Below are 53,762 nucleotides of genomic sequence, written 5' to 3' on the forward strand. Positions count from 1 at the left end.
TGGGCGTAGCCCTCCGGGTTCCGCCGATGGCCGTACCTGGCGTCGAAGTCAACCAGATTGGTGAAGATAAGGCCGGAGAAGCCCTGGCGCATGAGTTCCAGGGTGCGCTCGAGGCCCTCGAGGTTGCTGCCCGACTTGACCTCGCGGGTAAAGCCCCGGTGGGCGTAGATATCGGGAATCTTGCCCACCCCCACCACCTCCAGCCCCGCAGCTTTTATCTCGTCCAGCACGTTGTGGGGGGGCTCGAGGGCAAAGTCTTTGCGCAGATCCTCGCGCCGGTAGTACTGGCCGGGCTCGCCCTCGAAGGGGCGGGCGATCACCCGGGCGCAGGCCAGCGGCCCCACCAGCATTGCCCGCGCGACCCGGCACCAGTCGTAGAGGGTCTCGAGGGGAACCTTGCCGATGTGGGCCGCCACCTGAAAGACCGAGTCGGCCGAGGTGTACACGATGGGAAAGCCGGTGCGCAGGTGCTCGTCGCCGTAGTCGCGGATGGCCTCGGTGCCCGAGTAAGGCTGGTTGAGCAGATACCCCTCCACCCCAATGCGCCGGCAGTACTCGGCCAGAAAATCCTGTGGAAAACCCTGTGGAAAAACCTGGAAAGGGTGCTCGAGATGGATGCCCACAAACTCCCAGTGGCCGGTGGAGGTATCCTTGCCGGGGTTGACCTCCCGCATCCGGCCAAAGGCCCCCTGGGGGGAGGCCACCCTGGGCAGGGTGTGCACCCCCGGTACGCGGCCCAGCCCCAGCGCGGCCAGGTGGGGTAGCTCTATCCCGGTCTTGAGCACGGTGTGGTCGAGGGTATCGGCCCCTTCATCGCCAAACTGCGCGGCATCGGGCAGGTAGCCCAGGCCCACCGAATCCAGCACGATGGTGGTAATCTTCATGTCCACCAGCATACCGGACACCGGTGGGCTGGCTTTGCATCCCCCTACTACAGAGCCTGGAGCACTAAGCACCCACCAGATCACGGGCTGTGCCCAGAGAACGCCACAGCAGCCCCAGCAGTTCGCGGGTGGCAAAGTCCACCGAGGAATCGGGGTAGGAGACCCAGTGCACCCCCAGGGAAAAACCCGCGTCTTCGATGAATAAAAGCCGTAACAAACCGGCCTTTTGCTCGGGTTCCACAAACGAGCGGCTGGCCAGCCCCACCCCCAGCCCGGCGGCGGCCGCGGCCTTGACCCCATACAGGCTGCCGCACTCCAGAAGACGCGCTGGCACAATGCCGTGGCGTTCCAGAAACTGCTCGAGCCGCAGGCGCAGGCGCGAGTTGCGCTGAGGAACCAGCAGGGTCATGCCCTCGAGCTGGCCCAGCGCCACCCCCCCCAGCCGAGCCCAAGGGTGGGAAGGGGCCACCACCAGCACCATCTCGTCGCTGGTCAGCCGCCGGGCCAGCAGCGGCTCGGGCAGGGCATCGGTTCCGCCCAGCACCAGCGCCGCATCCAGGTCGCGCTGGTACACCTGCTCGATGAGCTCGAGCGTGGTGCCGTTTTTCAGTTGCAGCTCGCAACGGCCCTGCTGGGTCTCGGCCCAGCTTAATAGCGAGGCCAGGTAGCGCGGAATCAGGCTCCAGGCCAGGCCCACCTCGAGGCTGGGAATGCGCTGGTGCCGCCTTTCCTCGATAAAGCGGGTGGCCTGGGCCAGGCTGCGGCTGACCGCACAGGCGTAGGGCAGCAGGGCTTTGCCGGCTTCGGTGAGGGTGATACCCTGAGGGGTACGTTCGTAGAGGGGTTGACGGACGGCGTCCTCGAGGGCCTTGAGGGTTTTGCTCACCGCAGGCTGGCTCAGGTGCAAAACCTCGGCGGCGCGGCTCAGGCTGCGCAACTCGGCCACCACGCAAAATACCACCAAGTACCGAGGATTCAAACGCATGTGCTATACCCCAAGGTTCATAGATAGTATAACTAAATTTCATTTGTCATAACTGCAAGTTATCACTACCGTTAACCGTTAATGGAAAAGGTAAACGCCTAACAGGGAGGTTGCACAATGGTTGAAACCCGGGAACAGCCTTTTTTTGTTCATTCCAGGAATAGATTACACCATAAAATCCTGATCATCGGAGGGGGCACGGCCGGATTAACCGTGGCAGCACAGCTTCGCCGCAAAGGGGAGTCGGACATCGCGGTTATCGAACCCTCGAGCCGGCATTACTACCAGGCCGCCTGGACGCTGGTTGGAGCCGGTACCTACAACCCCGACGCCACGGTTCGAGACGAGGAAACCCTGATACCCAAGGGCGTGAAATGGATTCAGGATTATGCCGAGGAAATAGACCCCTACCAGCGAACTGTCACCACGAGAAGCAACCAGCAAATCGGCTACGACTTCCTGGTTGTAGCATCGGGCATTCAGCTCGACTGGCATAAGATAGCTGGACTGGAAGAAACCCTAGGCCAAAACAGCGTTAGCAGCAACTACCGCTTCGACCTGGCACCCAAAACCTGGTCATTTTTACAGCAATTTAGGGGTGGTACTGCGCTGTTTACCGCTCCCAGCACCCCAGTCAAGTGTGGCGGAGCGCCACAAAAAGTTATGTACTTAACCGCCGACTATGTGCGGCGCAAAGGACTGGCCGGGGGTACCCAGGTGATTTTTGGTTCTGCTGGCACCACCATTTTTGCTGTGCCAGAGGTCAAATCAGTTCTGGACAAAGTAGTCGAACGTTACAGCATTCAAACACAGTTCCACCACGAACTCGTAGCAGTAGATGGCTCCAAAAAAGAAGCCACCTTCGAGTACACCCTCAACCATCCCCAGGTCAAGGCCAATCCGGGCGCTCCCAGACCCAGGGTCACCATCCCATTTGATTTTTTACATGTGGTTCCTCCACAAAGTGCGCCCGACTTCATCAAGCAAAGCCCCTTGGCGGATCCCAGCACACCCTTGGGATGGGTTGAGGTAGACAAGCATACGCTTCAGCACGTGCGTTTTCCCAACGTGTTTAGCCTGGGCGATTCCAGTAATCTGCCCACCTCCAAGACCGGCGCCGCGGTGCGTAAGCAAGCGCCGGTGCTGGTGGAAAACCTACTACAGGCAATCAGGGGTCAAAACCCCAAGGCTAAGTACGACGGTTATACTTCCTGCCCACTCGTAACGGCCTATGGCAAGATGTTTTTAGCCGAGTTCCTCTACGACAACCGCTGGCACCCCACCCTACCCATCAACACCCAAAAGGAACGCTACGACATGTGGTTGCTCAAGAAGCACGTGCTACCAGTCATGTACTGGCAGTTCATGCTGAAAGGCCTGGCATGAGACTTTTGTGTCTTCAGGGGGGCAGCACCTTAATATCCCCCATGGGTATTTGACAAAATACCCCCTGGGGATATATCCTGGCGGTCAGGAGGTTGGCGAATGCTCTTCAAACACATCTACGAGGAAGGACTCGCACAGGGCAGCTACTTTATCGGCTGTCAATCGCAGGGCACCGCTATCGTAGTAGACCCCCGGCGCGACATCCAGGTCTACCTGGACGAGGCCCAGAAGAACGGCATGAAGATTGTGGCCGTGGCCGAGACCCACATCCACGCCGACTACCTCTCGGGCGCCCGCGAGCTGGCCAAAGCCACCGGGGCCCGGCTCTACCTGAGCGATGAGGGCGACGAAAACTGGAAGTACAGGGGCCTCGAGGGTTTCGACTACCAGCTCGTGCGGGATGGTGACCAGATCCGGCTGGGCAACATCACCCTCACGGTGGTGCACACCCCCGGCCACACCCCCGAGCACATCAGCTTTCTGGTGCAGGACGGGGCCGCCGCCAGCGAGCCCGGCTTCTTCCTGACCGGCGACTTTGTGTTTGTGGGGGATATTGGCCGTCCCGACCTGCTGGAAGAGGCCGCCGGCCTCCTAGGCACCGCCGAACCCGGCGCCCGGCGCATGTTCAGAAGCCTGAAGGAAAAATTCCTCACCCTGCCCGACTATGTACAGGTCTGGCCGGGCCACGGCGCGGGTAGCGCCTGCGGGAAGGGTCTGGGGGCTGTTGCTAGCACCACGGTGGGCTATGAGCGCCGCTTTGCCTGGTGGGCCGACTACCTGCGCACGGGCGACGAGGAAGGCTTTGTGAAGGCCCTGCTCTCGGGCCAGCCCGAAGCCCCTTACTACTTTGCTCAGATGAAGCGGCTCAACCGCGACGGGATGCCCATCCTGGGCGACCTGTCCATACCCCACCAGCTCACCCCCGAGCAGTTCCAGCAGAAGTTGAGCGAAGGAGCCTTGCTGGTGGATACCCGTGACAAGCTGGCCTTCGCCGGAGGGCACCTGAAGGGGGCCATCAACATCCCGGCGGGCAAGAACTTCAGCACCTGGGCGGGCTGGCTGCTGCCTTACGACCGCGACCTGGTGCTGCTGGCCAGCCCTGAACGGGTGGGCGAGCTGGTCAAGCAGCTCATTCGCATCGGGCTGGATCGGGTGGTGGGGTATATTCCGGGCCTCGAGGGCTACGCACAGGGTGAGCTCGAGACCGTTCCTCAGGTCACCGCAGCCCAGGCCAAAGCCCTGTGGGAAAAGGGCGAGGCCACCATTCTGGACGTGCGCGGGGCCGACGAGTACCTGGCCGGCCACATCCCTGGGGCCCAGAACATCCACGCCGGGCGGGTGATGAACAACCTGAACCGCATCCCCAAGGACAAGCCGGTGGTGGTGCACTGCCTGGGTGGCGACCGTTCGTCCACGGCCATTAGCGCACTGATGGGCGCGGGCTTTAGCAACCTGGTCAACCTCACCGGCGGCATCCGGGCCTGGCAGCAGGAGGGCTTCCCCATTGAGAAAGGCCCTTCCCGTGAGATGGTAAATGCCTAGTCGAGTCTGACCCTGTATACCACAAGCACCATGAACCTTTCCGTCCAAGCCGCTTACCATATGCTAGAACGCTTTCAGGTGGTAGATGTCCGCGAGCCCGAGGAGTGGGCCGATGGTCTTCTGCCGGGGGCTTTGCGCCTGCCCCTGTCCAGGCTTCAGGCCCTGGCCCCTCTGTACCTCGAGCGCGAACGGCCCGTGCTTTTGTACTGCCGCAGCGGCAACCGCTCACAAGAAGCCCTCAAAACCCTGAAAAACCTGGGCCACCCCAAGGTCTGGCACCTCGAGGGCGGCCTCAAAGCCTGGTGCGAGGCCGGCATCCCCTGCACAAGCCCTGTATAACAGGAGGAACCCATGCTCACCGTTCCATACAAAGACATCAGCCCGCAAGAAGCCCGTAAACTGCAAGAAGAAAAGGCCCTGTTTATAGACGTGCGCGAACCCGAGGAGTTTGCCCAGGTGCGCATCGAGGGGGCCCAACTGATTCCGCTGTCCGAGTTCGGCGGGCGCTTTAGCGAGATTCCCAAGAACCAGCCGGTGGTGCTGTACTGCCGCAGCGGCAACCGCAGCGCCCAGGCCGCGGCCTGGCTCTCGGCCAAGGGCTACTCGAACCTGCTTAACCTCGATGGGGGCCTCATGGCCTGGTACCAGGCCGGGCTGCCGCTGGACACAACGCCCCTCGAGGTCACCTACCAGGACACCGCCTTTACCGAACTCACCCCCCACGAGGCCCAGCAGTGGATCCGAGAAGGGGCCTATGTGGTGGATGTGCGCGAACCCTACGAGTACGCCATGGGCCACGTACCCGGCGCGGTCAATATCCCGCTGGGGCGCTTTGTGAGCGAGGTGGGCAAGCTGCCCAAAGACCGCAAGCTGGTGGTGGTCTGCGCCTCCGGGGGCCGTTCGTCGCAGGCCTCGGAGTACCTGGTGGGCCACGGCTTTGCCAAGGAAAACGTGGGCAACCTCGAGGGCGGCACCTACGGCTGGATGAGCGCAGGCTTTGAGGTGGAGCGTTGATCGGCTGGCTTAAAAACCTATTGGGTGGCGGGGCGGCAGTGGGCCGCCTCAGCCCAGTTGAGGCCCACGAAAAAGCCAAGGCCGGTGCCATTATTCTGGATGTCCGTACCCCTCTGGAGCGCCAGGAGGGCCGAATCCCCGGCTCGCAGGCCCTGCCGCTCGATCGGCTGGCTCTCGAATGGGAGAAGCTGCCCAGGGACAAAGAGATTATCTGCCAGTGCCGAAGCGGCGCACGCAGCGCTCAGGCTGCGCGGTTTCTGGCCGCCAAGGGCTACAAAGCTTACAACCTGGTAGGCGGCATAGAAGCCTGGAAGCGGCACAAACTCCCGGTGAAGTGATGCAGGACGTCTTTCCCAACGAGCTTTCTCTCTGGCAAAAGCGCGGGGCTGTGCTCCTGGACGTGCGGTCGCCAGAAGAGTTCGCCAGCGGGCATATTCCGGGTTCGCGCAACCTTCCCCTGGAGCAGCTTCTGGAGGCGCTGGATACCCTGAAAAGCCCCGTCGTGACCATCTGTGCTACGGGCAGCCGGGCCGGACTGGCCGCCGAGGTGCTGGGGTACGAGGGCCTCGAGGTGGGGAAGCTGGTGGGGGGTATCCAGGGCTACGCGGCCCAGGGCTACCCGCTCGAGCGCACCGCAACCCAGGTGGCCGAGGTACCGTTCAAACCCGAGGAGGCCCCATGCTCCTAGCCTGGATGGGTGCAATCCTGATTGGCCTGGCCCTGGGCATGCTGGGCTCGGGCGGCTCCATCCTCACAGTGCCCATCCTGGTCTACCTGGTGGGAGAGCCCGACAAACTGGCCATCGCCGAGTCGCTGGCCATCGTGGGCCTGATCGCCCTGGTGGGGGCCATACCCTACGCCCTCAAGGCCCAGATAGACTGGCGCAACGTGCTCTTTTTTGGCCTGCCGGGCATGGCCGGCACCTACCTGGGGGCCTACTTTTCCAGATGGGTGCCGGGGGTCTGGCAACTGGGGCTGTTTGCAGTGGTAATGCTGCTGGCCGCCTACATGATGTTCCGCCCTCCCAGGCTCGAGGCCCCCACACAAAAACGCTCTTACCTAAAAATCGTCCTGGATGGCCTGGTAGTGGGCATCCTCACCGGCCTGGTAGGGGTGGGTGGAGGGTTTTTAATTGTCCCGGCCCTGGTCTTGCTGGGCGGGCTGCCCATGCACCTGGCCGTGGGCACCAGCCTGCTGATTGTAGCCATGAAATCGGGCAGTGGGTTCTACAAATACCTGCACCTGCTACCCGAGCAGGGCTACACCGTGCACTGGGATATCGTGCTGATCTTCGCGGCGCTGGGCATCGTGGGCAGCCTGTTTGGGGGCCGTCTGGCCGCCTCACTCCCCCAGCCCACCCTGCGGCGCGGCTTTGCCGGGTTTTTGGTGGTGATGGGGGTTTTCATCCTGTGGCAGAACCTGCCCAGGGTGCTGCATGGGTAGGCACCGGCGCTCGAGCTTACTCTGGATAACCAGCCAGGGCCAGGTCGTCCTTGAGGGACTCCACATCCACCCGGCCCGCATAAAGGTTCACCACCTTGCCCTCGCCGTCGAGCACAAAGGTCCAGGGATGGCCCAGTACTTTGTAGCGGTTGGCTACGGCCACCGGGTTATCGCCGCCCGGCTGGGCTAAAAGCGGGAGGAACCGGGGGTAGTTTTTCATATAGTCCCGCACCACCTGTTCGGTGTCGCGGGGCTCACGACTAATCACCACAAAAGGCACCTGGTATTCCTGTGCAAGCTGGTGCAGCCTGGGGAACTCAGCCCGGCAGATGGGGCACCAGCTGGCCCAGAAGGTAATCACCATCGGCTTACCCTTGAAGCTGCCCAGGGTATAGACCTTGCCGGATAAATCGCGCAGCCGGAAGTCGGGCGCGCTCTGCCCCGGCGATACGGCCAAGCCTACCGCGAACAAAGTTAGAACTGCCAGCCAGCGTTTCATGCTTCCTCCCGTCCCGATACCTGCAGAGGGTATATTAAACAGCAACCATCCAGCCTGGCACAAGGGGCCTGTTCACACACTTTCGAATCGCAGCCACAACCCCTACCCAAAAAGTAATGAAAGCCATATCTCCAAGCTATAGCCTGTACAATAATGCGTACCAACCACATTAGATATCCAGATCCAGCCGCGTGGATGTGTTGACGGTGATACCCCCAGGTAGTATTAATAGGTAATCGAAAACCTTCGGTACGCTATGCGGTACATACTGTTCACAGCAATAGGGATTTTCATGGCGGTGCACGCCCAGGGGGTGGACTTCAACCGCTGGTATCCCTACACCCAGGCCAGCCAGTATGCCCAATCGCATGGGCGCATTTTGATGGTTTATTTCTGGGGTGAGGCCTGCCCGTACTGTGACCAGATGAACACCCATGTGTTGTCTGACCCGCGGGTCTCGAGCATCCTCGAGCACCGCTTTGTGGTCGCCAGCGTGGACAGCCATAGCCCCGAGGGCCGGGCCCTGAGCGCGCAGATGCGGGCGTTTGGCACCCCCAGTTTTGTCTTCTTCGTACCCCAGGGGGGTACGTTGAAAGAGGCGGGCCGGCTATTTGGTAGCCGCACCCGTGCGCAGTTTCTGAGTGAACTGCAGCAGATCTGTACAAAAGTTGGAGGTGAAGGTTGTGGATAGAAGAACATTCCTAAAAGCATCGGCGGGGGCTGTGGCCGGAACCGTCCTGGCTAACCAGCTCACCTCGGCGCTGGCCCAGGGGGGCCTCGAGGGCGAGGACATCGCCAACCTCGAGAAGGGCTTGCAACAGGTTCTGGGTAAAAGCTTCAAAGACCTGACCCCTTCGCAGCAGGTCAAGCTCGTAGCCCCCACCATCGCCGAGTCGGGCGCCAACGTACCGGTGGAGATCGAGGCCAGCCTGCCCGCCGATCAGGTCAAGGCCATTCACTGTTTCAGCGACAAAAACGCCAACCCCCTGCTCTTCACGGTTGTTCTCAACGGGGTACTGCCCTACTACGCCACCCGCGTACGGGTCGCCGAGACCGCCCCGGTGCGGGCCGTGGTTGAGACCAAAGATGGCAGGTTGCTGATGGCCTCGCAGTCGGTACGGGTCACGGTAGGCGGTTGCGGTTAAGGAGGTCAGGTCATGCCGATTAACATTCTGGTTCGCTTCAATCCAGCCAAACCCAAAGCGGGCGAAGACGTTCGTGTACAGATTGTCGTACAGCACCCCATGGAGCCCGGTACCCGCCGGGATGCCAGCGGAAAGCTGATCCCCGCTGACCACATCAACGAGGTGAACGTGACCATGGACGGGCAGCTCATCGCCCAGGTCAAGCCAGGCCCTGGCACCAGCGCCAACCCCCTGTTCGCCTTCAAGATGAAGGCTAGCAAAGCCGGCCAGCTCAAGGTCACCTGTAAAGACCTGAACGGCCAGACCGGCGAAAAAACCGCGGACCTCACCCTGGCCTAGGAGGTTCGGATGGGTCGCTTCTGGCGCTTGGTAGGGGCGGTTGTTCTAGCCCTTTTTAGCCTGATGGTGCTGGCCCAGGAAGAAGACGATCCGGCCAAGGAGGCCGAGAAGCAGAAGCAGCAGCTTCTGGAGCAGAGCGGGGGGATTCTTCCCAGCGACCTGTATGTGGAGCAGGGTGAGCAGCTCTTCAAAGCCAAGCGCGGCCCCAAAAACGCCTCCCTCGAGGCCTGCGACTTTGGCCGGGGGCCGGGCAGGCTCGAGGGGGTGGTGGGGCGACTGCCCCGCTACTTCTTCGATACCCGGCGGGTGGAAGACCTCGACTCGCGCATCCGCACCTGCATGATTCGCCTGCAGGGCTTCAAACCGGAGGAGATCAAGCGCAGCGATGTGGTAGCGATCGCGTTTTACCTGGCCTCGCTCTCCAACGAGCAGCCGGTCGTGGTACGCCCCTTGCTGCCTCAGGAGAAAAAACTCTACGAGCTGGGCGAGCGGCTCTTTTATCTGCGGGCCGGCCCACGCGATATGGGCTGTGCAACCTGCCACGTGACCTACGTGGGCAGGCGGGCCGGGGTGCTCCCCTACTCCGATATCCTGAAGGATAAGCGCGCCGCCAGCCACTGGCCTGCCTTCCGCTACTCCAACGACCAGGCCTGGACCATGGCCGACCGCATCCGGGCTTGCTACGCCAACCTGGGCATGCCTGCGCCCGACTTCTACTCCGAGCCCATCATCGCCCTGACCCTGTTTATGAATGTGCAGGCCAACGGGGCCCGGATGGACTTGCCCGGTTTCATACGCTAGGAGGGTTCTGTGCGGCGAATCTATCTGCTTATACCCCTGGTGCTCCTGGGTCTGGCGCTCGGGCAGACCGGCCCGTCTTACATCGACGCCGAACTTCAGCGGTTGATTCAGGCAGGGGGTCAGAACTACTCCAACATCCTGCTCAAACAGGCCCCCGACCAGGCCCTGTGCTCCATCCACCGCAACAAGCTGCCCGCCGAGGTGCTGGGCCCCTTTATTGAGGCCCAGCGCCAAACTATCAAATACCCCGCCGACGGCAAGCTGATGGGGGACTGGAGGCAGGGCGATGCCATCTTCAACACCCTGGCCCGCGGCAACTGTTTCTCCTGCCACGTGGGCTCTCCCCGCAACATCGGGGGCAACGTGGGGCCCAGCCTGGAGAAGTACGGCCAGCGCGGCACCTCGGAGGCAGTGCAGAAGTACACCTACGAGGTGATCTACAACGTCTGGGCCTACTTCCCCTGCACGGTGATGTACCGCTTCGGGCACGGCGGCCTGCTCAAGCCGGAGGAGATCGCCCATGTGGTGGCCTACCTGCTCGACCCGGCTTCGGACTTCAACACCAAACCGGCGCTGAAGCGCTAACGTTTTTCAAACTTCAACACGTTCCCCAGCGGGCCTGGGCCTGGGGAAAGGAGGTTTTGTGACCCGACGCGAACTGGTACAACTCATGCTGGCCCTGGGTATCACCTCCCCCAAAGCCTTCGCCCAGGCCATGGATCGCCCCGAGGCCCTTTACGATCTACCACCTTTTGGCAACGTCACGCTGCTTTTCAATACCGATCTGCACGGGCAGCTACGGCCCCATTACTTCATGGAGCCGCCCAACCTGCTGGCGGCCAAACCCCTGGAAGGCAGGCCTGGTTACCTTACCGGCGAGGCCTTTTTACGCTACTACGGCATCCGGCGGGGCAGCCTCGAGGCCTACACCTTCGCCTCGGTGGACTTTACCGCCCTGGCCCAACGCTTCGGGCCGATGGGGGGTGGGGCCTATATCGGGGCCCTGATCCAGCAGCAAAAAGCGCTGGCGGGTGAAAAACGCACCCTGGTACTGGATGGTGGGGATACCTGGACCAACTCCGGTATCTCGCTTCTGACCAGGGGGCAGGTCATGGTGGACTGGATGAACCGGGTGGGCTTCGACCACATGGTCTTCCACTGGGAGTACACCCTGGGGCGTGCGCGCGTAGAGGAGCTGGTGCAGGCCCTGAAGGCTAAAATCATCAGCTTCAACATCGTGGACGACCTGTTTGGCGACCCCATCTACGAGCCCTACGCCATCCACGAGATCGGCGGCTACACCCTGGGCCTGATTGGTTCAACCTTCCCCTATGTGAAGGTCTCGCACCCCGAGGAGTTCTCCGAGGGGCTCTCCTTTGGCATCCGGGAAAACGAGCTGCAGAAGTATGTGGACGAGCTGCGGGGCAAGGGTGTGGACGCGGTGGTGATGCTTTCCCACAACGGCGTACCGCTGGATCTGGCCCTGGCCGGGCGCATCAAGGGCCTGGATCTGATTCTGACCGGCCACACCCACGACTTTACCCCCAGGCCCATCCGGGTGGGCAACACCTGGCTGGTGGCCGGGGGCTCGGCGGGCAAGGCTGTGGTGCGGGTAGACCTGCAGATGAAAAAAGGAGGGATTGCCGATATACGGGCCAAAACCCTGCCGGTCGCTACCCACCTGATCAAGCCCGACCCCGGGCTCGAGGCCTTCATCCGCGAGGCCTACGCCCCCCACCTGGACTACCTCGACCAGGTGCTGGGCACCACCGAAACCCTGCTGTACAAGCGCGACTCCACCTACTCCACCCTGGACGAGCTGGCCGGACGGGCGGTTCGGGCCGCCTACCCCGAGGTGGAGGTAGCTTTCAGCACCGGCACCCGCTGGGGTACGGCCATCCTGCCGGGCCAGCCCATCACCATGGATAAAATCCTGGCCTTCACCGGCTTTACCTACCCCGAGGTCTACGTGTTCAAACTCAAGGGCGAGCGCCTGCAGGCCGTGCTCGAGGATGTCGCAGCCAACACCTTCAACCCCGATCCCTTCTACCAGCAGGGCGGCGACATGAGCCGGGTCTTTGGGCTTACCTACGAGCTGGTGGTAAACGCCCCCACCGGCCAGCGCATCCGCAACGTAGCCATCCAGGGCCGCCGACTCGACCCCAACCGGGAGTACACCCTGGCCTCCTTTGGGGGGCGCCTCCAGCGCAGCGGCACCCTGGTGGAAAAATACACCCCCCGCCCCATCTACGACCTGATTGCCGAGTACCTCAAGCAGGTCAAGACCGTTAACATCCCCCCGCGCCCCAGCATGCGGGTGCTGGATCAGCGCTATGTATTACCCGGATAACCAGGAGGAGCAGTTGTGAAAAAAAGATACACACTAGGACTTTTAGCCGTGCTGCTGGCCGGTCTCACCCTGTCGCAACCCAGCCCCTTTCAACAGCGGGTGCAGCAGGCCATCCAGAACGGCGGCAGTAAGTTTGCTGAGACCATGAAGCAAGACCCCGACCAGGCCCTGTGCTCGCAGTACCGCGACAAACTGCCCCCAGAGCTGGTAGGGGCCTTCCTCGAGCGCCAGCGGGCCCTGATTAAGTACCCCGCCGACGGCAAGCTGATGGGGGACTGGAAGCAGGGCGAGGCCCTTTTCACCAACCCCCGCAAAGGCAACTGCTACGCCTGCCACACCGGCGACCCCAGGGAGGCAGGGGCCGGGCGGATGGGGCCAGGGCTGGTGAACTATGGCCAGCGCGGCACCAGCGAGGCGGTGGTCAAGTACACCTACGACAAGATTTACAACGCCTGGGCCACCATGCCCTGCTCGCTGATGTACCGGGCCGGCTACCACGGCATCCTGACCCCGGAGGAAACCGCCCACGTGACCGCCTTCCTGCTCGACCCGGCCTCGCCGGTCAATGCCAAGAGGTGATGCCATGCGCAACCGCAGCCTGTGGATTGGATTTTTGTTGGCGCTGGGCCTGGGCCTGAGCATCGCCCTCACCCAGCAGCAAGAAGTGGATCCCTACAAGGAAGCCGAGCGGCAGCGGGAGCTGTTCCGCCAGACCGCCGGCATCCTGCCCGGCGAGCTGTACGCCGCCCAGGGCGAAGAACTCTTTACCCAGAAACGCGGCCCCAAGAACGCCAGCCTCGAGGCCTGCGACTTTGGCCTGGGGCCGGGGAAGCTCGAGGGCGCCCTGACCCAGCTCCCCCGCTACTTTGCCGATACCCGGCGGGTGGAGGATCTCGAGACCCGCATCGTGAGCTGCATGGTGCGCCTCCAGGGCTTCAAGCCCGAAGAAATCAAACGCGATGAGGTGAAGGCCCTCACCGCCTACGTGGCCTCCAAATCCAGCGAGATGCCCATCAATGTGGTGCCCAAAACCTCCCAGGAGATCGCTATGTACAACCTGGGCCGCGAGCTGTGGTACCACCGGGCCGGTAACCGCGACATGAACTGCGCCATCTGCCACGATGCCTACGCTGGGGGCAAGGTGCGGCTCTCACCGGTGCGCAGCCCGCGCCAGGGCCTATCCAACGAGTGGCCGGCCTACCGCTTCGAGGCCGACAAACTCTACACCCTGCAAGACCGCATCGCCTTCTGCTACGAATCCATCGGGATCGCCCCACCCGAGTTCTACTCCGAGCCCTACATCGCGCTTTCCATCTACATGCTGGCCGAGGCCACCAAGGGCAAGCACAAGTTCACCGAGCTACCGGGGTTCACCCGCTGAAGGAGGCATCTATGCGGAAGGGTTGGATACTGCTGGTGCTGCTGGGTGGTCTGGGCCTGGCCCAGGAGATGAGCCCGGCCTCACTGCAGGAGATGGGCAACTTTATCAAGAAAACAAACCCCGCCAGCTACCTGCTCTACGCCGCCGAGGCCAAGGACTTTGTGGAGGTCTTCGAGCCTTTTATCCTGGACGTTCGCACCGCCGAGGAGCGCTCGAGGGGCTTCTTGCCCGGCTCGGTGCACATCCACATCAGCCAGCTACCCGACCGCCTGGGCGAGCTGCCCAAAGACAAAGACAAGCCCATCCTGGTCTATTGCGGCACCGGGCACGTCAGTGCGGTGGCGGCGGCCTATTTGCGGGCCCTGGGCTACCGCGAAGTTAAGAACCTGAATGGGGGTTTTCGGGCCTGGCTCGAGCTGGGCCTGCCGGTACAGAGACCCTAAAGGAGAGCTATGAAGATCAAGTGGACGCTGTGGTTGGGTTTTGTTCTTTCGCTGTCGGTTCTAGCCCAGTCGCTGGAAACCACCCTGCGCGGGGTTAGCGTGGCCGAGGCCCAGGCCCGGGTCGAGGCCGCTGTCCAGGCCCAGGGGCTTAAGGTGGCCCGCACCCTGAACCTGGGTGGACAGGTCAAAAACTTCAAAGCCGACTTCCCCGACTACCTGCTGATGGTGCTCGAGCCCGAGGCCGGGGTGCTGGCCGCGGTGCAGGAAAACGTCATGACCGCCATCATCCTGCCCCCCACCATCTACCTGCACGCCGCCCAGCCTGGGGTGGTGACGGTGGGCACCTTCGACCCCGATCTGATGTTCGGTATGCTGGGGGTCAAGAACACCAAGAGCCGCCTCTTGGGGGCCAGGCTCAAAGCGGTGATTGCCAGCCTGGGACTGCCCCGTAAAGTGGCGCCGGCCATGATGCCTGATCCCAGCTCCGGGATGATGCCAGCCATGATGTACCGGGTTGAAGGGGGCAACGTGGATGAACTCACCCTCCTGATCGAAAGCGAGCTGGGCAACAATGGCCTCAACGTGCTGCCCTCGGTCAGGATGGGTGAGGTGGTGGGCATCCAGCCCTGCAAGAGCGAGTGGGCCTACCAGATGTTCATGACCCAGCCCGCGGGCGGTTTTGCCGCGCCGTGCCGCTTCTTTGTAGCACCCATACCTGGCGGTGTACTGGTCGGGGCCATCGAACCCATGCTGATGGGCATCATGCCAGGCGTGGCCCAGAACCAGGCCACCATGGGCATGCTCCAGGAGGCCCGGCGGGTGATGAGCCAGATCCTGGAGGGGGTGGGCGGCCAGCCCTATCGCCCTGGGCAATAGGTGTTATAACCCGTTGTTATGGCTTTCGTGGGCTTGGATAGAATCTGATAAACTTGCCTTTAAACCCAAGCTCACGGAGGTTATCGAGGGGAAGCCCCCGAAGTGGCTCGGGTTATGGGAGGAAGCATGAGCAAGGTAACACGTCGTAAGCTTCTCAAAGCAGGTGCGGTAGCGGGTGCAGCGGCGGCCAGCAGCGCTTTTGCCCAGGAGTTCTTCAGCAAGCCCAGCAGCGTGCTGGGGCCGGCCAGGGGCAACCGCGTGGTGATCATCGGCGGAGGCTGGGGCGGCGTGAGCACCGCCCGGCACCTGCGGCGCAAAAACCCTAACATCGAGGTGGTGTTGATCGAGAAGAACCCCGCCTTCATGTCCTGCCCCATGAGCAACCTGTACCTAGGCGGGGTCAAGGATCTCGACTTTATCGTCTTCGACTACGCCAACGTGGCCCGGGCTGGGGTCACCATCATCAACGAACGGGCTATTGAGGTCAACCGGGCGGGCCGCTATGTGCGCACCACCAGCGGCCTGGTCTTCTACAACTACCTGGTGGTCTCGCCCGGCATCGACTATATGTACGAGGCCATCCAGGGGTACGAGGAGGTCAAGCAGTTCCTGCCGGTGGGCTTCAAGCCCTGGGAGCACATTGCCCTCAAACGCCAGCTTGACAACTTCGAAGGGGGTGACCTGGTGCTGGCCATCCCCAAGCCCCCCTACCGCTGCCCCCCAGGCCCCTATGAGCGGGCGGCCATGCTGGCCTACTACCTCAAGACCAACCAGATCAAGGGCAAGGTGATCGTGCTGGACGCCAACCCCGGCCCCATCTCCAAAGGCCCCGGCTTTACCGCGGCGTACAACGATCTCTACAAAGACTACATCCAGTACATTCCTCAGGCCGAGGTCACGGCCATTGACTACGCCAGGAAGGAGGTCAAGACCCCCCTAGGCGAGTTCAAGTTCGACCTGGCCAACATCATCCCGCCCATGAAGGCCGGCGAAATTGTACGCACCGCAGGGCTGGGCGACCGCTGGGCCAACGTGCGGCTACCTTCGTTCCTCTCCGAGCGGGACGATCGGGTTTACATCATCGGCGACGTGATCGGCAACGTACCCTACCCCAAGAGCGGGCAGGTGGCCTACAACGACGGCAAGATCATCGCCGAGCACATCGCCCAGCGTATCGCTGGTAAGCGCCTGGATGAGATTGCCAACCCGCTGCCCGACAACATCTGCTACAGCTTCGTGAGCAACGAGGAGTCCATCTGGGTATCGCACAAACACAACTGGGACGAGGCCGCCCGGCAGATTCGGCAGCAAGCCACCGTAGACAACAACCGCTCCAAGCCCAACGGAGCCCTGGCGCTGGAATGGGCCCGAGGCCTGTGGAGCGATATGTTTGGCCCGGACGCCTGAACCCGCGGCACGGGGTGGGGTTGCGCATACCCCACCCCTTCCAAGGAGAACTCATCGGATGAACCGTCGAAAACTGCTGCAACTTCTGAGCAAAGGAGCGGCCGCCGGGGCCTTTGTAAAACTCTCCGGGGGCCTAGCCCAGAGCAAGATTCCCCAAGGCGCTACCGACACCATGAAGGTGTTGGGAACCACCCTGCGTGAATACGGCGAGCGCAGCGAGTTTGAAAAGGACGTGATTCGCTACATCTCGCCCAACCTGCGCAGCCGCCACACCGGGGCCAGCTTTTCCCCGCTGGAGAAGCTCGAGGGCATCGTCACCCCCAACTCGCTGCATTTCGAGCGGCACCATGCCGGGGTGCCCAACGTAAACCCGGCCGACTACCGGCTGGTGATTCACGGGATGGTTGAGCGGCCCCTAATGTTTACCCTGCAAGACCTCAAGCGCCTGCCTTCGGTCACCCGCACCTACTTCATTGAGTGTGCCGGCAACGGGCAGAACGGCTACCGCAACCCCCCCGACATGACCCTGACCGCCACCCGCAGCCGGGGTCTGGTCTCCAACTCTTCCTGGACGGGGGTGCCCCTCTCGATTCTGCTCAAGGAAGCGGGCCTCAAGGAAGGCGCCCGCTGGCTGATTCCCGAGGGGCAGGACGCTGCCGCCTACACCCGCAGCCTGCCGCTGGAAAAGGCCCTGGACGATGTGCTGGTGGCCTACGCCCAGAACGGTGAGGCCATCCGGCCCGAGCAGGGCTACCCGGTGCGCCTGGTGGTGCCGGGCTGGGAGGGGAGCATCCAGGTCAAGTGGCTGCGGCGCATCCAGGTGACCGACACCCCGGTGATGAGCAAGGACGAGACCTCGGAATACACCGACGTGATGGCCGACGGTAAGATTTATGCCTTCACCTGGGTGATGGATCCGGAGTCCATCATCACCTATCCTTCGGGGTTGCAGCAGATTTCGCGGGGCTTCCACGAGATTCGCGGCCTGGCCTGGAGCGGCCACGGACGCATCCGCCGGGTGGAGATCTCGCTGGACGGGGGCAAAACCTGGAAACAGGCCAGCCTCGAGCCTGCCCCCGATGCGCTCTCGGTGGTGCGCTTCAAGTACAACTGGGTCTGGGATGGCCGCGAGACGGTTATCATGAGCCGGGCCTGGGATGAAAAAGGCAACACCCAGCCCACCCAGGAGGAGTTTTTCGCCAAGTGGGCCCGCAACAACCGCTATCACTACAACGCCATCCAGGCCTGGCGGATTGGGGCCGATGGCAAGGTGGTCAACGGCGACAAGACCCTGGCCGGGGCCCCCGCCCGGCTCGGCGCGGTGGGCCGGGGCGGCTGTGGAGGTGAGTCGTGATGCGGCGCAAGCGGTTCTATGTGGCCCTTCTGGCCCTGGCCCTCTCGGCCCTTGTGCTGGCCCAGGGGCGTTACCAAATTGGCACCCCGCTGAGCGAGCAGGAGGTGCAGGAGTGGAACATCCGGCCCTCCATCCTGGCCAATGGGGTGGGTCTGCCCCCCGGCCAGGGCACGGTAGATGAGGGGGCCCAGGTCTATGCCACCCACTGTGCGAGCTGCCACGGGGCCACCGGCGAGGGGGGGGCCTTTACCCGGCTGGTCTCCGAGCCCTTCCCCATCACCAAAGAGGTGGACTCGGTGGACTTTGCCATCGGCAACTACTGGCAGTACGCCACCACCCTCTTCGACTACACCCGCCGGGCCATGCCCTTTGCCACGCCGGGTATCCTCAGCAACGACGAGGTGTACGCGGTGGTGGCCTATATCCTTTATCAAAACGGGATCATTGACGGCAGCGAGCCCATGAACGCCCAGACCTTACCCAAAGTACAGATGCCCGCCCGCGCCCTGTTGGAGCTCGACCCCAACACCCAGAAGCGCTTCCCCTGGATCAGGCTCCCCTAGAGGTCAAGCATGGATCGACGCGATTTTCTCGACCTACTCGCCAAAGGCACCTCGCTGGGCCTGCTGCTCAAGCTTGCGCCCTTGGGGATGCTCGAGTTCGTGCGGGCCCAGTCCAGCGCCACCAGCTTCCAAAAAGCGCTCCTGGTGGACAAGGCTGGCAACCCCTTCAAGCTGAGCACCCTCAAGCCCCACGAGCCCTTTGTTTTTGCCTACCCCTTTGCCGCCACCCCCAATATCCTGGTTAATGTGGACGCCGAGCTCTCCCCGGTGGAGGTGAAGATGCCGGACGGCAAGAACTACCGCTGGCCCGGTGGGGTGGGCAAGGGCAGGAACATCGTGGCCTATACCAGCATCTGCCCCCACGCCTACAGCTACGCCGCCCCCAACCTGGGGGCCATGGGCTACTACAAGCCCGAAGGGAACCGCGGCCCCCGGATGGTCTGCTGCGCCCACCTTTCGTCGTTCGACGTGACCCGGGGCGGTGAGGTCAGAGGGGGGCCGGCCCCCCACGCCCTGGCCGCGGTGGCGCTCGAGTACGACGCCGCCAAGGACGAAGCCTACGCCGTGGGCTTTTTAGGCAACCCCCAGTTCGACGAGTTCTTCCGGGCCCAGAACCAGGCCCTGCGCAACCTGTTCCGCACCACCGCCCGGGCCCGTGAAGAGGTGAGCAAAGCCACCGTCATCCCCTACGCCGAGCACACCAAAGTGCCCACCACCTGCCCGGTTTTAGGGTAGTCCTCGATCCCAGACCATGACCCTGAGCCTCCCCATCGCTTTCCTGGCAGGAATCCTCTCGTTCCTGTCGCCCTGTGTGCTCCCCCTGGTGCCCACCTACCTGCTGTACCTGGGGGGACAGCAGGGCCGCCCCATCCGCAACGCCCTCTTCTTTGTGCTGGGCTTTTCGGCCATCTTCTTTTTGCTGGGCCTGCCCTTTACCCTGCTGGGGGGCTTGCTCTTCGAGCACCGCGACCTGCTTTCGCGCATCGGGGGCGGGGTGCTCATCCTGCTGGGGCTGTATATGCTGGGCCTCAAACCCAGATGGGGGGTGAACCTGCGCTACCAGGGCCCCACCGACCGCCCCTGGGGGGCCTTCGTGCTGGGCATCGTACTGGGGCTGGGCTGGACGCCCTGCATCGGCCCCATTTTGGGGGGCATCCTCACCCTCACCGCCACCGGCGGGGGCATCCATCTGCTGGTGGCCTACATCCTGGGGCTGGCCGTGCCCTTTATGCTGGTGGCCCTTTTTGCCGAACGGGCTCGAGCCTTCCTGAGGCGCGCCGCGCGGCTTTCCCATGCGGTGGAGATTGTGGCCGGTGTGGTGCTGATCGTTGTGGGCGTTCTCCTGATCACCGGCAGCTTTACCCAGCTCAACAGCTTCTTCCTCAGAATCACCCCCGAGTGGCTGCAAAAACTGTTGTGAGGGGAGGGCCAATGAAGCCACGCAGGTCTAAGCTGGACGGTACCTTTACCGACCTCGAGGCCCTGGAAGGCCTCCTTCGCCGCCTCAAGCGCATTGAGGGCCAGGTGCGGGGCTTGCAGCGGATGGCCGAGGAAGGGCGACCCTTCAGCGAGCTGCTGGATCAGATCAACGCAACCCGCAAGGCCATGGACGCGGTAGCCAGCGTGGTGCTGGAGGAATACCTGAACGCCTGGGAGGCCCAGGCTGCCGCGGACGATACGGAGATGAGCAAAGGCCATATCGCCATGATTCTGCGCAAGATAATTTGAAGCCCAACGTACCTCGATAAAAAACACCCAGGCCCACGGGCCTGGGTGTTTGGCTTGTGGGGTTTACTTCAAGCCCAGCTTGTTGCGGGCCTCGAGCACCTGCGCCGCAGTGAGGGTTTTGGCGCGCTGAGCCCTGACCTCTGCCGCGGTAAAGGGCTGCTGGCCGGCAGGGAACTTGTTGCCCCACTGGGTGGAGATATGGTTGAGCAAGCCAGCGATGTCTTCGTCCTTGAGCTGGGCGTAGGCCGGCATGACCCCCTGGTACCTGGTGCCTTTCACCGCAATCTGCCCTTGCAGGCCATAGAGCAGCACCTGAATCAGGTACTCGCGGCCCCCTTTGGCCGCCAGAATTTCGGGTACGTGACCTGCCAACGGAGGGAAGACCCCTGGGATACCGGCCCCGGTGGGCTGGTGGCAGCCCTGGCACTGGGCGTAAAGAGGGCTGGCCTGGGCCATGGCTGTCTGTGCACTGAGCAGATAAGCACCCAGGCCCAGCAGCACCACCGCCGAGGAAAGAAAGAGCGAGATGTTACGCTTGATCAAGTTGCATCACCTCTGAGTTCATAGTATGTGCGCAAAAAATCGATTTGCAAGCTACTTCTAGTTATTTTGTGAATAACCAGAGGTTATCCACAAGGCCGCGCCCAACAAAATACGGGCAGCTACGGGTCTGGAGGGCTTTTTTCGGATCCGCTCGAGGCGGTTCACGCACGGCCCACCGTGCCCATCAGCTCAAATTTCTCCCGAATAACCTGCTTGAGATAGTCCCGCCCCCTGCCCAGGATTTTGCGGGGGTCGAACTCCCTGGGGTTGCCCACCACCACCTCGCGGATGCCAGCGGTGAGGGCCAGACGCAGGTCGGTGTCGATGTTGATCTTGGCGATGCCGTTGGGAATGGCTTTTTTCACGTCTTCGTCGTGGATGCCGGTGGGGTCGCCCAGGTCGGCCCCGCTGGCGGCCATCTTGTCCTTGAGCCACTGCGGCACGCCCGAGGAGCCGTGCAGCACCAGCGGCAGGGAGACTTTGGCGGCAATCTGCTCGAGGCGGGCGTGGTCAATGTAGGGCCGCCCCTTGCCCTTGTAGGCCCCGTGGGAGGTGCCGATGGCGACGGCTAGGTAGTCGATCCCGGTGGCCTCCACAAAGCGCGCGGCCTCGTCGGGGTCGGTGAGGAAGGCCTCTTTGGCATCTACCACGATGTTGTCCTCGATGCCCTGCAGGCGCCCCAGCTCGGCCTCCACGCTCACCCCCACGGCATGGGCTGCCTCCACGCACTTTTTGGTCTCGCGTACGTTTTCCTCGAAGGGGTGGTGCGAGGCGTCAATCATCACGCTGGTAAACCCAGCCCGGAGGGCCTGCAAGACCATCTGGTAATCGGCCCCGTGGTCGAGGTGCAGCACCACCGGAACGCTGACCCGGCTGGCCATATCGCGCACCAGGTTGGAGAGGTTCTCCAGCCCGGCGTACTTGCGGGCCCCATCCGAGACCTGGATGAAGACCGGGGCCCGGAGGGCCTCGGCGGTCTCGAGGATGGCCTGGGTGATCTCGAGGTTGTTGGTGTTGAAGCTGGGCACGGCGTAGCCTTCACGCCGGGCTTTGTCGAGGACGTCTTTACCTAGAGCCAGCGGCATACACTTCTCCTAGCAGTTTTTTCATATTTTCGGCCACCGGCCGGTTATTAAACAGGGCGCTGCCCACCACCACCACATCGGCCCCGGCCCGGTAGACCTCGGCCACATTCACGGGTTTGATGCCCCCGTCCACCTGAATCAGACAGGCCGGGTTCATCTGCCCGCGCAGGGCGGCCAGCCGGCGGATGCGCTCGGTGCTGGCGGGGATGTACTTTTGCCCGCCAAAGCCGGGGTTCACGCTCATCAGGAGGGCCAGGTCGAGCTCGGGCAGCAGGGGTAGCAAAGCCTCCAGGGGCGTGCCGGGGTTGATGGCCAGACCGGCTTTCTTGCCCAGTTCTTTGATCTGCTGCACCGCCCGGTGGGCGTGGGGGGTGGCCTCGTGGTGCACGGTGATCCAGTCGGCCCCGGCCCGGGCGAAGTCGGCTATGTAGCGCTCGGGCTCCACAATCATCAGGTGCACATCCAGGGGCAAGGCGGTGACCTTGCGGATGGCCTCCACCACCAGCGGGCCAAAGGTCAGATTGGGCACGAAGCGCCCGTCCATCACGTCCAGGTGAATCCAGTCCACCCCCGCGGCCTCGGCCTCGCGGATCTGCTCGCCCAGGCGGGCAAAATCGGCGGTGAGGATGGAGGGGGCTACCAGGAGTTTAGGCATAGGCCAGGGCTCCTTTCTGGATGGCTTGCTCGCGCATATCTACCAAATCATACGCGATGACCCGGAGGCGGGTTCGCGGGCGCAGGCTGCGCTGGGGTCGCCGAATGTTCAGCAAATGGCCCAATTTCACTATTTTTGATAATATCTACTTATGAATGGGCGGCGCCCCTTCCCCAATCCCCAGGCCCTGCGGGTGTTTTTGTGCGTAGCCCAGGAGGGCAGCGTGGGTCGTGCAGCTCTGAGCCTGGGCATGACCCAGCCGGGGGTGAGCCAGCACCTGCAGGCGCTGGAAGCCCAGATCGGCCAGGTTCTGTTCCACCGCCAGGGTCGCCGGCTGGTGTTGACCAAAACAGGGCAGGATCTGCTACCCGAGGCCCGCCGGGCGGTGCAGGCCCTGGAGGGGTTTATGCAGGCCGCCCAGGCCCTGGAGCGCCTCGAGCGGGGGCGGGTGGAGATTGGGGCCTCGACCACCATGGCGGTGTACGTGCTGCCGCGCTACCTGACCGAGTTCAAGCGGCTCTACCCGGAAATCCGCATCAAACTGGAGAGCGGCAGTTCCGAAGGCCTGACCCAGCGGCTGTTGCAGGGCGAGCTCGAGCTGGCCGTGGTGGAAGCGGTGGAGCACCTCGAGGGCTTTGAGCGGCAGCTTTTTTATGAAGACGAGCTGGTGGTGATCGTGCCCCCCGAGCACCCCTGGGCCCGAAAGGAAGAGATCGCCCCCGAACAACTGGCCGAGGTTCCGCTGATTGTGCGGCAGCCGGGGGCCATGACCTTTCGGGTGCTGGGGTCGGCGCTGGAGCAGGCCGGCCTCGAGGTCAACCCCATCTTCTACACCGACAACCACGAGGTCACCAAGCGGCTGGTGCTCGAGGGGGCCGGGGTGGGCATTGTGTCGAGCGTGGTGGTGCGGCCCAATGTGCGGGTGGGCAACCTGCGGGCCTTGCGCCTGAAGGGAATGGAACTGCGCCGGCTCTTCTGGCTGTTCTATCCCAAAGAGCTGGGCAACCCTGCTGCCGAGGCGCTCAAGAACACGCTGCTCTCCTGAACACGCCGGCCCTAGCCTTCGCGGTCTTGCTGGGAGGCCAGCCGCCGGTGAATCTGGCGGGTAAGCCACCAGACCGCGGCAATCACCCCAGGGATGGACAGCCCCGCCGCCAGCTCAGGGGAAAAGGGCAGGCCGGCCTCCTTTCCAGCTTTGAAGAGGTAGTACAGCAAGCCCACCACATAGTAGGAGATGGCCGCAATCGAGAGGCCCTCCACGGTGCGCTGGAGCTGGTACTGCATCTCCTGGCCGCGCTTGAGTTTGTGCAACAGCTCCTGGTTCTGGGTCTCGAGGGCAATATCCACGCGGGTGCGCAGCAAGGCCCCGGCCCGCTCGATGCGCTGGGAGAGGGCGGCCAGGCGCTGGGCAGTGGACTCCACCGTGGCCATGGCCGGGCTGAAGCGGCGCTGCAAGAACTCGCCGATGGTCTGGATGCCGGGGATGGGGGTCTCGCGCAGCTCGGCCAGGCGGGCCCTGACCAGGGCGTGGTAGGCCGCGCTGGCGCTAAAGCGGTAGCCATGCTCGGCCATGGCGTGCTCCACCCGGGCCGCCAGGGCCTCGAGCTCGTCCAGTAAACCCGCGTCGGCCTGGTTGGTGTCGCGGATGCGGGCTGTCATCCGGGCCAGGGCCCGCTCCGACTCCAGCAACATGGGACGCAAAGCCCGGGCCAGCGGATAACCTAGCAGCGCCATCATGCGGTAAGCCTCCATCTCCAGAAGCCGGGCTGCAATGCGGCCCGCCCGGGTCTCGCTGGTGCCCGGTGGGGCCACCACCACCATATGCTCAAAACCATCCGGCCGCAGAAGGAAATCGGTCACGGCACAGCTATGGCTATTCCGGCCCATCATCGAGGCCACCACGCTGTGCACACCCAGCCAGGGGCAGGCCAGGGCCAGGGCCTCCTCCACCGCCCCGTGCAGCATGATCAGCTTGACCGCCGAGAGGGTGCGGCCAGGAATGCTGCGCAGCCAGCCTGCATCCACAATCAGGTGGCCCAGCAGATCGGCCTCGGGGCTGGCCTCGAGCGCAGGCAAGGGCTGGATCAGGGTATAGGTGCTGAACTCGGTGTGCCGCTCCCAGCGCAGCGAGCCCCCTGGCAGCCGCAGGCGCAGGTAGATGCCCGCAAGCTGGTCAAGCTCGAGCTCCCCCAACCCCGAAAGCCGGCGCAGGTGCTCGAGCTCCTCCTCGCGCGAAACCCCCTCGTGCCGCACCGCCACCTGCACCACCAGGGCCGGTAGGCGGATCTGGGGGATGGGCCGGGCGTGCAGTTCGTTGTGAAGCTCGTGGCGCAGAGGGTCGTCGGGCGGCAGCAGGCCCGCCTCACGCACCATCACCTCATCCTGCCCCATACAAAACCCCCTCCATTGGCGGGGCGCGGCGGTGGGGGGCCTGGCGCGCCTGCACCTCAAAAAGCCTGGCCTGTACGGCAATCCACAGCCGGCTGGCTGCGGCGGTCTGGATCGCTATCGCTTGGAGGGTGCTGGCCATGTGTCTCCTTTCACAAGACGGGCCTCGAGGCCAGTTTAGACACGGCGAGCCAGAACCATCAACCTCGTCTTTTGTTGTTTTGATAATAAAAACTTATACCTGCGCTCGGCTTCGGGGATCGGGGCATCCGCCACCTTAACGGTGATTTACCCTGGCTTTTGCTCCTGCTACGATCCCTTGGGCGGTCGCAAGGCCCCCAGACCGGCCCAGGCCCTAAAGGAGTAGAACATCACCCACAGCCAGAACACCCCCAACAGCCCGAGCAGCCCCCAGGCCAGCCCGCCCAGGAAGGCCGAGTCCAGGGCTCGAGCCAGCGCCAGCGTGGCCAGGGTAAAAGCCCCCAGGGGGAAGACAAACCCCCACCAGCCGGGGGCAAAGTGAAACTGCGCCCGGCGGCACGGCGCCAGCAGGGTATCCAGCAGCAGCAGCAGGCTAAAGGCCAGCCACCACAGGCCCAGCCCCCAGACTGCCAGCCCGATCACCGGCCAGGCCGCCACCAGGCCCCCCGGGATGAGCCCGGCCTGCGCCCCGCCCTCGAGCCAGCGCCAGGGGGCCAGCACCAGCAGGCCCACCGGGGCCAGCCCGATGAAGACCAAGGGCAGGAAGTGGGGCTCGAGGCGGCCGTACCCATACAACCGCTGCAAAAAGCTCGGCAGCACGAACAAGAACAGAAAAAGCCCAATCCCCAGGAACAGGCCGCTCACCACCCAAAGCTCCTTTTGCCAGGCTTTGGGAAAACTGGAAAGCCAGAGCCCCCCGGCCATGGGCACCAGCAGGGCCGAGACCGGCGGGATAAACCAGGCCCCACTGGCGGCCTCGATGGGCAGCTTAAGCCGGGTGCTCACCCAGTAGACCACCAGCAGGCCCACCAGGAAAATCAGCGGCGTCCCCAGCAGAAAAAGCCCCTGGCCCAACGGCTGCGCCCAGGGCCCCAGGGGCAGGGCCCGGGTCGCCAGGCTCAGCACCAGAAGGGCAATAGGTAGCGTGGGGAGCATCTGGGACAACAGGGGATGCTGTAAATCGGCCAGGGCGGCCTGGGGATAGCGCAGGAGTTTGGCCAGGTAGAGCCCCAGCAAGCCTGCCATGAACAAGAGGGCCAGCCCATAAACCGGCAAGGCCAGCCCCACCAGGCCAAACTGGGCCAGGGCCAGGGCCAGCACCCCCGTGCCCATCACCGAGGCAAACCAGGCCGGGTTCAGGTAGCGCACGCTGGGCGCTGCTGGGATGGCCGCCTCCACAAGGGCCCCCTAGTGCACGGCGGCGTGTTCCTGCTCGGCCAGGTAGCGCTCGGCCATCATGGCCGCCCGGGTGCCGGCCCCCACGCTGGTGGAAAGCTGGCGGTAGATGGGGTCGGCCACATCCCCCGCTGCAAACAGCCCCGGAACCGAGGTGAAAATCTCGTCCCGCACCGCCACGTAGCCGTCGGGCCGGAGTTCCACCACCCCCTGCAAAAAGCCGGTGTTGGGCTCATGCCCGATGAAAACAAAGACCCCGTCGGTAGGGTGGTCGTAGACCTCGCCGCTCTTCAGGTTTCGGAGGCGCACCCCGGTCACGGTCTCCTCGCCCAGCACCTCCTCCACCACGGTATCCCAGATGAACTGCATCTTGGGGTGGGCCAGGGCCCGGGCCTGGGCGGTCTTGTTGGCCCGCAGGGTGTCGCGGCGGTGCACCAGGGTGACCTTGGAGGCAAACTTGGTGAGGAACAGACCCTCCTCCACCGCGGCGTCGCCCCCACCCACCACCACCACTTCCTTGCCCCGGTAAAAGAAGCCGTCACAGGTGGCGCAGGTGCTCACACCCCGGCCATAAAACTTCTCTTCGCCGGGTACGCCCAGTTTCTTGGGGTTGGCCCCGGTGGCGAGAATCACGCTGCGGGCGCGGTAGTCCTGCTCGTAACCCCGCACCACGAAACCCTCCGGGGTTTTTTCCACGGCCTGGGCCTCGTCCATCACAATCTCGGCCCCAAAGCGTTTGGCCTGCTGCACCATGCGTTCGGATAGCTCGGCCCCGCTGATGGGCTCGGGGAAGCCGGGGTAGTTCTCCACCTCCTCGGTCTGGGCAATCTGGCCCCCCGGCAGGCCTTTTTCCAGGATGAGGGTTTTGAGGTTGGCCCGTCCGGTGTAGATGCCTGCGGTCAGCCCGGCGGGGCCGCCCCCGATAATCACCACGTCGTAGAGTTGGCTCATGATTGGTCTCCTCGCGCCAGCCCAAGGCCGGCCCTTCATGGGTCAGTATAGCATACCCCTGGGGGATATGCGTCGTAGGACGTTTGCCCTTCGGGGGCCCGGATATACTGATTCCAAGTATGTGGGCGGCTCCGGCTCGAGTCCACCGCACCCTCTGGGTTTTCTTCCTGGCGGGGCTGGTGTTCCTGGTCTCGAGCCAGTACGCGCTGCGCGACCCGCGCAGCCAGGTGCTGCCGGTTAGCTTTCTAGCGGGCGCGGACATCTGCAGCCCGGGCTCAACCCATCCCCAGCCCTCCCCCACCCACACCCACCAGCCCCACTGCCCCCTCTGCGTGAGCTCTGCATTTGCCATAGCATTAGCTGCGTTTTCGACGGAGGTGCGGCCGGACGTGCAGATAGCGCTGCCGCAAGCCGCGCCACCAGAGCCGGGGTACATGCGATATAGCTTTTGGAGGCACACCCCTTATCGGGGGCCTCCGCTGTGGGCCTAAGGCGGGTAGCACAAACAAAACCCTCGAGGATGGACTTAAGCATCCGCGGCCCTAAGTTGTCTTTTTTTATCGAGCAGGAGTAACGTATGCTACGCACAATACTGGTTTTGTTGAGTCTGGTAGGCCTGACGGGCTTGGCCCAAGCCGCCCTGAAAGCCGAAAATCCCTGGGTTCGTCTGGTGCCCGGTTCAGTAAGCGGGGCCTTCATGACCCTTGCCAACCCCAGCGACAAGGCCATTCGGGTGATCGCGGTCGAAAGCCCCATCGCCGGCAAGGTGGAAATTCACCAGACCACCATCGTTAAAGGGGCAGGGGGCACAGAGGTCATGCAGATGCGCCCCGTTCAGTTTCTGGAGATCCCGGCCAAGGGCAGGGTCGAGCTCAAACCCGGGGGTTATCACATCATGCTGATGATGCTTAAAGAACCCCTGCAGGAAGGCAAGATCGTTCGGATCACCCTGCGGCTCGAGGGGGGCGGCGCGCTGGTGGTGGAAGCCCCCGTCAAGGCGCAGTAATCCCAGCGTGTGTGCCATTCCTGTGCATTCCACTAAGGAATTTTGCCGAGCGTTGTACGTGCTTTACTTTTGCGCATTATATCCCCCTGGGGTATAATGACCCTGGATATGACGCGCTTTATAAAGGTTGGGGTGGAGCGCCTGCACAGCGGGCTGGCCTGCCGTTTGCATGGGTTTTCACTATGCCGGGTAGCCCCCTGGGTCGCGCTGCTGGCGCTGGGATGGGTGGTGTATAGCCGATGAAACTCACCCCGGACGCTCTTTTGCTGGGCCCTTTGGCCCTGAGCTGGCCCAACCTGGCCCTGCTGGTGGGGATTCTGGCCTTTACCTGGCTGGCTGCCCGGCAGGGCCAGGAAGGCAAAGCCTGGTGGGTGCTGCTGGCCACGCTCCTGGCCGCCCGGATGGGCTATGCGGTGGCCCACCTCTCCACCTGGCCCAGCCTGGGGGCCGCCCTTCTGGGCATTGTGGACATCCGCAGCGGGGGCTGGAACTGGTGGGTGGGGCTTCCGGTGGGGGCCTTGGCCGCGATCTGGCTCTTGCGCCAAGAAAGCCCACGGCTCTTGGTGCCGGGCGGCGCGGCGCTGGCGCTGGCCTTGTTACCCCTGGGGGTGCAGTTTAGCCTGACCCGGCCTGTCCAGACCCCCACCCCGCCCGAGTATGCCAGCCGCGTGCTGCAGTACCTCGAGCCCGCCCAAACCCGCCCTCTGGAGGTGCGCTTTGCTGAACTCCCCAAGCCCATGCTGCTCAACTTCTGGGCCACCTGGTGCCCCCCCTGCCGGGCCGAGATGCCCCTTTTGGTGGAGTACCAGCAGAAGGGCTACCCCATCGTGCTGCTCAACACCGGCGAGGACGTGGGGGCCATCCAGGGCTTTCTGGCCCAGACCGGGCTATCGGCGCGGGTTTTCCTGGACAGCGCCGGCTTGCAACAGGCCTTCCAGGTAAGCGGGCTGCCCACCACCCTGTTGATTGGCGCCGATGGAAAGGTGCGGGCCCGCCACCTGGGGCCGGTGAACCGGGCCCAGCTCGAGCAGCTCTTGCGGCAGTTGGAGTAAAAACCCGGCAGGTTGGAAGAAGCGGGCCGCTTGGGGTACGATACCCCCTGGGGATACACCATGCGCACTGTCAAAAAACACGACCTCGAGGCCCGTACCCGCATCCTAAACCGGCTCAAGCGGCTGGAGGGACAGGTTCGAGGCTTGCAAAAGATGGTGGAAGAAGACCGCGACTGCCGCGAAATCTTAACGTTGCTGGCTGGCATCCGAAGCGCCCTGGAAGCCACCGGCGATCTCATCTTTGAAACCTACCTAGAGGAGTGCCGGGCCGATTTAGCCAAGGGCCAGGGGAACACCAAGGCCATCGTGGAGGCCGTGCGCCTTTTGCGCGGCTAGCTGGGCTTTGACCTCTGAGGAAGGTTGGCAGCGGTTATCGCAGGGGGTGGGCCCGGGCTTGAACGCTGTTGTGTCGGCGCAGCCAGGCCACAAAAAGCATGGCAAAAGCCCAGCTCAGCAAGAGCGCGGCCCCTACCAGGCCCCAGGCCGGCCAGGGCAGGGAGGTGAGTCCCAGCGCGGCCCGCAGGGGCTCCAGCGTCACGGTCAGGATCTGCAACCCGGCGCTTGCCAGAAGAATCAGCAGCAAAATAGGGTTGCCTGAGGGCCGGCTGGTGGTCAGGCGCGAGGGCTGGGCAAACAGCAACTGGGCCAGCGACTCGTAGAGAAAAAGCGCCGAGCGCACCGCCACCGGAGCTAACTGGTAGAGCGGGAGCAGGGCCAGCAAGGCCAGCCCCAGCCCGGCCTTGACCACCCCAGTACCCAGGATAAAGGTCAAAGAGAACCGATCCAGCAGGGGCTGGCGGGGGTCGTAGGGTGGACGACGCATAACCTCGGGGTGCCGATCCAGGCTCAGCGCCAGGGCCGGCGGCCCATCGGCGATGATGTTGATCCAGAGCAGTTGCACCGCTGTGAGCGGCACCAGCAGCGCGCCGGTGGCATCGCGCAACCCCAGCAAAGCCGCCCCAATCACGCCCCCAGCCACCAGCAGCACCAAAGCCACGTTGGTGGAAAAGAGGAAGCGGATGAAGGAGCGGATGTTCTCGTAGATGTTACGCCCCTCTTCGACGGCGTTCACGATGGTGGCGAAGTTGTCGTCTAGGAGCACCAGATCGGCCACCTCGCGGCTCACATCGGAGCCGCGCTGTCCCATCGCCACCCCCACATCGGCCCGTTTGAGGGCTGGGGCATCGTTGATGCCATCCCCGGTCATGGCCACGATCTCACCCTGGGCCTTGAGCAGATTAACCAGGTGCAGCTTGTGCTCGGGGGAGACTCGAGCAAACACGTTGACCTCCCGCAGGGCCTGTTGCAGCTCCTCCGGGGTGTGGCCTTCGATATCTTCACCGGTCAGCACCCGCTGGCCCGGAATGCCGACCTGCTGTGCCACTGCGAGGGCGGTGGCCGGGTGGTCGCCGGTGATCATCAGCACCCGAATGCCCGCAGCCTGGGCGCGGCGGATGGCCTCGGGCACTTCGGGCCGGGGCGGATCCCAGAGCAGGGCCAGTCCGAGCCAGGTCAGACGATCTTCCCCTTCCCCTGGCCCCCAGGCAAAGGCCAGCAAGCGGTGGCCTTGGCGGGCGTAGGCCTCGATTTTCTCCTGCCACAAGGCCCGCTCGTGGGGCTCGAGCTGGCAGCGGGCCAGCAGCACCTCGGGCGCGCCCTTGAGATAGCTCACCGCCTGATCGGCCTCTTTCACCGTGACCCGCATGTACTTCCAGGCGCTATCGAACGGGCGGCTGGACAGGCGGGGGTGCGCCTGGCGCAGGGCCTGCACATCCATTCCGGCTTTGCGAAGGTGCTCGAGCAGGGCCAGCTCGAGGGGGTCTCCCACCGGGCTGCCCGGCTCGGCGTCGGAGGCCAGCGCCATGGCCCGATGACCCCGCAACAGGTCGGGCAGGTCGGTGGCCCGCACCTCCATCTGGTTTTGGGTCAGGGTGCCGGTCTTGTCGGTGGCGATCACCGTGACCGAGCCCAGGGCTTCCACCGCCGAAAGCCGCCTTACCACGGCCTTGCGCCCCGCCATGCGCTCCACCCCCAGGGCCAGGGCCAGGGTCAGAACGGCGGGCAGGCCCTCCGGCACAGCCGCCACCGCCAGGGCCACGGTGAACAGGAAGGCCTTCGAGAAATGGGCAGGGCCCTCTACCAGCAGGATGCCGAGCAGCAGCGCCAGGGCCAGCAGGCCCACCCAACGGGCAACCTGATGACCAAAAACATCCAGGCGTCGCTCGAGCGGGGTCTTTTCCATCCGGATACTGCCCAGCATCTGGGCCAGGCGGCCCATGGCGCTGTGGGAGCCGGTGCGGGTCAGCTCGATCCAGCCGGTGCCCCGCAGCGCCAGGGTTCCAGCCAACACCTCTTCCCCCGGGCCCTTGTCCACCGGCAGGCTTTCACCGGTCAGCACCGACTCGTCCACCATGAGCCCCTGGCCCTCCACCAGCAGACCATCGGCAGGGATGCGTTCCCCAGCCTCCAGCCGTACCAGATCGCCCGGCACCAACTGTTGGCTGGAAATGCGGGTCAGCACCCCCTCGCGCAACACCCAGACCTGCGGGGCAGCCAGGGCCCTGAGCCGGGCCAGGGCGTTCTCGGCCCGGCGCTCCTGCCAGACCCCCAGCCCCGCGTTGAAGAGCAGGATGGTCAGGATCGCCAGCGCCTCAAAGGGGGTTCCCTGGCGCCCTTCGTATAACCACAGGGCCAGCTCCACCAGCAGGGCGAAGAGCAGGATATAGATCAGGGGGCTTCTAAACTGTCGAAGAAAACGCCGCCAGAGAGGTTCTGGCGGCTGTTCGGGCAGGGCGTTGGGGCCATAGCGGGCCAATCGATCCGCCGCCTCCCGTTGGGAGAGCCCCGTGCGGTTCATCAGGCCCCCTCTCCGGGGTGGCGCACCACCAGCACCGGCTTGGGGCTGCGCTGCAATACCTTCTGCGTCACCGAGCCCAGCAAGAGCCGATCCAGCCCACTGCGTCCGTGGGTGCCCATCACCACCAGGTCGTGCGCGGCGGCCTCCTCCACAATTACCTGGGCGGCATTGCCCTGCTTGAGTTCGGCCCTGGCTGGAACCCCCAGGTACTGGGCGAAGCCCTCGGCCCGCTCGAGGGCCTGTTTGCCGGTTACCTCGAGGTCGCGGGTGAGATCGGGGTAGTAAGGGATGGTCTCGGGGCCAATCAGGATGCGCGGTATCACCGGCTCCACCACATACAGCAAGGTGGCCTCGGCCCCCAGGCTTTTGGCCAGCTCGAGGCCTGCTTTAACCGCGGTCTCGCTGGGGGCACTGCCGTCGGTGGGAATCAGAATGCGCTTGTACATGGTTCCTCCTTGCGTTAGCGCTCCCCCGGCGGGGGGAGGTGTGGCTCGTCGGGCTGGGTCAGGGCGGCAGGGTTGCGCACCAATAAAATGGGCTGGCGGGCTTGCTGGGCCACATCCTCGGCCACGCTGCCCAGCAAAAACTTACGCAACCCGGTATGTCCGTGACTGCCCATCACGATCAGATCGGCTTGCTCCTCCTCGGCGACCTCGCGGATGCGCTCCCCAATCAGGCTCCGTCCCGCTTCCCGCAGCACGGTGTGTACCGCTGGGGCGTGGGTGCACTGCCTGGCCGCCTCGTTCAAGATAAGCTCGCCCTGCTCGTGCAGGCGGGCTTGCTCCTGGGCAAGCTGGGCCTGAAGCTGGGCCTGATCGGCGAACATCCAGGCCCGGCCTGCACTCAGGTATAGCTGGGTCAGATCGGGCACCACGTACACCACCCAGAGCTGGGCCTTGAGGGCCCCGGCCAGCGCATCGGCGTGCTGCAGGGCCAGTTCGCTATAGATGCTGCCGTCAAAGGCGACCAGGATGCGCCTGAACAAGGTGGGCTCGAGCTCATCCCCTCGCACCAGCAGGAGCGGGGTGGGGGCCAGACGGGCCATCCGTTCGGCCACGCTGCCCAGCAAGACCCGGGGCAGCCCGGTGCGCCCATGGGTGCCCATCACCACCAGGTCGCAGCCATGGGCCACCCCCGCGTCCACCAGGGCTTCAGCTACCCCTGGACGGCTTTCCGGCTGGGTGCTGGTGAGCTGGGTAAAGCAGGGCACCTGGGCCTGGCCGGCTTTACGCTCCCACTGCTCCAAAAGGGCTTTTCCCACGGTGCGGGCGCGCTCGAGGGCTTCCTGGTCATCGTGCAGCCCACGGTAGCGGTGCGGCTCTACAACGTGCACAAACACCGCCGTGGCCGATAGGCGCTTGGCCAGGGCCAGCCCCAAAGCCGCGGCGCGCTCGCTGGGAGGAGAGCCATCTACTGGGAGCAGCATGCATTTGTACATCTTCACCTCCTGGGTTTGCCTGTAACAACCAACCACCTACCGACGCCCTTACCATACTGTGCAAAAGAAGGCCTGGCTAGGGTTATCAGTCCCTTCCAATCTGGTAGAAGATCCCTTTTGGCGCAGAGCAAAAGCGCATAATACAGCCATGCTGCGCGACCTTCGTAGCGAGTACACCTACGGCACCCTCAGCGAGCAGGAGGCCCTTCCCAACCCCTTCCGGCAGCTCGAGCGCTGGCTGGCCGAGGCCCTCGAGGCCCAGCTTCACGAACCCCACGGCATGACCCTTTCCACGGTAGGCCCGAACGGTCGCCCCAGCAGCCGGGTGGTCTTGCTGCGGGGGCTGGACGAAAGGGGGCTGGTGTTTTTCAGCAACTACCAAAGCCGCAAAGGAAAGGAGCTCGAGGCCAACCCCTGGGCCTGCGTCAATTTCTGGTGGCCCCCCCTGGAGCGGCAGGTGCGCGTCGAGGGGCGGGTCGAGAAGGTCGAGCCCGAGCTCTCCGACACCTACTTTGCCAGCCGCCCCTACGACAGCCAGATCGGTTCGGCGGCCAGCCCGCAAAGCCAGGTGATTGCCAGCCGGGAGGTGTTGGAGCAGCGCGTCGCGGAGCTCAAGGCCCGCTACCCCAGAACCGTGCCCCGCCCAGCCCACTGGGGTGGTTATCGCCTCAAACCCGACACCTTCGAGTTCTGGCAGGGCCGCCCCAGCCGCTTGCACGACCGGCTGGTCTACCGCCTGCAACCGGATGGGGGGTGGAAAATAGAACGGCTGGCCCCATGAGGCAGCTTTTTACAACAAGGGTGTACAGGCGAAAAGCCCGCTACCAGTACAAGCCCATCCCCAGCTCATGTAAAGCCTGGTGACGGGCTTTGTAGTCAGGCATGATCTGCTCAACTAAGGCCCAGAAGCGGGGGCTATGGTTGAGCACCTTGAGGTGGGCCATCTCATGCACCACAACATAATCCAGCACCCGCAGCGGCAGCATCACCAGTCGCCAGTTAAAGCGCAGCTCCCCTTTGGCATTACAGCTTCCCCAGCGCTTTTTTTGGTTGCGGATCAGCACCTTGGGCATGGGCCAGCCAAGCAGGTCGGCGTAGTGTTGTACCCGGCGGGTTATCACCTCCTCAGCGCGCACCCTGTACCAGCGTTCCAGTATCTCACGCACCTCTTTGCTGGGCACGTTGGGGTCAGCGGCCTGCACAAGCAACAGGTTGCCCTTAAGGGCCACCGCCGCTTGAGGTCTGGGCTTGGAGGGGCGGTCGAGGTTCTGTAAGACGGCCGAACCAGGCCCCCTGCCGTGGCCGGACGGTTTACCCTGCACTTGCAGGCTCACCCGACGGCCCAGGTATAAGAACTCCTCCCCGCTTACAAAGCGCTTGCGCGGCTCCAGGCGGCTCTTGAACTCGGCATATTTCTCGGCAATCCAGCGGGCCTTGGTGTTGACCAGGGCCACAACCTGTTCCAGGGGCATCCGCTCGGGGGCAGCCACCCGCACCCCTTGCATGTCGATGGTAATTCCCACCGTCCGGCGGCGGGCGCTGCGGCGGATGGTATAGCCAATCGTTCGGTTTTGGTAGTACAGGGTGGCTTTTTCTGTTTCTGGCATCCGGGCTTAATGGTATCCAGAACGCGCAAATCAAATGGTGAGATGAGGGCTTGTGTTTTTGTTTATAAACATATTTGTATAATATTTTTGGTTTTCGACATATTATACCACCCGGTGTTCCACCCTGTTGCCAACCAGCCCGCCTTATAAAGCCCTTATATCGCCTCGAGAATCCGTGATTTGGCGTTTGCCAGCTCGAGCGCTGCCTTATCTGGGTTCCAGCCCAGTTCGCGGCCCATCAGCTCCACCACCCGGGGCACAGCGCCCAGCGCCGCCGAGGTGTCCAGGAAGGCCAGGCGGGTGCGGCGGGCCAGCACGTCCAGGGGAGTACAGGCCATCTCGTGGCGCACCGCGTAGATCACTTCGGCCTCGAGGTAGGGCCAGGCCACCGCCAGCCGATTCCCGTAACCCTCGGCCGCAAGCTGGGCCACCGCCTGGGCGCGGGCGCCATAGGCGCGGTGCAGGTGCTCGGCCACATCCTGGGAAAAACCCATCTGCTCGAGTTTTTTTGCTCCGTCGGCGCTGAAACCTTGCCCGCCCACCAGCGGCGTTTGCTCGGTGCGTGACTCGCCAGCGGCCAGCCCAAATTTCTTGACCGCGTAGTTCACCAGATCCAGCGCCATCTTACGGTAGGTGGTCCACTTGCCCCCGGTCAGGGTTAGGAGGCCCGAGGCGCTCTCCTGAATCAGGTGGTCGCGGGCCAGCCGGGCCGTGTCGGCTTCAGGACGGGCAATTAGCGGGCGCAGGCCCGACCAGCTCGCACGCACCGCCTCCCGTGGAATATCCCCCAGATAGGGCCGCACCTGTCGCAGCACATACCCGATTTCTTCTTCCGTCACCCTGGGGTGGTCTACCACCGTGGCGGGGTCGTCGGTGGTGCCCACCAGGGTGCCGCCCAGCCAGGGCAGCACAAACACCACCCGCCCATCCTCGGTTTTGGGGATCAGCAAGCCGGTATCGGAGGGGCTATATTTTCTGTCCAGCACGATGTGAATCCCCGAACTGGCTTTGAGTAAAGGGGGGGCCTCGGGGTCGTCCAGGCGCCGGATATGGTCCGAAAAGGGGCCGGTGGCGTTGACGATCACCCGAGCAGAAACCTGGATTTCCTTTGCAGACAGGCGGTCTTTGACGGCGGCGCCCGATAGTCTGCCGTTTTGTTTGAGCAACCCGGTTACTTCTAGGTGGTTGAGCACCACCGCACCCTGCTGCACGGCGGTCAGGGCCAGCTCCACGTTGAAGCGGGCATCGTCGAACTGCCCGTCCTGGTAGGCCACCGAACCCTTGAGCCCCTCGGGGTTGACCAGGGGAAAGCGCTCCAGGGTTCCTTTGGCGCTGATGTACTGCGCGGGCTGTAGGCGCGCCCGGCCGGCCAGCAGGTCGTAGAGCTTCAGTCCGGTGTAGTAGTAGGGCACCTCCCACACCCTGTACAACGGGGTCAGGAGCCAGAGGGGGCGGGCCAGGTGGGGGGCGTTCCTGAGCATGATGGCCCGTTCGTGCAGGGCGTCGCGCACCAGGTTGAGCTGTACTTTGTCAAAGGTTTTGATGGCAAGCTCGAGGTAGCGCACCCCCCCGTGAATCAGCTTGGTACTTCGGCTCGAGGTGCCCTCGGCAAAGTCGTAGCGTTCGACCAGGGCGGTTTTGAGGCCCCGGCTGGCCGCTTCCAGGGCCACCCCGGCCCCGGTGGCCCCACCCCCAATCACCAGCAGGTCGAAGGTTTCCGAGGCGAGTTTCTCCAGCAGTTGGGTGCGCTCCATAGCACCACCAGACTAACCCAGACCCCGAAGGCTGGGCCAATGCTCGAAGGGGCACCCTCCTAACTATCGGTCACCAATCGGGTATCGGCAAAAACCCGCCCGATCACCTCTTCGATGGCCGGCTCTCGCACTTCCAGGTCGTCTATGGGGAGTTCGTGCAGCATCCGGCTCACCCGGTTGACCAGGTCTTCCCGCCGCACCAGCAGCCGGGCCTCGAGCCCCTCCCAAGCCCGCACCTCACCGAACTGTTCCAGACGGTCTTTTTCGATGGGTTTTCCGAGCTGAATGTGCACCTCGCGGTAGGGGGCGAAGCGCTCGAGCAAACCCTCCAACCCCCCGTCGTAGATGAGCCGGCCCTGGTGAATCATCAGCACCCGCTCGCACAGCGCGGTGATGTCGGCCATGTAGTGGCTAGTGAGCAGGATGGTGGCCCGGTAGCGCCGGTTGTACTCGAGCAAAAACTCCCGCACCGCCACCTGGGCGTTCACATCCAGCCCCAGCGTGGGCTCGTCCAGAAACAGAACCTGGGGCCGGTGCAAGAGCGCGGCCAGCAGCTCGGCCTTCATGCGCTCGCCCAGGCTGAGCTTGCGCACCGGCTGGTTCAGCTTGCCCTCGAGCGCGAGCATCTCGCTTAGCTCGGCCACCCGCTTCTTAAACTCGCCCTCGGGAATCTCGTACACCGCGGCGTTGACCCGGAAGCTATCGGCCGCCGGCAGATCCCAGATCAGCTGCTGCTTGTTGCCCATCACCAGGGTAATCTTGCGCAAGAAGGCGTGCTCCCGTTTGAAGGGCTGGTGTCCGGCGACCTCGAGCCGCCCCGCGCTGGGGTAAATCAGGCCCGACAAAAGCTTGAGGGTGGTGGTTTTGCCGGCCCCGTTGGGCCCCAAAAAGCCCACCATCTCTCCCGGTTCAATCTGGAAGGAGACGTCTTTGACGGCTTCGACCTGCCGGTATCTGCGCTTGAGGAAGTGCCGGAGGGTGCCCACAAAACCAGGCTCTTTGAGGGCCACCGGATAGAACTTGGAGAGGTGTTCGGCCCGAATCTGGCTCACCTGAAGCAGACTACCATAGGAAAGCTGTCAAGAGGGAAACGACAAACACCGTGCAGCAGGCTATTGACGGATGCAAACAGACCACGCAGCGCGAGCTAGGCGGTTAGCTATAGCAGTTAGGGCAACCTTCCTAGGTTTGCCAGATTCCAGAAGGCGGGCGTAATAGGAAGCGTAAGGCTCCACACGGATGGCATTCAAGGCAGTATAGCGCGTTAGCAAAGTGCGAATTCAAGGTTTAATCCGCTGATAATGGCTGGGTGTAAGGTTGTGCATGAATGGGAGACCGCCATGAAACCCTTCAAAGACCGCAACCAGGCCGGTGCGCTGCTGGCTGAGCGGCTGGTGGCGCTGGGCTACGGCCGGCAGCCCAAGCTGCTGGTGTTTGGTTTACCTCGAGGGGGCGTGCCGGTGGCCTTTCAGGTGGCCCGACGGCTCGGCGCACCCCTGGATGTCTGGGTGGCGCGCAAGCTCGGCACCCCCGGCCACGAGGAGCTGGCCATGGGGGCCATCGCCTCGGGCGGGGGGCGGGTGCTCAACCAGGAGATTGTGGACAGTTTGCAGGTCTCGGCCGACACCCTGGCCGCCGTCGAGCAACAGCAGCAAGCCGAGCTACAGCGCCGCGAGCGACTGTACCGCGGCAACCGGCCTTTCCCCGACCTGAAGGGCAAAACCGTTCTGCTGGTGGACGATGGGCTGGCCACCGGGGCCACCATGAAGGCCGCCATCGCCGCAGCCCGACAACACCACCCCGCCCGGCTGGTGGTGGCCGTACCGGTGGCCCCGCCCGATACGGTGGCGGAAATCCAGGCGCTGGTAGACGAGGTGGTCTGCCTGGAAACCCCGGCCTTCTTTCAAGCGGTCGGCCTGTGGTACGAGTATTTTCCCCAGACCTCGGACGAGGAGGTGCTGGCCCTGCTGCAGGCCGCTTCGGCTAGGCCAGGCCCATCTGATGCAGGGTAAAGGCGTAGATGTCGGCCTGCTCTTCGATCAGCATGCGGGTGGGCTTGCCCAGCCCATGCCCGGCCTTGGTCTGGATGCGAATGAGGATGGGGGCCGGGCCGCCCTGGGCCGCCTGCAGGGCCGCCGCGAACTTGAAGGAATGCGCGGGCACCACCCGGTCGTCGTGGTCGGCGGTGGTGATCAGGGTGGCCGGGTAGTGGGTGCCGGGCTTCAGGTTGTGCAGGGGCGAGTAGGCCCGCAGGGAGCGGAAGTGCTCGGGGTTGTCGGGCGAGCCGTAATCCGAGACCCAGGCCCAGCCAATGGTGAACTTGTGGAAGCGCAGCATATCCAGCACCCCCACCGCCGGCAGCGCCACCCCAAACAGCTCGGGGCGTTGGGTGAGGGCCGCCCCCACCAGCAGCCCCCCGTTGGAGCCCCCCTGAATGGCCAGCCGCTGAGGCTTTGTGTAGCCCTGGGCGATGAGCCACTCGGCGCAGGCGATAAAGTCGTCAAAGACGTTCTGCTTGCGCTCTAAAGTGCCGGCCCGGTACCAGTCTTCGCCGTACTCACCACCCCCGCGCAGGCAGGCCTGGGCAAACACCCCGCCCTGCTCGAGCCAGACCAGCCGCCCTGGGTTGAAGGCGGGGGTCATGGGGATGTTGAAGCCCCCATAGCCATACAGCAAGGTGGGGTTCTGTCCGTCGAGCTGGAGCCCTTTTTTGTGCACCAGGAACAGGGGTATGCGCGTACCATCCCGGCTGGGCACAAACACCTGGTGGGTCTCGTAAAGGCTGGGGTCGAACTGCAGGGGCGGCGTGAAAAGGGGCCGGGTCTGGCCGGTGGGCAGGTGGTGGTGGTAGAGGGTAAGGGGGTACAAAAAAGAGGTGAAGCCGTAGAAGAGTTCAGGGTCGTCCTCCTCGCCCGCCACCAGCGGCACCATACCCAGCGTGGGCAGGGGCAGGCGGCCCCTGGGGCGCCCCTCGAGGTCCACCAGCTCCAGCCGGTGGCTGGCGTGGTGCAGGTAGCCCAGCACCAGCCCGTCCCCGGCGGGCTCGGCAAAGCTCAGGGTATCCTCGCCCTCGGGCACCAGGGTCTCCAGGGTCTCCAGCCCCCCCTGGGCCACATCCACCACCACCACCCGGCCCCGGGGGGCCTCCAGGTTGGTCTTGAAGTAGAAGCGGGAGCCCTGGTTGCGGATGAACTCAAACGAGGCCACAAACTCGCCCACCAGCTCAACAAAGGGCTCCTCCGAGCCATGGGGCCGGTAGAAAAACAGGTTCTCGCGGTGGGTGCCCCGCCACACGTGCAGGCACTCGTAGCGCCCGTCGTGGGTTACAAAGGCCTGAAAACCCCACTCCTTCTGGTCGGGCCGCTCGTAGACCAGCACGTCCTGCTGCTGGGGGGTGCCCAAGCGGTGCAGATAGACCTTCTGGAAGTAGTTGGCCCCGGTGTAGTCGGTGCCCTCGGCGGGTTCGTCGTAGCGGCTGTAGAGGAACCCGCTGCCATCGGGCAGCCAGGCTGCGCTGCTGAACTTGCTCCAGCGGATCTCGTCGGGCAGATCCTGGGCCGTTGCCACCTCGCGCACCTTCCAGGTGAGCCAGTCCGAACCGCTTTTGCTCAGGGCGTAGGCCAGGTAGCGCCCATCCCGGCTGACGGCATAGTTGCTCAGGGCCACCGTGCCGTCCTCAGAGAGGGTGTTGGGGTCGAGCAGCACCTGGGGGGCCGCCTCCAGGTGCTCCTGCACATACAGCACGTTCTGGTTCTGCAGACCGTCGTTGCGCAGGCTAAAGTAGCGGCCCCCGCGCTTGAAGAAGCTCACCACACGGGGGTAGTTCCAGAGCTCCTCGAGCCGCCGCCGGAGGGTCTCCCGCAAGGGAATCTGCTCGAGGTAGCCAAAAGTCAGGCGGTTCTGGGCCTCGATCCAGGCCCGGGTCTCGGGAGCCTGGGGATCCTCGAGGGGGCGGTAGGGGTCGGGAATCTGCACCCCGTGCAGCTCCTCGACCACCTTTGCGGTGGGGGCAGGGGGATACGAAAGTTTCATCCTGCACAATATACAAGCCTCGAGGCGGCCCTGTCGCCAGACAAAAACCTGGGCCAGGTCATACGCATTTCGGTAGTATCGTTCACTTCGGCAAGCCTAAACGATACTACCGAAATGCTTTTCTACTCCCTTCGGTCGGCTTGAATCCTTCACCTCTGACTGCGTTCAACAGTGAAGGATTCAAGCGGAAACGGTATCACACCTCTGGGGTTACCTGCTCAGGATAGGGCTTGGGGCTTCTTAGCTGGCTGATCAGGGTGGCCGCAACAATCAGACCAGCCCCAATCAGGCCCTGCAAGCCCAGCCGCTCACCCAGCAAAATATAGGCAAAAGCCGCCGCATACACGGGCTCGAGGGTAAAGATCACCGCTGCCTGGGGGGCTGGAACCCGCCGCTGCCCCAGGGCCTGCAACCAGATACACAGCGCCGAGGCCACCAGGCCCAGGTACAGCAGCGAAAAGTAAGGGAAGTCGGCCGTGTTCCATACCGGCTTTTCCCACAGCATCCAAACCAGCGACAAAAGCGCAACGGTGAGCATCTGAATGCCCGTCAGCGGCAGGGTTGAGAACCGTCGGGCGAATAGCTCCAGACGCCAGATGTACAGGGCGTAGGCCAGGGCGGTTCCCAGCGTCCAGAGGTCGCCCGGGTTGGGCGGTGAGCCGTCGTAGGACAGGAGCCCCACCCCAGCCACCGCCAGCCCGGCCGCCAGCCAGATGGGCCAGCCCAGGCGCTGCCCCAGCAGCCCCAGCAGCATGGGCAGGGCCACCACATACAGTGTGGTGATGAAGGCGCTGCGACTGGCTGTGGTGTATTGCAGGCCCACAGTCTGGGTCAGGTAAGCCACAAAGAGCATCACACCGAGCTCGAGGCCCGCCCACCACAGCCGGGCATCACGCCGGAACAAAAACGGCAGGAAAACCAGCATGGCAATGACAAAGCGCACAAAGTTGATCTGCCCCGGCCCCAGGGTTTGCAGGCCATCCTTCACCAGCACAAAGGTGCTGCCCCAGAACAGCGTAGCCAGGTTCAGGTAGAGGAGTCCCAACAACAGGTCTCGCCGCACGAAGAAGAGTCTACCGGCTTCCCGCCCTTTTCGATGGCCTTGACCCCAGCCCAAAATGGCGCCACCCCTGCCCCAGGGCTATGTTCAAATCTCGAGCACCCCGTCTGCAAAGCGCTGGAGCCAGGGTTTACGTTGCGCCATCACGAGATTGGGCACCACCTGCACGGGTACTTTGGCGCTGGCCAGTATGCTCCGAGCCACCAGCCCCAGCCCTTCTGGGGCTTGCTGCGCGGCATCCCGGCGACCGATCACAATCAGGTCGGCGCAGATCTGTTGGGCGGTTTGGGCCACCACCGCCCCGATGCTCTGGCCCTGGGCTTCGACCAGCAGTACCGTGGGCGGGTGGCGCGCCCCTTGGGCCATCCTGGTCAGGGTCTCGACGATCAAGGGCTCGGGGCGCTCGAGCACGTGCAAAAGCGTTATCTTGCAGCCCAGCCAGCGAGAAAGCTCCAGCGCATACCGGACAGCCGCCCGACTGCCCACCCCCAGCCCTGCCGGAACCAGAATGTGGCGCAGCACAAACACCTCCCCCTGGGCTTAGGTTGCCGCCAGGGCATTACCAGCCTGTTACAGAGCACAGCCCCGCTACTCCTTTTGGCGGATGAAGCGGCGCTGGGAGTGGCGTACAATTAAGGCATGAAAAGGATGTCGTACCGTTTGGAACAGGCTCCGCCTGGGCTTCAGGTACGCACCTTGGGCCGGGTGGAGGTTCTGGTCGCAGGCCGTCCTGCCATCTGGCACGCTCATACCGCCGAAGAACTCTTCTTTTACCTGCTCTCGTATCCGGAGGGCAGGAGCAAGGCGGAGATCCTCGAGGCTCTGTGGGGCCTCGACCTCGACCCAGCGGCCAACAACCGCTTCCGGGTAACGCTCTTTCGGGTTCGTAGCGCCCTGCAAAACCCCACAGCCATCCAGGAAGACCACGGACGCTACCGCTTGAGCGACCCGATTTTGCAAAGCACCGATCTGTATAACTTTTACCAGGCCCTGGCCGAAGGTCGGCGCGCAAGCTGCGATGCAGACCGCCTGGAAGCCTACCAAAAAGCCATCGCCCTGTACCAGGGCGATTACCTGCCGGGGTTTGCCAACAACTGGGTCTCCCAGGCCCGCGAGGAACACAAAGCTGCCTATGTGCAGGCCCTGCTGGAGGTCGCCCTCATCTACCAAGACCACTCCGATTGGGGCAAAGCCGCCCGGTACATCCAGCAAGCGCTCAAAAAAGACCCCTACCTGGGCGAGAACTACCACCAACGCCTGATGTGGTGCCTGGCCGCGGCGGGCGACCGCTATGGTGCTATTGAGCACTATCGCCGTTTCGTGAAATTCCTGCGCGAAGAGCTGGGGGACACCCCCATGCCCGAAACCCAGGCCCTGGCCGAGCGCATCAAGCGGAGGCAACCCCTCGAGCAGCACAGCCTGCTCCTGCAAGGACACGCAGCCTGATTCAGCGCACAAGGCGCGCAGGCCAGCCGTAGTGGCTAGGTAATCGGTGGAAGGTTGAATCGGGCTAGGAGGTGGCTATGCTAACGCAAGAGGTGACCCACTACATCCGTGATTTTGTAGCCCCAAGGGCTGCACCGGTATTGTCGCTGTACCTGGATGTGAACCCGGCCAACCCCGACAACCAGGGCAAGGCTTACCTGTTGCGGGCCCGCGAAGCCATTGCGGCCACCCAGGCCCCGCCCGAGGTTGGCAAAAAGGTTTTGGAGGCGCTCGAACAGAGCCCGCCCCAGGCCCGTAGCCGGGTGGTCTTTGCCGCCCAGGGTTGGATGGAGGCCTATGACCTACAAGTTGAGCTGCCCCTCGTTCAGGGCGCCGAAGCCCGCTGGGGCGAGCCCTACCTGACTCCTATTCTGTACATGCTTGACGAGTACGAGCGGGTGGGGGTGGTCTATATTGATAGCGAAAAATGGCGCATGTTCGAGGTGTTCCTGGGCGAGGTTGAGGAGCTGCCGGGGGCCTTCCGGGCGGTGGGGCCCCAGGAGTGGAAGCAGCTCACCCAGGACAGCCCGGGCCGTCGCTACGCGCAGGGCGGTGTCCATCGGGCGGCCGCCGACACCGACCGCTTCCAGCGCCGGCTCGAGGCCTGGACACACCGCTTCTACAAACGGCTGACCACGCTCCTGGAGCAGACCGTAAACGAGCGCAGCATCCAGCGGCTGGTGCTGATGGGGCCCAAAGCCGAGGTAGAGGTGTTCAAAGAACTGCTGCCCCGCCGGCTGCGTGAGCGGGTCGTTGCCACCCTCCCTTCCCTGCCGACCCCCAGCGCCCAGGCTGGCGAGGTGCTGAAGCGGGTACAGGAGGTGCTGGAACCCCTCGAGCGCGAGCGGGAAAACAAGCTCCTGGACGAGCTGGTCGAACGGGGGGTGGGCGGGCTGGATCAGACCCTCGAGCTCCTACAGCAGGGCGCGTTGTACCTGCTGGTAGCCCCCTGGAACCCCCAGGGCAGGGTCTACCGCGCCCCGGATGGCTGGGTTAGCAGCAACCCTGCGGCGGCCCAGGCGCACGGCGCCGATCAGCCCGAAGAAGTCGAGCTAAAGCGGGTGCTGCCCGAACTGGTCGCCGCCTATGGCACCCGGCTCGAGTTTGTGCGAGGGCCTGCCGAGGCGCGACTGCACAAGGAACTGGGCGGTCTGGCCGGACTCCCTCGCTGGTAATGGTTTGGTAACAACGGCCGTTTATCTTCAAGAAAGAGGGTGTCATGTAACCCAAGCGGCTATGGGCCCTCAAAGACACGCTCTCGAGCAGCGTCCGGCGGAGCCCATGCTCGGCGGTAAGCGCCTCTGGGTTTCGGGTTAGGTGGCAGCTCGGAATACCAGAGGATAGGCCCAGGTTCCAAGCTGGCGCGCAGCCACCCACGCCAAAAGACCGGAGGCATGTGTATGCTGGCTCGTTTCGACCCCTGGCGCGAGATGGATCACATGCGGCGGGGAATCGAGCGCTTGTTTGACGAAAGCCCGTTCCGTCGTGAGTTTCCATTCCTCGACAAAGAAGCGGCAACCATGCCGCTCGACATCTACGAAGAAGGCAACAACATCGTGGTAAAAGCCTCGATTCCCGGCCTCAAACCCGAGGACATCAAGGTTGAAGTGCGCGGCGACGTCCTGCGCATCTACGGCGAGGCCAAGAAGGAGGAAGAAAAGAAAGAGCGCAACTACCACCTGCGTGAGCACCGCTACACCCGCTTTGAGCGCTCGGTAACCTTGCCCAGCGAGGTGCTGACCGATCAAGCCGAGGCGGTGTTCGAGAACGGTGTGCTGACGCTCACCCTGCCCAAGAGCGAGACCACCCCCGCCAAAGCCATCCCCATCAAGACCCCTGCCAAGGTGTAAGGAGGACATATGACGGCGCAAAGAATTGACCTTTTCATGGGACTGGTGTTTGCCCTGCTGGCCGCCCTGGGTCTGTTTTTCGCGCCCAACGGCCTGATTCTGGGGTTTATTCCCAGCAACACCAGCCTGGCCATCGTCTATCTGATTACCGCCGTAGCCCTGCTGTATGGCTACTTTACCGGCGACCGCCTGGCCCACATGATGGCCGCGGTGATCGGCCTGGTCTACGCCGCGCTGGCCCTCATTGGGTTCTTCAGCAGCAGCTTTTTGGGCCTGCCCACCGGCGGCTGGAATACCGTGGTCAACCTGATCGCTGCGGTGGTGCTGATCTACGACTGGCTGGGAACCCCCCGAACGGCCACTTGACCGGCCAGTCCTGCGTCCGAAACGGGGTGCAACCTCACCCCGTTTCCTTTGTAATTATTTTATTCAGTATTGACTAAACTTACAAAACTTTCTAAACTCGAGCCATGTCCGATGCCCTGCACGATTTTGTCGAGGAGTTCGCCCTGGCCTACGAAGCTGCGGGGCTCCCGCGGATAGCCGGGCGAATCCTGGGCTGGCTGATGGTCTGCGACCCCCCCGAACAGACCGCTGCTCAGCTGGTCGCCACCCTGGGTGTGAGTAAGGCCTCCATCAGCACCATGACCCGGCTGCTCACCCAGATGCACCTGATCGAAAAAGTGCCCAAGCGCGGGGCCCGGAGCGATTTTTACCGCGTGCGCCCCGGCATCTGGACCGAGCGCGTCAAAAACGGCCTGGCCAGCCTGGTTACCTACAAAAAACTGGCCGAAAAGGGGCTGCAACTGATGGAAAATGCACCGCCGGAGCGAAGTGAGCGGCTTTTGGAGATGTACCAGATCTATAGCTTTTTCGAAGAGGAGCTGAAAGGCATGTTCGAGCGACTGGAGCAGCGCCGCAAGCATGGAAGCAAACCCAAGCCAGGCCGTTGAACCAAGGGGGTTTTGATGACAGTCCAAACCCGCGTCGCCACAGCCTTGCCCCGGCTGGCCTGGCGCAACCTCTGGCGGCACCGGCGGCGCACCTGGCTGCTGGTGCTGGTGGTGGCCTATGCCACCATCACCACCATACTGTTCTGGGGGGTGCAGGACGGCTTTACCCAGTCGGTGCAGGTGGGCAACGCCCGCTTCCTGAGCGCACCGGCCCTCATCACCACCCCACAATACTTCGAAGACCCCGACCCCGAGCAGGGCCTGCCCAGCCTGGATTTTTTGCCCCGGGTGGAGGCCCAGCCCGGCGTCAAGGCCGCGGCCCCGCGCCTCGAGTTCCCCGCTTTGATTCGCTCGGCCTACACCGCCGATGCGGTGCGGGCTCGAGGGGTAGATCCCCTGCTCGAGGCCCGGGTGAGCAACCTACCCGGCGCCATTGCCCAGGGCCGCATGCTGGAGCAGCCTGGTGAGGTGGTGCTGGGACAGCAACTGGCCGAGCGCTTGGACGCGCGGCTGGGGGAGCGGGTGGTGCTGGACACCTCGGCGCTGGCCGGGCCACAGGCCCTGGGGTTGCAGGTGGTGGGGCTGGTGAAATCGGGCATTGCTCCGGTAGACCGGGGCACAGTACTGGTGCATATCCAGGACGCCCGGGTGCTCACCGGCCTGCAAACCGCCACCGGGGTAGCCCTGGACGTAACCCGGGGCCAGGAGGCCCGGATTGCCGAGGCTTTGCAACCGGTGCTGCCGGAGAACCTGCGGGCCTACGACCTGACCCAGTTGCTGGGCGGGCTCTCCTCGGCCATTGGCACCAAACAGAGCTCCACCTTTTTGATTGGGATGATTTTCTCGCTGTTTGCTGCCCTGGCCGTGACCAGCACGGTGCTGGTGAGCGTGCTCGAGCGCACCCGCGAGTTCGGCATGATGGGGGCCATCGGCATGACCCCTCCGCGCCTGGCGGCCATGGTCACGCTCGAGACGGTGTTTGCCACCAGCCTGGGCTGGGCTTTAGGGCTGGTGTTGGGCTATGCGCTCAATTACTGGATGGCCACTCAGAACGTGCTGGGGCCTGTTTTTGCCAGCTATGGGGCGGCCTGGGAGATTTTGGGCACCGGCAGCGAAATCTACACCGCCCAGAGCCCCCTGTATGCGCTGTACGCAGCCCTGACCATTGCCCTGGCCGCGCTTTTCTCGATTCTGATTCCGGCCCGGCGGGTGCTGGCCCTCAACCCCGCCGAGGCTATGCGAACGGAGTAAACCGGAGGCCCTGGATGAACCTACGATTTTTGTTGCTTCTATGTTTGCTCGGGCTGGGGCCAAGCAACGCTGCCACCGACCCCCAGACCGTGCTCAAGGCCGTGGTGGACAACCAGCGGGGGGGCAGTCTGCGGGCCACCCTCATCCTGAGCATCACCCGCCCGGAGCGCCAGACCCAGTTGGTGCTCGAGGTAGCCTCGGACGGCAACGAGCGGGCCATCACCTGGGTCAAAGCCCCACCCAGGGAGGCCGGGCAGGCTTTTTTGCGGGTGGGGGACAACATTCAGTTGTACAACCCCACCCTCAAGCGGGTTCTGCGGCTGCCCCCCAGCGGGCGCAGCGATAGCTTTTTGGGCTCCGACCTTTCCTACAGCGACCTGGCCGGGCGCGACCTCGAGCAAGACTTCACCCCCAAAGTCGAGGCGGAGAGCGAGAGCGAGATCACCCTGGAGCTTCTCCCCAGGCCCCAGGCCCCTACCCCCTACGGCAAGCTGGTGTTGCGGGCCAGCAAACCGGGCTTTGCCCCGCGCGAGGTGATCTACTACGACCAGCGCGGCCAGGCGGTGCGCAAAATAACCTTTGCCCAGTGGGTTCAGGCCGGGGGGCGCAGCTTCCCCACCCAGGTCACGGTGGAGGATCTGCTACGTCCGGGGCACCGCACCCAGGTGGTCTACAGCAACTATCGGTTTGGCGTGCCCATCCCCGAGGGCTGTTTTACGGTGCGGGCGCTCGAGGCCGGCTGTTAGAGCGAGGGGGTTATGTTCAATCTCCTGAGTCTTTCCTGGCGCAACCTCTGGCGGCACCGCAGCCGCAGCCTGATGACGGCCGGCGCGGTGGGGCTGGCGGTGTTTTTCACCCTGGTTTACCTGAGCTTTCTGGGGGCCATGGAAAACGGCATCTACAACAACCTCACGGCCTCGGTGGGGCATCTGCAGGTGCGGGTGGAGGGCTACCGGGACAAGCGCGAGTTCCGCGACCTGCTGATCCCAGACGCCGCCGGGGTGGAGGCCCAGCTGGCACAGAAAACCCAGGCCGCCAGGGTCATCGCCCTCGAGGTTCCCGCCCTGATCGCCGGCGAGACCCGCTCGAGGGGGGCCCTGCTCCTGGGCGACCAGCGCCCGCCCGAGCTGCGCCAGCGCTTTATCCAGCAGCATCTGGTGGAAGGGGCGCTACCGGCAGTGGGCGACCTCGAGGGCATCGCCCTGGGGCAGGCCCTGGCCAAAGCCCTCAAGCTGCGGCTGGGCGACCCGGTCTACGTGTACGCCCCCGGCACCCTTGGACGGGGGGCGGCGGCCTACCGGCTGGTGGGGCTGCTGCGCTTCCCCGACCCGGCTGTTGAGGCCCGCAGCGCCTACCTCTCCCTGGCGGCGGCCCAGGAGCTGGCCGCGCCGGGCAGCGCCACCCGCATCGAGCTGCACTTTCCTTTCACCCGCTACGCCCAGGATGCCCAGCTTGGGCCCATCCAGGCCCAACTGGCCCAGCAACTGGGGCCGGGCCTGCGCCTGGAAAGCTGGAAGGAGGCCAGCCCGGCCATTGCCCAGATCTTCGACCTGCTAACCCCTTTGGTTCTGATTTTCGCCGCGCTGTTTTTCGGGCTGGCGGGGCTGCTGGTGCTCAACACCATCTACCTGAGCCTGCTCGAGCGCACCCGTGAGCTGGGTGTGATTGTGGCGCTGGGGGCCGGGCCGGCCCAGGTTACGCGGATGGTGGTGCTGGAAAGCCTGCTTTTGTGCTCAAGCGGCGCTCTGGTGGGCGGGGGACTGGGCCTGCTGCTGATTGCCGCCCTCTCGGGCGGGTTCTCGCTCGAGGCCCTCTACGGCGAGGTGGGTGGGGCCTTTGGCCTGCCCGAGACGGTCTATTTGAGCCTCCGGGCCTGGGACATCCCCATCACCCTGGGCTTTGCCCTGGCTACCGGCCTGCTGGCGGCCTGGTGGCCGGCCAGGGTTGCGGCCAGCCTGGAACCGGTGGAAGCCATGCGCTTTACCGCTTAGAGAGGTGGGAGATGAAGCCTGTTTTGCAGGTCAAGGAGCTAACCAAAATCTACAAGGTGGACACTGTAGAGACGCCCGCCCTGCGGGGGGTCAACCTGGAGATACAGCCGGGCGAGTTTACCGCCCTGGCCGGGCCTTCGGGCAGCGGCAAGAGCACCCTGTTGCACCTGATGGGGGGCCTGGACAGGCCCACCGCGGGCGAGGTCTGGCTGGATGGCATGCGCATAGACGGCTTCTCCAAAGCCCGGCTGGCCCACCTGCGGCTGTGGAACCTGGGCTTCGTGTTTCAGGCCTACAACCTGATTCCGGTGCTGACGGCGCTGGAGAACGCGGCCTTTGTGCTCGAGCTGCGCGGTGAGCCCAGGGAGGCCCGCGAGGAAAAGGCCCTGCGTGCGCTAGAGACCCTGGGCATGAAAGACTTTGCCCATCGCCGGCCCAACCAGCTTTCCGGGGGGCAGCAGCAGCGCGTGGCGGTGGCCCGCGCCCTGGCCGCCCAGCCCAAAATCATCCTGGCCGACGAGCCCACCGCCAACCTCGACTCCAAAACCGGCCTGGCCCTGATCGAGCACCTGCGCACCCTCAACCGCGCGCAGGGCATCACCTTTGTCTTCAGCACCCACGACCCCCGGCTCCTGGAGCGGGTAGACCGGATTGTGCGGCTCGAGGATGGGCAGATTGCGGCCTAGCCATGCGTGGTTGCTGGGGCTGTGGCTGGCCTGCGGCTGCCAGCCCGGGCTGGCCCAGAACCTGGAGACCCGGCTTGAGCTCCGCTTCAGCACCGCTTTGGTCTTCAGCCACCTGCCGCCGAGCGCAAGCTGGGGCCTGGGGGCCCACCTCGAGGCCCGCTACGACCTGCAACCGTTGCGCTTTCAACTGGTGCTCGATCCGGGGGTGAACCTTTCCCGCGCGGTGACCGCCGAGGCCGGCCTCACCGAGCTGTACGCGCTCTACCGCCAGGGCGAACTGGATGTGAGCGCGGGCCTCGAGCGGCTACCCCTCGAGGTCGCCCGCCTGAGCCTGCCCTATGGCCTCGAGCCCCTCAGCCCGCTGGGCAACCGCCAGGGCCGCTGGGGGGCCCGGGTTAGCTGGAACCCCGAGGCCAGCCGGCTGCGCCTGGCGGTGCTGGAAGAGGCGGGCCGGTGGCTGCCGGTGCTCAGCCTGCGGCAGGAGTTCGGCGACTTCGAGCTCGAGGCCCACGCCCTTTACCCCGCCCGCTGGGTGCTGGGCCTGGGCGGCAGCGGCACCGTGGCGGAGGTAGTGATCTACGGGGAGGGCTGGCTTTTGCTCGAGCCCCTCGAGGCCCGCTACGCGCTGGGCCTGAGCGGCAGCCTGGGCGAGGGGGTGTGGACGCTCGAGGGCGGCTACGCCGGTCTTTTGCCGCTACAGCCCGCCGGCTACTTCCTGGCCGGGCAGGTGCTGCTTCCGCAAGAGGAGGCTAGCTGGGTTCTCCAGGCCCATCTCCGGCTCGACGACCCCGCACGCTGGCTTTTGAGTATGCGCTATACCCTGGGCCAGCCCGACCTCGAGCTGAGCACCGGGCTCAGCGCCCAGGGGGGCCCCACGCCCACCCTCAGCCTGAGCCTGTGGCTGCGGGCTTTTCCCCAGCTCTGGTAACCTGTCTCCCATGAGTCGGGTTCTGGTCACGTTCCTGCGTCATGGCCGCTCCCTGAGCGACGACCTGCGGGTGCACGAAGGCCGCTACGACGCCCCCCTTACCGAGGTGGGCCGGGCCCAGGCCCAGCAGCGCCTGGAGGAGTTTCGCGCCAAGCAGTTCCACTTCGATCGCATCATCTCCAGCCCCCTCCAGCGGGCCCGCGCCGTGGCAGAGCTGATGAGCGAAGGGCTGGGGGTGCCGCTGGAGCTGGACCCCGACTGGATGGAGCAGGACAACGGCAAAATTGCCGGTCTCCCCTACGAGGAAGCCGAACAGCGCTTCCCTAGGCCCCTTTTTCGCAGCCCTTACGAAAAGCCATACGATGGCAGCGGGGAAAGCGAGTGGGAAACCTATACCCGCGCCGCCAGAGCGGTTCAGAACCTGGTGAACCGGGGTGCGGGCTCGTACCTGGTGGTGGCTCATGGGAAAATCCTCAACTGTGCGCTGTGGGCCATTTTTGGCCTTTCCCCCAGCAACGGTACGCCCAGCCTCAGGTTCTCTTTCGCCGACCTGGGCTATGCGGTGCTGGAGTACCGGCCAGACCGGCATACCTGGCATTTAGACAGGTTCGAGATGGGCTTTAATTCCCTAGCGAACCCGCTCGAGGTAGCGCCACCCCAGCCCGGCTAAAAGCACCTGCCCCTGGTAGACCCGCCCCTCCACCGCATCGCGCCACTGGCCGGGGGGCAGGGGCAGCGAAGCGGCCTCGAGGCCGTTGTTGAAGGCCGCCAGCACCTCGCCCACCCCCGGCTCCCCCCGCAAAAAGGCCAGGCGCGTGCCCTCACCCAGGTAGGTGCGGAAAAGCGGGCTCTGGAAGGCTTTGAGCTGGCCCTTGAGGCGGCCCAGCAAGCGGTAGTGCTCGAGTACATCGGCGCGGCACCTCTCCCACTGCAACGGGTAGCGGTACAGCTCGTTGACGGGCCACACCCCGCGCTCGCCGGTAAAACCGCACTCCTCACCCTGGAAGATCACCGAGGCCCCCGGCAGGGCATAGAGCATGGCCGAGGCCAGCCGCAGCCGGGCCAGGGCTTCCGGGCCGGGGGTGTCGCGCAAACCACCCCCGCCCAGGTCGGTCAGGACGCGGGGGGTGTCGTGGGAACCGATCAGGTTGAAGCCCATGGCGGCCACCGCCTCGGGGTAGGCGGCGTAGACCCGGGCCAGCTCGCCCAGCACGCGCGCCCCGCTCTGCAAAGGGCCTCCCTTCGCAAACCCCAGAATACCCCCCATGGCCGGGGGCGAGCCCCCGCGCCCCAGGGTGTAGTTCATCAGCGAGTCGAACTGGTCGCCCTGCAGATACTGCGGGCGCAGATCCCAGACCTCGCCCACCAGGTACACCTCGGGCTTCAGGGCCTTGAGTTCGGCCCGCCATCTCTGCACAAACTCGGTGGAGATCTCGTTGGCCACATCCACCCGAATCCCGTCGAAGCCGAAGTTGAGCCAGAACCTGGAGACCCGGATCAGGTAGTCCTGCACCTCGGGGTTGGCGGTGTTGAGCTTGGGCAGGCTGCCCAGGTCGGCCCAGCCCACATAGGCGCGGCCATCGCCGGGGGTGAAGGGCCACCGGCGGATGAAGTACCAGTCCCAGTAGCGCGATTCGGGCCCTTTCCTCACCACATCCTGAAAGGCCCAGTGCCCCAGGCCGGTGTGGTTGGGTACAAAGTCGAAGATAACCCGGATGCCCTGGCGCCGGGCCTCGGCCAGCAGGCGCTTGAGCAGGGCGTTGTCGCCAAACTTGGGCGAGACCCGCACGTAGTCGTGGGTGTCGTAGCCGTGGGCCGAGCCCGAATCGAAAAGGGGGTTGAAGTAGATCAGGTTCACCCCCAGCGCGCGCAGGTGCGGCAGGCGCTCCAGCACCCCGGCCAGGTCGCCGCCGTAGTACTGCTGGCAGCAGTGGTAGTCGCCGGGCGGGTCGCTCCAGCGCGAGAGGTAGGGGGGCCGGCCGCTCCAGGTCTGGTCGAAACGGGCCTGGGTGGCCTCCAGGGCCCGGCGGTCGTTGCGGGGGTCGCCGTTCCAGAAGCGCTCGGGGAAGATCTGATACCCCACCCGCCCCGCCACCCAGTCCACCGCCCGGAAAACCCGGGCCGGCACCTCGAAGGGGCCAAAGGTGTGTTCCTGGCCGTCTTTGTCCACCACCTCAATGCGGTACTGCCGGAGCGTGGACAGCAGGGCCACCCGCCAGGTTTCTCCCTCGGGCGCGCTCAGCTGCAGGGTAAAGGGGTGGTCGCGGTCGGCCCGCAGCACCGCCGAGCGGATGCTACCCGCCGGCACCTGGAAGCGCACCGACAGGCGGCCCGCCGCCTGCGAGACGAAGCGCGGCTGGCTGGGGTCGTGCTCGAAGGCCAGCCCGCCGCTATCGGTGGGCGCATCGGCCACCCGCCCCACCTCCCGCAGCGCGTTTTTCCCGCCCTGGCCGTCGTCGGTGCAGCCTTCAGCCTCGGCGTCCACCTGCGGGGTACCGAAGGTCTCGTCCTCGCACATGTTTTTGGGCCACTGCCCGTTGATGAAGAACTTGTACTGGATGGGACCCGGCGGCAGCTCCACCGTGACCTGCCAGACCCCGTCCTCGGTTTTCTGCATGGGCAGCTCGGCCCAGTTGTTGAAGCTACCGCGCAGGCTCACCGAGCGCACCTCGA

63 protein-coding genes (2 of these 63 cut by a window edge) are annotated in these 53,762 nt (G+C 64.3%); 42 read left to right on the plus strand and 21 right to left on the minus strand.

The genetic code is table 11. The annotated features are described in order from the left end of the window. On the minus strand, positions 1-884 hold the 5' portion of the coding sequence (locus MRUB_RS14315; RefSeq protein WP_015586648.1) for a phosphopentomutase. Its footprint begins 265 nt before the window's first position; only the first 884 of its 1,149 coding nucleotides appear in the window; it begins with the start codon at positions 882-884; its stop codon lies beyond the left edge, outside the window. 64 nt (positions 885-948) lie between these two features. Beyond that, positions 949-1,869, minus strand: a complete 921-nt coding sequence (locus MRUB_RS14320) for a LysR family transcriptional regulator (protein WP_013015092.1) — start codon at positions 1,867-1,869, stop codon at positions 949-951. Positions 1,870-1,986: 117 nt separating this feature from the next. On the opposite strand from MRUB_RS14320, the gene MRUB_RS14325 reads away from it, so the two are divergent. The 7 genes from MRUB_RS14325 to MRUB_RS14355 all read left to right on the plus strand — a co-directional run bounded on the left by MRUB_RS14325 (position 1,987) and on the right by MRUB_RS14355 (position 7,254). Beyond that, positions 1,987-3,255 (plus strand): NAD(P)/FAD-dependent oxidoreductase, encoded by a 1,269-nt coding sequence (locus MRUB_RS14325; protein ID WP_013015093.1) that lies wholly within the window; start codon positions 1,987-1,989, stop codon positions 3,253-3,255. Positions 3,256-3,354: 99 nt separating this feature from the next. Beyond that, the gene (locus MRUB_RS14330; protein WP_013015094.1) at positions 3,355-4,797 is read left to right on the plus strand and encodes an MBL fold metallo-hydrolase; all 1,443 of its coding nucleotides are present in this window, start codon (positions 3,355-3,357) and stop codon (positions 4,795-4,797) included. 30 nt (positions 4,798-4,827) lie between these two features. Continuing rightward, on the plus strand, positions 4,828-5,136 hold the full coding sequence (locus MRUB_RS14335) for a rhodanese-like domain-containing protein (protein WP_013015095.1): 309 nt from the start codon (positions 4,828-4,830) through the stop codon (positions 5,134-5,136). 12 nt (positions 5,137-5,148) lie between these two features. Continuing rightward, positions 5,149-5,811 carry a rhodanese-like domain-containing protein gene (locus tag MRUB_RS14340; protein ID WP_013015096.1) on the plus strand — a complete coding sequence of 221 codons (663 nt, stop codon included), beginning with the start codon at positions 5,149-5,151 and terminating at the stop codon, positions 5,809-5,811. Next, positions 5,808-6,149 carry a rhodanese-like domain-containing protein gene (locus MRUB_RS14345; protein WP_013015097.1) on the plus strand — a complete coding sequence of 114 codons (342 nt, stop codon included), beginning with the start codon at positions 5,808-5,810 and terminating at the stop codon, positions 6,147-6,149. The genes MRUB_RS14340 and MRUB_RS14345 overlap by 4 nt, the downstream gene beginning before the upstream one ends. Next, on the plus strand, positions 6,149-6,499 hold the full coding sequence (locus tag MRUB_RS14350; RefSeq protein ID WP_013015098.1) for a rhodanese-like domain-containing protein: 351 nt from the start codon (positions 6,149-6,151) through the stop codon (positions 6,497-6,499). Before MRUB_RS14345 ends, MRUB_RS14350 begins: the two co-directional genes overlap by 1 nt. Next, positions 6,490-7,254, plus strand: coding sequence for a sulfite exporter TauE/SafE family protein (locus tag MRUB_RS14355; protein WP_013015099.1), 765 nt, complete (start codon positions 6,490-6,492; stop codon positions 7,252-7,254). The genes MRUB_RS14350 and MRUB_RS14355 overlap by 10 nt, the downstream gene beginning before the upstream one ends. 16 nt (positions 7,255-7,270) lie before the next feature. Here the strand turns inward: MRUB_RS14355 and MRUB_RS14360 are convergent, their stop codons facing one another. Continuing rightward, complete coding sequence (locus MRUB_RS14360; RefSeq protein WP_013015100.1) at positions 7,271-7,753, minus strand: TlpA family protein disulfide reductase; 483 nt, start codon at positions 7,751-7,753, stop codon at positions 7,271-7,273. A gap of 256 nt (positions 7,754-8,009) precedes the next feature. On the opposite strand from MRUB_RS14360, the gene MRUB_RS14365 reads away from it, so the two are divergent. The 16 genes from MRUB_RS14365 to MRUB_RS14440 all read left to right on the plus strand — a co-directional run bounded on the left by MRUB_RS14365 (position 8,010) and on the right by MRUB_RS14440 (position 20,140). Then, the gene (locus MRUB_RS14365; protein WP_013015101.1) at positions 8,010-8,444 is read left to right on the plus strand and encodes a thioredoxin family protein; all 435 of its coding nucleotides are present in this window, start codon (positions 8,010-8,012) and stop codon (positions 8,442-8,444) included. Continuing rightward, entirely contained in the window at positions 8,437-8,898 is a 462-nt protein-coding gene (soxY, locus tag MRUB_RS14370) for a thiosulfate oxidation carrier protein SoxY (RefSeq protein ID WP_013015102.1), read from the plus strand. Before MRUB_RS14365 ends, soxY begins: the two co-directional genes overlap by 8 nt. Positions 8,899-8,910: 12 nt before the next feature. Next, entirely contained in the window at positions 8,911-9,237 is a 327-nt protein-coding gene (gene soxZ, locus MRUB_RS14375; protein ID WP_013015103.1) for a thiosulfate oxidation carrier complex protein SoxZ, read from the plus strand. Between the two features lie 9 nt (positions 9,238-9,246). Next, on the plus strand, positions 9,247-10,038 hold the full coding sequence (gene soxA, locus MRUB_RS14380; RefSeq protein ID WP_013015104.1) for a sulfur oxidation c-type cytochrome SoxA: 792 nt from the start codon (positions 9,247-9,249) through the stop codon (positions 10,036-10,038). Between the two features lie 9 nt (positions 10,039-10,047). Further along, complete coding sequence (soxX, locus tag MRUB_RS14385; RefSeq protein WP_013015105.1) at positions 10,048-10,623, plus strand: sulfur oxidation c-type cytochrome SoxX; 576 nt, start codon at positions 10,048-10,050, stop codon at positions 10,621-10,623. A 58-nt stretch (positions 10,624-10,681) separates the two neighbouring features. Beyond that, positions 10,682-12,388 (plus strand): thiosulfohydrolase SoxB, encoded by a 1,707-nt coding sequence (gene soxB / locus MRUB_RS14390; RefSeq protein ID WP_013015106.1) that lies wholly within the window; start codon positions 10,682-10,684, stop codon positions 12,386-12,388. A gap of 15 nt (positions 12,389-12,403) precedes the next feature. Then, on the plus strand, positions 12,404-12,967 hold the full coding sequence (soxX, locus tag MRUB_RS14395) for a sulfur oxidation c-type cytochrome SoxX (RefSeq protein WP_013015107.1): 564 nt from the start codon (positions 12,404-12,406) through the stop codon (positions 12,965-12,967). 4 nt (positions 12,968-12,971) lie between these two features. Continuing rightward, positions 12,972-13,769: a sulfur oxidation c-type cytochrome SoxA gene (gene soxA, locus MRUB_RS14400; RefSeq protein ID WP_013015108.1), complete on the plus strand. Its 798-nt coding sequence runs from the start codon at positions 12,972-12,974 to the stop codon at positions 13,767-13,769. A gap of 11 nt (positions 13,770-13,780) precedes the next feature. Continuing rightward, positions 13,781-14,212, plus strand: coding sequence for a rhodanese-like domain-containing protein (locus MRUB_RS14405; RefSeq protein ID WP_013015109.1), 432 nt, complete (start codon positions 13,781-13,783; stop codon positions 14,210-14,212). 9 nt (positions 14,213-14,221) lie between these two features. Continuing rightward, positions 14,222-15,088 (plus strand): translation initiation factor 2, encoded by an 867-nt coding sequence (locus MRUB_RS14410; protein ID WP_013015110.1) that lies wholly within the window; start codon positions 14,222-14,224, stop codon positions 15,086-15,088. A gap of 126 nt (positions 15,089-15,214) precedes the next feature. Then, a complete protein-coding gene (locus MRUB_RS14415; protein ID WP_013015111.1) occupies positions 15,215-16,495 on the plus strand; it encodes an FAD-dependent oxidoreductase in 1,281 nt (426 codons plus the stop codon). 58 nt (positions 16,496-16,553) lie between these two features. Continuing rightward, positions 16,554-17,849: a sulfite dehydrogenase gene (gene soxC, locus MRUB_RS14420; RefSeq protein WP_013015112.1), complete on the plus strand. Its 1,296-nt coding sequence runs from the start codon at positions 16,554-16,556 to the stop codon at positions 17,847-17,849. Beyond that, on the plus strand, positions 17,849-18,412 hold the full coding sequence (locus tag MRUB_RS14425) for a c-type cytochrome (RefSeq protein ID WP_013015113.1): 564 nt from the start codon (positions 17,849-17,851) through the stop codon (positions 18,410-18,412). Before soxC ends, MRUB_RS14425 begins: the two co-directional genes overlap by 1 nt. 9 nt (positions 18,413-18,421) lie before the next feature. Further along, entirely contained in the window at positions 18,422-19,147 is a 726-nt protein-coding gene (locus MRUB_RS14430; protein WP_013015114.1) for a Rieske (2Fe-2S) protein, read from the plus strand. Between the two features lie 16 nt (positions 19,148-19,163). Then, positions 19,164-19,832 carry a cytochrome c biogenesis CcdA family protein gene (locus MRUB_RS14435; RefSeq protein ID WP_013015115.1) on the plus strand — a complete coding sequence of 223 codons (669 nt, stop codon included), beginning with the start codon at positions 19,164-19,166 and terminating at the stop codon, positions 19,830-19,832. Positions 19,833-19,843: 11 nt separating this feature from the next. Further along, positions 19,844-20,140, plus strand: a complete 297-nt coding sequence (locus tag MRUB_RS14440; protein WP_013015116.1) for a metal-sensitive transcriptional regulator — start codon at positions 19,844-19,846, stop codon at positions 20,138-20,140. A 63-nt stretch (positions 20,141-20,203) separates the two neighbouring features. Here the strand turns inward: MRUB_RS14440 and MRUB_RS14445 are convergent, their stop codons facing one another. From MRUB_RS14445 to MRUB_RS15845, 4 genes are all read right to left on the minus strand, one after another. Then, positions 20,204-20,596, minus strand: coding sequence for a c-type cytochrome (locus MRUB_RS14445; RefSeq protein ID WP_235438264.1), 393 nt, complete (start codon positions 20,594-20,596; stop codon positions 20,204-20,206). Positions 20,597-20,844: 248 nt separating this feature from the next. Continuing rightward, on the minus strand, positions 20,845-21,768 hold the full coding sequence (gene fba / locus MRUB_RS14450) for a class II fructose-1,6-bisphosphate aldolase (RefSeq protein ID WP_013015118.1): 924 nt from the start codon (positions 21,766-21,768) through the stop codon (positions 20,845-20,847). Then, entirely contained in the window at positions 21,749-22,423 is a 675-nt protein-coding gene (rpe, locus tag MRUB_RS14455) for a ribulose-phosphate 3-epimerase (RefSeq protein WP_013015119.1), read from the minus strand. Before rpe ends, fba begins: the two co-directional genes overlap by 20 nt. Continuing rightward, a complete protein-coding gene (locus MRUB_RS15845; RefSeq protein WP_156113853.1) occupies positions 22,416-22,553 on the minus strand; it encodes a hypothetical protein in 138 nt (45 codons plus the stop codon). The genes rpe and MRUB_RS15845 overlap by 8 nt, the downstream gene beginning before the upstream one ends. 21 nt (positions 22,554-22,574) lie before the next feature. Between MRUB_RS15845 and MRUB_RS14460 the strand changes: the two genes are divergently transcribed. Next, complete coding sequence (locus MRUB_RS14460) at positions 22,575-23,468, plus strand: LysR family transcriptional regulator (RefSeq protein ID WP_013015120.1); 894 nt, start codon at positions 22,575-22,577, stop codon at positions 23,466-23,468. Positions 23,469-23,479: 11 nt separating this feature from the next. Here MRUB_RS14460 and MRUB_RS14465 read toward each other — a convergent pair whose 3' ends face one another. The 4 genes from MRUB_RS14465 to trxB all read right to left on the minus strand — a co-directional run bounded on the left by MRUB_RS14465 (position 23,480) and on the right by trxB (position 27,139). Then, positions 23,480-24,814: a DUF3422 family protein gene (locus MRUB_RS14465; RefSeq protein WP_013015121.1), complete on the minus strand. Its 1,335-nt coding sequence runs from the start codon at positions 24,812-24,814 to the stop codon at positions 23,480-23,482. Then, entirely contained in the window at positions 24,801-24,953 is a 153-nt protein-coding gene (locus MRUB_RS15965) for a hypothetical protein (protein ID WP_013015122.1), read from the minus strand. The genes MRUB_RS14465 and MRUB_RS15965 overlap by 14 nt, the downstream gene beginning before the upstream one ends. Positions 24,954-25,120: 167 nt before the next feature. Beyond that, on the minus strand, positions 25,121-26,191 hold the full coding sequence (locus tag MRUB_RS14470; protein WP_013015123.1) for a TDT family transporter: 1,071 nt from the start codon (positions 26,189-26,191) through the stop codon (positions 25,121-25,123). A 9-nt stretch (positions 26,192-26,200) separates the two neighbouring features. After that, positions 26,201-27,139 carry a thioredoxin-disulfide reductase gene (trxB, locus tag MRUB_RS14475; RefSeq protein ID WP_013015124.1) on the minus strand — a complete coding sequence of 313 codons (939 nt, stop codon included), beginning with the start codon at positions 27,137-27,139 and terminating at the stop codon, positions 26,201-26,203. Positions 27,140-27,258: 119 nt separating this feature from the next. Here trxB and MRUB_RS14480 point away from each other — a divergent pair, with 119 nt between their 5' ends. The 5 genes from MRUB_RS14480 to MRUB_RS14495 all read left to right on the plus strand — a co-directional run bounded on the left by MRUB_RS14480 (position 27,259) and on the right by MRUB_RS14495 (position 29,533). Continuing rightward, positions 27,259-27,630, plus strand: coding sequence for a hypothetical protein (locus MRUB_RS14480; protein ID WP_013015125.1), 372 nt, complete (start codon positions 27,259-27,261; stop codon positions 27,628-27,630). Between the two features lie 86 nt (positions 27,631-27,716). Next, entirely contained in the window at positions 27,717-28,145 is a 429-nt protein-coding gene (locus tag MRUB_RS14485) for a copper chaperone PCu(A)C (RefSeq protein ID WP_013015126.1), read from the plus strand. A 108-nt stretch (positions 28,146-28,253) separates the two neighbouring features. Continuing rightward, positions 28,254-28,388 carry a hypothetical protein gene (locus MRUB_RS16255; RefSeq protein WP_015586640.1) on the plus strand — a complete coding sequence of 45 codons (135 nt, stop codon included), beginning with the start codon at positions 28,254-28,256 and terminating at the stop codon, positions 28,386-28,388. Then, the gene (locus MRUB_RS14490; protein WP_013015128.1) at positions 28,385-29,197 is read left to right on the plus strand and encodes a TlpA family protein disulfide reductase; all 813 of its coding nucleotides are present in this window, start codon (positions 28,385-28,387) and stop codon (positions 29,195-29,197) included. Before MRUB_RS16255 ends, MRUB_RS14490 begins: the two co-directional genes overlap by 4 nt. Before the next feature lie 60 nt (positions 29,198-29,257). Next, positions 29,258-29,533: a metal-sensitive transcriptional regulator gene (locus tag MRUB_RS14495; RefSeq protein ID WP_013015129.1), complete on the plus strand. Its 276-nt coding sequence runs from the start codon at positions 29,258-29,260 to the stop codon at positions 29,531-29,533. 34 nt (positions 29,534-29,567) lie between these two features. Here MRUB_RS14495 and MRUB_RS14500 read toward each other — a convergent pair whose 3' ends face one another. Genes MRUB_RS14500 through MRUB_RS14510 form a run of 3 tightly spaced genes read right to left on the minus strand, consistent with a single transcriptional unit; the run spans position 29,568 to position 33,492 of the window. Then, on the minus strand, positions 29,568-32,054 hold the full coding sequence (locus MRUB_RS14500; RefSeq protein ID WP_013015130.1) for a cation-translocating P-type ATPase: 2,487 nt from the start codon (positions 32,052-32,054) through the stop codon (positions 29,568-29,570). Beyond that, the gene (locus tag MRUB_RS14505) at positions 32,054-32,500 is read right to left on the minus strand and encodes a universal stress protein (RefSeq protein ID WP_013015131.1); all 447 of its coding nucleotides are present in this window, start codon (positions 32,498-32,500) and stop codon (positions 32,054-32,056) included. The genes MRUB_RS14500 and MRUB_RS14505 overlap by 1 nt, the downstream gene beginning before the upstream one ends. 14 nt (positions 32,501-32,514) lie before the next feature. After that, complete coding sequence (locus tag MRUB_RS14510; RefSeq protein WP_013015132.1) at positions 32,515-33,492, minus strand: universal stress protein; 978 nt, start codon at positions 33,490-33,492, stop codon at positions 32,515-32,517. A 148-nt stretch (positions 33,493-33,640) separates the two neighbouring features. Between MRUB_RS14510 and pdxH the strand changes: the two genes are divergently transcribed. After that, entirely contained in the window at positions 33,641-34,273 is a 633-nt protein-coding gene (pdxH, locus tag MRUB_RS14515; protein WP_013015133.1) for a pyridoxamine 5'-phosphate oxidase, read from the plus strand. A gap of 40 nt (positions 34,274-34,313) precedes the next feature. Here the strand turns inward: pdxH and MRUB_RS14520 are convergent, their stop codons facing one another. From MRUB_RS14520 to MRUB_RS14530, 3 genes are all read right to left on the minus strand, one after another. Continuing rightward, positions 34,314-35,099 (minus strand): M48 family metallopeptidase, encoded by a 786-nt coding sequence (locus MRUB_RS14520; RefSeq protein ID WP_013015134.1) that lies wholly within the window; start codon positions 35,097-35,099, stop codon positions 34,314-34,316. Between the two features lie 155 nt (positions 35,100-35,254). Next, on the minus strand, positions 35,255-36,853 hold the full coding sequence (locus MRUB_RS14525) for a glycerol-3-phosphate dehydrogenase/oxidase (protein ID WP_013015135.1): 1,599 nt from the start codon (positions 36,851-36,853) through the stop codon (positions 35,255-35,257). Positions 36,854-36,912: 59 nt separating this feature from the next. After that, positions 36,913-37,905 carry an ABC transporter ATP-binding protein gene (locus tag MRUB_RS14530; protein ID WP_013015136.1) on the minus strand — a complete coding sequence of 331 codons (993 nt, stop codon included), beginning with the start codon at positions 37,903-37,905 and terminating at the stop codon, positions 36,913-36,915. Positions 37,906-38,193: 288 nt separating this feature from the next. Between MRUB_RS14530 and MRUB_RS14535 the strand changes: the two genes are divergently transcribed. Then, complete coding sequence (locus tag MRUB_RS14535; RefSeq protein WP_013015137.1) at positions 38,194-38,865, plus strand: phosphoribosyltransferase; 672 nt, start codon at positions 38,194-38,196, stop codon at positions 38,863-38,865. Here the strand turns inward: MRUB_RS14535 and MRUB_RS14540 are convergent. The 3 genes from MRUB_RS14540 to MRUB_RS14550 all read right to left on the minus strand — a co-directional run bounded on the left by MRUB_RS14540 (position 38,837) and on the right by MRUB_RS14550 (position 42,467). After that, positions 38,837-40,885, minus strand: a complete 2,049-nt coding sequence (locus tag MRUB_RS14540; RefSeq protein WP_013015138.1) for a prolyl oligopeptidase family serine peptidase — start codon at positions 40,883-40,885, stop codon at positions 38,837-38,839. The two genes, MRUB_RS14535 and MRUB_RS14540, sit on opposite strands and share 29 nt — an antisense overlap. Before the next feature lie 196 nt (positions 40,886-41,081). After that, on the minus strand, positions 41,082-41,948 hold the full coding sequence (locus MRUB_RS14545) for a DMT family transporter (protein WP_013015139.1): 867 nt from the start codon (positions 41,946-41,948) through the stop codon (positions 41,082-41,084). A gap of 84 nt (positions 41,949-42,032) precedes the next feature. Continuing rightward, entirely contained in the window at positions 42,033-42,467 is a 435-nt protein-coding gene (locus MRUB_RS14550; RefSeq protein WP_013015140.1) for a universal stress protein, read from the minus strand. Positions 42,468-42,584: 117 nt separating this feature from the next. Between MRUB_RS14550 and MRUB_RS14555 the strand changes: the two genes are divergently transcribed. The 11 genes from MRUB_RS14555 (at position 42,585) to MRUB_RS14605 (ending at position 51,759) form a co-directional block, all read left to right on the plus strand. Then, positions 42,585-43,391, plus strand: coding sequence for an AfsR/SARP family transcriptional regulator (locus MRUB_RS14555; protein WP_013015141.1), 807 nt, complete (start codon positions 42,585-42,587; stop codon positions 43,389-43,391). 77 nt (positions 43,392-43,468) lie between these two features. After that, on the plus strand, positions 43,469-44,605 hold the full coding sequence (locus MRUB_RS14560; RefSeq protein ID WP_013015142.1) for a VLRF1 family aeRF1-type release factor: 1,137 nt from the start codon (positions 43,469-43,471) through the stop codon (positions 44,603-44,605). Positions 44,606-44,830: 225 nt separating this feature from the next. After that, positions 44,831-45,280, plus strand: coding sequence for an Hsp20/alpha crystallin family protein (locus MRUB_RS14565; RefSeq protein ID WP_013015143.1), 450 nt, complete (start codon positions 44,831-44,833; stop codon positions 45,278-45,280). A gap of 9 nt (positions 45,281-45,289) precedes the next feature. Next, complete coding sequence (locus tag MRUB_RS14570; RefSeq protein ID WP_013015144.1) at positions 45,290-45,646, plus strand: DUF4383 domain-containing protein; 357 nt, start codon at positions 45,290-45,292, stop codon at positions 45,644-45,646. Positions 45,647-45,750: 104 nt separating this feature from the next. Beyond that, positions 45,751-46,233 (plus strand): GbsR/MarR family transcriptional regulator, encoded by a 483-nt coding sequence (locus tag MRUB_RS14575; RefSeq protein ID WP_013015145.1) that lies wholly within the window; start codon positions 45,751-45,753, stop codon positions 46,231-46,233. Between the two features lie 15 nt (positions 46,234-46,248). Beyond that, positions 46,249-47,484 carry an ABC transporter permease gene (locus MRUB_RS14580; RefSeq protein WP_013015146.1) on the plus strand — a complete coding sequence of 412 codons (1,236 nt, stop codon included), beginning with the start codon at positions 46,249-46,251 and terminating at the stop codon, positions 47,482-47,484. 14 nt (positions 47,485-47,498) lie between these two features. Further along, positions 47,499-48,230 (plus strand): outer membrane lipoprotein-sorting protein, encoded by a 732-nt coding sequence (locus MRUB_RS14585; protein WP_013015147.1) that lies wholly within the window; start codon positions 47,499-47,501, stop codon positions 48,228-48,230. 12 nt (positions 48,231-48,242) lie between these two features. Then, on the plus strand, positions 48,243-49,475 hold the full coding sequence (locus tag MRUB_RS14590; RefSeq protein WP_013015148.1) for an ABC transporter permease: 1,233 nt from the start codon (positions 48,243-48,245) through the stop codon (positions 49,473-49,475). 11 nt (positions 49,476-49,486) lie between these two features. After that, complete coding sequence (locus MRUB_RS14595; RefSeq protein WP_013015149.1) at positions 49,487-50,161, plus strand: ABC transporter ATP-binding protein; 675 nt, start codon at positions 49,487-49,489, stop codon at positions 50,159-50,161. After that, entirely contained in the window at positions 50,142-51,089 is a 948-nt protein-coding gene (locus MRUB_RS14600; protein WP_013015150.1) for a hypothetical protein, read from the plus strand. The genes MRUB_RS14595 and MRUB_RS14600 overlap by 20 nt, the downstream gene beginning before the upstream one ends. 10 nt (positions 51,090-51,099) lie before the next feature. Continuing rightward, positions 51,100-51,759 (plus strand): histidine phosphatase family protein, encoded by a 660-nt coding sequence (locus MRUB_RS14605; RefSeq protein ID WP_013015151.1) that lies wholly within the window; start codon positions 51,100-51,102, stop codon positions 51,757-51,759. Here MRUB_RS14605 and MRUB_RS14610 read toward each other — a convergent pair. Continuing rightward, positions 51,718-53,762 carry the 3' portion of an alpha-amylase family glycosyl hydrolase gene (locus MRUB_RS14610; protein WP_013015152.1) on the minus strand. The gene runs 103 nt beyond the window's last position, so only the last 2,045 of its 2,148 coding nucleotides appear in the window; its start codon lies beyond the right edge, outside the window; it ends in the stop codon at positions 51,718-51,720. The genes MRUB_RS14605 and MRUB_RS14610 overlap by 42 nt on opposite strands.

This window comes from Meiothermus ruber DSM 1279 (assembly GCF_000024425.1).
Classification (GTDB): Bacteria; Deinococcota; Deinococci; order Deinococcales; family Thermaceae; genus Meiothermus; species Meiothermus ruber.

Bases quoted from the DNA above. Each gene is read 5' to 3' on its own strand.
- MRUB_RS14605 (WP_013015151.1), top strand. From the start codon at position 51,100: ATGAGTCGGGTTCTGGTCACGTTCCTGCGTCATGGCCGCTCCCTGAGC.
- soxA (WP_013015104.1), top strand. From the start codon at position 9,247: ATGGGTCGCTTCTGGCGCTTGGTAGGGGCGGTTGTTCTAGCCCTTTTT.
- MRUB_RS14565 (WP_013015143.1), top strand. From the start codon at position 44,831: ATGCTGGCTCGTTTCGACCCCTGGCGCGAGATGGATCACATGCGGCGG.
- pdxH (WP_013015133.1), top strand. From the start codon at position 33,641: ATGCTGCGCGACCTTCGTAGCGAGTACACCTACGGCACCCTCAGCGAG.
- MRUB_RS14480 (WP_013015125.1), top strand. From the start codon at position 27,259: ATGTGGGCGGCTCCGGCTCGAGTCCACCGCACCCTCTGGGTTTTCTTC.
- MRUB_RS14580 (WP_013015146.1), top strand. From the start codon at position 46,249: ATGACAGTCCAAACCCGCGTCGCCACAGCCTTGCCCCGGCTGGCCTGG.
- MRUB_RS14410 (WP_013015110.1), top strand. From the start codon at position 14,222: ATGAAGATCAAGTGGACGCTGTGGTTGGGTTTTGTTCTTTCGCTGTCG.
- MRUB_RS14485 (WP_013015126.1), top strand. From the start codon at position 27,717: ATGCTACGCACAATACTGGTTTTGTTGAGTCTGGTAGGCCTGACGGGC.
- MRUB_RS14560 (WP_013015142.1), top strand. From the start codon at position 43,469: ATGCTAACGCAAGAGGTGACCCACTACATCCGTGATTTTGTAGCCCCA.
- MRUB_RS14525 (WP_013015135.1), bottom strand. From the start codon at position 36,853: ATGGAGCGCACCCAACTGCTGGAGAAACTCGCCTCGGAAACCTTCGAC.
- MRUB_RS14355 (WP_013015099.1), top strand. From the start codon at position 6,490: ATGCTCCTAGCCTGGATGGGTGCAATCCTGATTGGCCTGGCCCTGGGC.
- MRUB_RS14435 (WP_013015115.1), top strand. From the start codon at position 19,164: ATGACCCTGAGCCTCCCCATCGCTTTCCTGGCAGGAATCCTCTCGTTC.
- soxC (WP_013015112.1), top strand. From the start codon at position 16,554: ATGAACCGTCGAAAACTGCTGCAACTTCTGAGCAAAGGAGCGGCCGCC.
- fba (WP_013015118.1), bottom strand. From the start codon at position 21,768: ATGCCGCTGGCTCTAGGTAAAGACGTCCTCGACAAAGCCCGGCGTGAA.
- MRUB_RS14555 (WP_013015141.1), top strand. From the start codon at position 42,585: ATGAAAAGGATGTCGTACCGTTTGGAACAGGCTCCGCCTGGGCTTCAG.
- MRUB_RS14590 (WP_013015148.1), top strand. From the start codon at position 48,243: ATGTTCAATCTCCTGAGTCTTTCCTGGCGCAACCTCTGGCGGCACCGC.
- MRUB_RS14500 (WP_013015130.1), bottom strand. From the start codon at position 32,054: ATGAACCGCACGGGGCTCTCCCAACGGGAGGCGGCGGATCGATTGGCC.
- MRUB_RS14350 (WP_013015098.1), top strand. From the start codon at position 6,149: ATGCAGGACGTCTTTCCCAACGAGCTTTCTCTCTGGCAAAAGCGCGGG.
- MRUB_RS14335 (WP_013015095.1), top strand. From the start codon at position 4,828: ATGAACCTTTCCGTCCAAGCCGCTTACCATATGCTAGAACGCTTTCAG.
- MRUB_RS14440 (WP_013015116.1), top strand. From the start codon at position 19,844: ATGAAGCCACGCAGGTCTAAGCTGGACGGTACCTTTACCGACCTCGAG.
- MRUB_RS14570 (WP_013015144.1), top strand. From the start codon at position 45,290: ATGACGGCGCAAAGAATTGACCTTTTCATGGGACTGGTGTTTGCCCTG.
- MRUB_RS14600 (WP_013015150.1), top strand. From the start codon at position 50,142: ATGGGCAGATTGCGGCCTAGCCATGCGTGGTTGCTGGGGCTGTGGCTG.
- MRUB_RS14585 (WP_013015147.1), top strand. From the start codon at position 47,499: ATGAACCTACGATTTTTGTTGCTTCTATGTTTGCTCGGGCTGGGGCCA.
- MRUB_RS14575 (WP_013015145.1), top strand. From the start codon at position 45,751: ATGTCCGATGCCCTGCACGATTTTGTCGAGGAGTTCGCCCTGGCCTAC.
- MRUB_RS14365 (WP_013015101.1), top strand. From the start codon at position 8,010: ATGCGGTACATACTGTTCACAGCAATAGGGATTTTCATGGCGGTGCAC.
- MRUB_RS14490 (WP_013015128.1), top strand. From the start codon at position 28,385: ATGAAACTCACCCCGGACGCTCTTTTGCTGGGCCCTTTGGCCCTGAGC.
- MRUB_RS14595 (WP_013015149.1), top strand. From the start codon at position 49,487: ATGAAGCCTGTTTTGCAGGTCAAGGAGCTAACCAAAATCTACAAGGTG.
- MRUB_RS14320 (WP_013015092.1), bottom strand. From the start codon at position 1,869: ATGCGTTTGAATCCTCGGTACTTGGTGGTATTTTGCGTGGTGGCCGAG.
- MRUB_RS14495 (WP_013015129.1), top strand. From the start codon at position 29,258: ATGCGCACTGTCAAAAAACACGACCTCGAGGCCCGTACCCGCATCCTA.
- MRUB_RS14460 (WP_013015120.1), top strand. From the start codon at position 22,575: ATGAATGGGCGGCGCCCCTTCCCCAATCCCCAGGCCCTGCGGGTGTTT.
- MRUB_RS14430 (WP_013015114.1), top strand. From the start codon at position 18,422: ATGGATCGACGCGATTTTCTCGACCTACTCGCCAAAGGCACCTCGCTG.
- MRUB_RS14445 (WP_235438264.1), bottom strand. From the start codon at position 20,596: ATGGCCCAGGCCAGCCCTCTTTACGCCCAGTGCCAGGGCTGCCACCAG.
- MRUB_RS14415 (WP_013015111.1), top strand. From the start codon at position 15,215: ATGAGCAAGGTAACACGTCGTAAGCTTCTCAAAGCAGGTGCGGTAGCG.
- MRUB_RS14540 (WP_013015138.1), bottom strand. From the start codon at position 40,885: ATGAAACTTTCGTATCCCCCTGCCCCCACCGCAAAGGTGGTCGAGGAG.
- trxB (WP_013015124.1), bottom strand. From the start codon at position 27,139: ATGAGCCAACTCTACGACGTGGTGATTATCGGGGGCGGCCCCGCCGGG.
- MRUB_RS14340 (WP_013015096.1), top strand. From the start codon at position 5,149: ATGCTCACCGTTCCATACAAAGACATCAGCCCGCAAGAAGCCCGTAAA.
- MRUB_RS14465 (WP_013015121.1), bottom strand. From the start codon at position 24,814: ATGGGGCAGGATGAGGTGATGGTGCGTGAGGCGGGCCTGCTGCCGCCC.
- MRUB_RS14535 (WP_013015137.1), top strand. From the start codon at position 38,194: ATGAAACCCTTCAAAGACCGCAACCAGGCCGGTGCGCTGCTGGCTGAG.
- MRUB_RS14510 (WP_013015132.1), bottom strand. From the start codon at position 33,492: ATGTACAAATGCATGCTGCTCCCAGTAGATGGCTCTCCTCCCAGCGAG.
- MRUB_RS16255 (WP_015586640.1), top strand. From the start codon at position 28,254: ATGACGCGCTTTATAAAGGTTGGGGTGGAGCGCCTGCACAGCGGGCTG.
- MRUB_RS14425 (WP_013015113.1), top strand. From the start codon at position 17,849: ATGCGGCGCAAGCGGTTCTATGTGGCCCTTCTGGCCCTGGCCCTCTCG.
- rpe (WP_013015119.1), bottom strand. From the start codon at position 22,423: ATGCCTAAACTCCTGGTAGCCCCCTCCATCCTCACCGCCGATTTTGCC.
- MRUB_RS14520 (WP_013015134.1), bottom strand. From the start codon at position 35,099: ATGCCAGAAACAGAAAAAGCCACCCTGTACTACCAAAACCGAACGATT.
- MRUB_RS14325 (WP_013015093.1), top strand. From the start codon at position 1,987: ATGGTTGAAACCCGGGAACAGCCTTTTTTTGTTCATTCCAGGAATAGA.
- MRUB_RS14505 (WP_013015131.1), bottom strand. From the start codon at position 32,500: ATGTACAAGCGCATTCTGATTCCCACCGACGGCAGTGCCCCCAGCGAG.
- soxZ (WP_013015103.1), top strand. From the start codon at position 8,911: ATGCCGATTAACATTCTGGTTCGCTTCAATCCAGCCAAACCCAAAGCG.
- soxA (WP_013015108.1), top strand. From the start codon at position 12,972: ATGCGCAACCGCAGCCTGTGGATTGGATTTTTGTTGGCGCTGGGCCTG.
- MRUB_RS14405 (WP_013015109.1), top strand. From the start codon at position 13,781: ATGCGGAAGGGTTGGATACTGCTGGTGCTGCTGGGTGGTCTGGGCCTG.
- MRUB_RS15965 (WP_013015122.1), bottom strand. From the start codon at position 24,953: ATGGCCAGCACCCTCCAAGCGATAGCGATCCAGACCGCCGCAGCCAGC.
- MRUB_RS14360 (WP_013015100.1), bottom strand. From the start codon at position 7,753: ATGAAACGCTGGCTGGCAGTTCTAACTTTGTTCGCGGTAGGCTTGGCC.
- MRUB_RS14330 (WP_013015094.1), top strand. From the start codon at position 3,355: ATGCTCTTCAAACACATCTACGAGGAAGGACTCGCACAGGGCAGCTAC.